We start from the raw sequence: 56,055 nt of genomic DNA on the forward strand, positions 1-56,055 counted from the left end.
CGACATCGCCCGTGCGGGGATGTCCGAACGCAGTGTCCTCACCGACACCCTCATCGAGTCCCACCTCGACGTCGCGCGGTCGATCGCGGCGAGGTACCGCAACCGCGGCATCGAGCTCGACGACCTCGAGCAGGTCGCCCTGCTCGGCCTGACCAAGGCCGCGCACCGGTTCGATCCTGACGCGGGCCACGACTTCATATCGTACGCCGTGCCCACGGTCCGCGGTGAGCTGCGCCGTCATTTCCGCGACTGCGGCTGGACGGTCCGGCCGCCGCGACGGGTGCAGGAGCTGCAGGCGCGGATCGTGAGGGCCCAGGACGACCTCGTGGCGCGCCTGGGTCGCTCGCCGCGCCCGAGCGAGGTCGCCTCGCACCTCGACGTCGACGTCTCGGACGTCGTCGAGGCGCTGTCGGTGGAGGGCTGCTTCACCCCGACGTCACTGGACGGCGGCCCCGGTGACGCGGGCGCGACGATCGCGAGCACGCTCGGCGGGGAGGACGCGGCGTACACGTCCGCGGAGGCGAGCGTCATGCTCGAGCCCGCCGTGCGACAGCTGTCGGCCCGCGACCGGCGCATCGTCTACCTGCGCTTCTACGAGGAGCGTTCGCAGCAGGAGATCGGCGACGCCGTCGGGCTCACGCAGGCCCAGGTGTCCCGCGTGCTGGTCCGGATCCTCAAGGACATCCGAGGCGTCCTCGGGGCGGAGGTCCCGGTCGCCTAGGCTCCCCGCCGTGAGCGCACGCGAGCCGATCTGGCGAGAGCCGGGGATGGCGGCGCTCGCAACGATGACCTGCGCGGGGTTCTCGGGATACGCGCTGCTGCTCACGGTCGCGCCGCTGTGGGCGACCGAGGGTGGGGCGACCACCTCGGGCGCCGGGCTGGTCAACGGCGTGCTGCTGGGCTTCACCGTGCTGACCCAGCTGCTCGTGCCGCGCGCCCTGCGCAGGTTCGGGTGGGGCCCGGTGCTCGCGGCCGGGCTGGCCCTGCTGGGCGTCCCCGGTGTCGCGATGGCGCTGAGCGACGAGCTGGGCGTGGTCCTCGCGCTGTCGGCCGTCCGAGGCGTCGGGTTCGGCATCCTCACGGTCACCGGGAGCGCCGCCGTGGCCGCGCTGGTGGGGCCCTCGCGGCGCGGCGAGGCGATCGGCGCCTACGGCCTGGCGGTCGCGGCACCGAACCTCGTCCTCCTGCCTGCCGGCCCGTGGATCGCGGAGAGCCTGGGCTATTGGGTGGCGTTCGCGCTGAGCGCGCTGCCCGTGGCCGGCATCCCTGCAGCGCTGCGCCTGGCGTCGACGCTCGGCCCCGCCGAGCAGGACCCCCTCGCCGACCCGACTGCGTCGACCGACCCGCGCGAGACGACGTACGCCGCCCTGCGCCGGCTCCTGCGGCCGATGCTCCTCCTGCTGGCGGTGACGCTGGCGGGTGGGGCGCTGCTCACGTTCACCCCGCAGGTGGTCGACAGTGCCCCGCTCGCGGCCGGCGGCCTGCTCCTGATGGGCCTGACGGCCGCGCTCGGCCGGTGGCGGATCGGCGTGCTCGCCGACCGCCACGGCGCCGAGAGGCTCCTGTGGCCACTGGTGCCCCTGACCGGGGTGGCGATGGCGCTCGTGGCGTGGTCGGTCGCAGCCCCGGGCGGTGCGCGCGTCGGCGCCTTCCTCACCGGCATGCTGCTGCTCGGCCTGTCCTACGGCGGGCTGCAGAACCTGACGCTCGTGGTCTCCTTCGCAGCCGTCCCGCGCCGGCAGCACCACCTCGCGAGCGCGGTGTGGAACGTCGGCTTCGACGCCGGGACGGCGATCGGCTCGGTGGCTGTCGGGGTGATCGCCGAGCTCACGTCCTTCGTCACCGCCTTCCTCGTGGCGGGCGCGGTCGCCGTGGCGACGCTGCCGCTCGCGTTACGACGGCCTGCTCCTCGGCCATCCGGCCGATCCGCGGGCAGGTGAGGGAGCACTACGGTTCTGGCGTGCTCACCCTCGCCCGGCAGCTGTGGCGCCTGCCCGCACCCCCGGACGCGCGTCCGGCGGGACGGCTCGACCACGCGCTGGTCGCCGTGGCAGCCGTGGCGGGGATCCTGGAGGCGGCGCTCCGGCCGGACATGGCGGGACGCTGGTTCACGCTGGCGGCGTTCCTGGTGTGGCTGCCCACGCTGCTGGTGCGGCGCACGAGCCCGATCGCCACGGTCACGGTCTTCGGCGCCGTCGTCCTCGTGGAGGAGCTCGTGTCGTGGACCACTGACGGGCCAGTGCCCGACGACCTCAACACAGCGGTCGTCGCGCTGCTCATCCCCTACTCCCTCGCCCGCTGGGCCAGCGGCGAGGACGCGGTCATCGGCCTGTGGCTGTTCTTCCTCGTCGCAGGCTCGTCGCTGGTGTGGCAGGACCTGCCCGCCGGTGACCGCATCGGCGGCGCGGCCGTCGTCGTGACGGCGGTCGCCGTCGGCGCCGCGGTGCGCACCCGGTCCCTGCTCCGCACGCGCCAGCTCGACGACGTACGCCGACTCGAGCGCGAGCGCCTCGCCCGCGACCTGCACGACACCGTCGCCCACCACCTCACCGCCATCGCGATCAGCGCGCAGGCAGGCCTGGCGGTCGCCGAGACGAGGCCCGAGGCCGCCCGGGACGCGCTGCGCCGCATCGACGAGGAGGCCACCCGCACGCTCGCCGAGACGCGCAAGGTGGTGCAGCTGCTGCGCACCGAGGACGAGGCGCCGCACCGTCCGCTCGACGACCTCCGCGGGCTCGAGAGCAGCGGAGGCCCGGGCCCAGCGGTGGCGGTGGCGGTGGACGACGGGCTCGACGCCCTGTCCCCCACGGTCGCCGCGGCTCTCCAGCGCATCGCCCAGGAGGCCGTCGCCAACGCGCGGCGCCACGCCCGCGACGTCACCTTCGTGCAGGTGCGCGTGGAGCGGCGGGCCGACCGCGTGGTGCTCGTGGTCACCGACGACGGTCGCGGCTCGATCGACGTCGGCGACGGCTTCGGCATCGCCGGGATGACCGAGCGCGCCCACCTGCTCGGCGGACACCTCGAGGCGCGCTCGCTCGCCCCGCTCGTCGGGTGGCGCGTCACCGCCGACCTCCCCGTCGAGGAGGTCCGATGACGCTGCGGGTGCTGGTCGCCGACGACCAGGAGATCGTGCGCACCGGGCTCGCGATGATCCTCGACGCCCAGGACGGCATCGAGGTCGTCGCCCAGGCCGTCGACGGCCAGGACGCCGTCGAGCAGGCGCGCGCGCTGCGCCCCGACGTGTGCCTGCTCGACATCCGGATGCCCCGCATGGACGGCATCGAGGCAACCCGCACGCTCGCGGGGCCCGACGTCGCGGACCCGATGGCGGTCGTGGTCGTGACGACCTTCGACCTCGACGACTACGTCTACGGCGCGCTGCGCGCCGGGGCGCGCGGCTTCCTGCTCAAGGACTGCGGGCCGCGCCTGCTCGCCCATGCCGTACGCGCTGCTGCCGACGGCGGCTCGCTGGTCGACCCGACGGTCACCACGCGGCTGCTGCGCGCCTTCGCGACCCGGGACGAGCCGGTCCAACCGGTGACGCCGCTGACCGAGCGCGAGGAGCAGGTGCTCCTGGCGGTCGCGCGCGGCCTGACCAACCACGAGGTCGCAGCCTCGCTCTACATCTCGCTGAGCACCGTCAAGACCCACCTCGGCTCGCTCATGGCCAAGCTCGGCGTGCGCAACCGGGTCGAGCTCGCGCTCTGGGCCTATCAGTCGCGCCGGCTCGACTGAGTCCTCTCGGACCTGCGCACCAGCCACTCGGCGACCGCGAGGTTGAGCACCCACGCCGCCCCCATGCCGGCGGCCTTGAGGTCGCCGCCCGGCTGGTCGACGAAGAAGAACGTGGGCCCGAGGACCAGAGCCTGCGTGCCGGCGCCCTGACCGACGGCGTACGCCCGGGCCATCCAGCGCCGGTGAGCGCGCACGTCGCGGCGACGGATCGCCATCAGGCCGAGCACCAGGCCGGCCACCATCACCGAGCCGAAGAGCAGGCGCAACCACATGAGCGCGACGTTGTCGTGGGCGGGCAGGTCGGAGAACACCGCCATCCACATCCCGCTCAGCGCGCCCGCCAGCCCGGCCGGGACCAGCACGCGCCCGCTCCAGCGGTGCCAGCGGGGGCGGGAGCGCCGCAGCGACGGCTTGAGCTGGAACGCGCCGAGCACGAGGAACGTCGTCGCGCCGACGATGTGCACGAGGATCGGCACAGGCAGGTCGAAGAAGCGCGCGTTCTCCTCCGTGCGCCCGCCGGAGAGGTCGGCCAGGCGCGCGGCACCGGCCACCGACGGGATCAGGGCGAGGGCCAGGAGGCTCGCCGGGACCCACCAGTCACGTCGGGACCGGGTCGGGGCTGCGGGGCGGGGGGCGAGCGTCGTCATGGTGACGAGCCTCGCCGCCGGCGGCGTACGACGCATCGGCCCGCGGGCCGCGGGTCATCGGCCGATCGGCCGATCGGCCGATCGGCCGATCGGCCGATCGGCTGATCGGTCTCGTGACGGTCGCAGCGCGACCTCCTCGACCACCGAGGAGGAGGAGGTGGTGGCGGGTCAGCAGACGCGGTGCATCCAGCCGAAGGTGTCCTCGGTGCGGCCGAACTGCATGCCCACGAGCGCCTCGCGGATGCGCATCGTCAGCTCGGTGCTGGCCGGCGCGGCGGTGGTGCCGTGGGGCGAGCGCAGCTCACCGACGGGCGTGACGACCGCGGCGGTGCCGCAGGCGAAGACCTCGGTGATCTCTCCCGACGCGACGCCGTCGCGCCACTCGTCGATGGAGAACTTGCGCTCCTCCACCGCGTGGCCGAGCTTGCCGGCGAGCTCGATGATCGAGGCGCGCGTGATGCCCTCGAGGATGGTGCCGGTCTCGGGGGTGACGACGTGGCCGTCGGCGTGGACGAAGAAGAGGTTCATCCCGCCGAGCTCCTCGATGTAGCGGAACTCCTGGTCGTCGAGGAACACCACCTGGTCGCAGCCCTGCTCGATCGCCTCGCGCTGCGCGGCGAGCGAGGCGGCGTAGTTGCCACCCGTCTTGGCCGCACCCATGCCGCCACGGCCGGCGCGGGTGAAGGTCTCGGAGAGCCAGAGGTTGACCGGCTTGATGCCACCCTTGAAGTAGGCGCCCGCGGGCGAGGCGATGACCATGAAGGTCACGTGCTGCGCCGGGCGCACGCCGAGGAAGGTCTCGCTGGCGAACATGAAGGGGCGCAGGTAGAGCGACTTCTCGCCCTCTCCCCCGCCATTGGCATTGCCCGGCACCCAGCGCTCGTCGGCCTTCACGAGGGCGTCGACGCACTCGACGAAGTCGTCCACCGGCAGCTCCGGGAAGGCCAGGCGCTGTGACGAACGCACCATCCGCGCGGCGTTCTGCTCGGGGCGGAACGTCCACACCGAGCCGTCGGCGTGGCGGTAGGCCTTCATCCCCTCGAAGGTCTCTTGCGCGTAGTGCAGCACCGCCGTGGCCGGGTCGAGCGTCAGCGGGCCGTAGGGCTCGATGCGCGCGGCGTGCCAGCCGTCCTGCGGCGTCCACTCCACCGTGAGCATGTGGTCGGTGAAGTGCAGGCCGAAACCGGGGTTCGCAAGGATCTCCGCGAGCCGGGCGTCGTCGACGGGCGTGGGGTTGGCGGTGGTGCTGATCTGCATGGGGTCAACCTACTCAGGTCTGGATCAGGGGCGCCTCAGAGGCGGGAGGCGATGGCGTCGCCGACCTCGCTCGTACGCCGCTGGGTGTCGGGGGTGCGCTCGCGCAGGTCGGCGAGCACCGCCGCCTCGATCGCCGCGGCCGCGTCGGGGTGGCCGAGGTGGTCGAGCAGGAGCGCCCCGGAGAGGATCGCGGCCGTCGGGTCGGCCTTCTGCTGCCCGGCGATGTCGGGGGCGGAGCCGTGGACGGGCTCGAACATCGACGGTGCCGTCCGGTCGGGGTTCACGTTGCCGGAGGCGGCCAGCCCGATGCCGCCGGTGATGGCGGCGGCGAGGTCGGTGATGATGTCGCCGAAGAGGTTGTCGGTGACGATCACGTCGAAGCGGGCGGGGTCGGTGACCATGAAGATCATGGCCGCGTCGATGTGGATGTAGTCCGTCGTCACGTCGGGGAACTCGGCGCCGACGGACTCGAAGAGCCGCCACCACAGCGACCCGGCGTTGGTCAGCACGTTGGTCTTGTGGACCAGGGTCAGCTTCTTGCGCGGTCGCTTCTGCGCGCGGGCGAAGGCGTCGCGGACCACCCGCTCGACGCCGTACGCCGTGTTGACCGAGACCTCGGTCGCGACCTCCGCGGGGGTCCCGCCGCGCAGGACTCCGCCGTTGCCCGTGTAGGGGCCCTCGGTGCCCTCGCGCACCACGACGAAGTCGATGTCGCCCTTCTCCAGCACGGTCTCCGCGAGGGGTGAGGCGGAGCCGGGGAACAGGCGCGAGGGACGCAGGTTGACGTAGTGGTCGAGCTCGAAGCGCAGCTTGAGCAGCAGCCCGCGCTCGAGGATGCCGGGGGGCAGGTTCGGGTCGTTGGGCTTGCCGCCCACTGCGCCCAGCAGGATCGCGTCGTGCCCGCGGACCTCCGCGAGCACCGAGTCGGGCAGCACCTCGCCGGTGGCGAGGTAGCGCTCGGCGCCGAGGTCGTAGCGCGTCGACTCGAACGTCACCGGGGAGGCGACCTCGAGCACCTTGAGGGCCTCGGCGGTCACCTCCGGACCGATCCCGTCGCCGGGGATGACGGCGAGGGTCTGGCTGCCCCGGGGGGCGTCGGTGGTGGACGTCTGCTGGGTCTCGGACATGCGGGTGACGTTAGTTGTCGTCGGGGCGCTGGCCGCCGTTGTCTCGCAGGTCAAGCGCCGTCTGCAGCGCCAGCGCGACGTTCTCGCTGCTGCGGGGGTTCTCGGGGTCGTGGGCCGCGGGGCCCCAGCTGTCGGGATACAGGTCGTACATCGTTCTCACTCCTGGTCTGTGCGGGACGTGAGTCCGAAGCCACCGACACCGCGGCGGGTGGGGGTGCGGGAGTGCGGGGATCGCCCGGGGCCCGGCAACCGGCCGGCAGGAGGGCGGATCACGCGTGACTGGCGGACCCGCCGCAGAGGCGGCGGCTTCGAACTCGACTGAGTCGGATGAAGGCCGGTGGCGGAACCTCGTCAACGCCGAACACCGCGACGAGGTGGCCTTCTTCAGGCCTCGCCGCGGCGATCGATAAGTACGAACACGCTCCGCATGATGGAGGAGACTGTACGACCGCGCGCCGGGCCGCGCACCCGACTTCCGCGAACGTGTCAGATCGTGAGACTGCGGCCCGGGGACTGGGACGACCGGGGATTGGTGACACACTCGGCGACCTCATGAGCGCTCCCCCCGAACTCCCCGACGTCGTCCAGCGAGCCTTCGACGTGTGCCGCCAGGCCGGCTACGTCGCCTTCTGCCGCAACGAGACCGGCCGGCTGCTCGCGACGCTGGCCGCGACCCGCGGCGGCACGATGGCCGAGTTCGGCACCGGCTGCGGCGTGGGCACCGCGTGGCTGCGCAGCGGCGTGCGCAACGGGGCGCGGATCATCACCGCCGAGCTCGACGAGTCGCTCGCCGGCGCCGCGGCCCAGATCTTCGTCGACGACACATGCGTCGAGGTCCTCTCCGCGGACTGGAACGTGCTGCGCGACCACGGGCCCTTCTCCCTGCTCTTCCTCGACTCCGGCTCCCCGTCGGAGGTCGGCGTCGACGCGGTGATCGACCTCGTCGAGCCGGGCGGCATCGTCGTGCTCGACGACTTCGCCCCGTGCGAGTCGTGGCCGCCGATCACCTACGGTCGCGTGGACACCCTGCGCGAGCAGTGGCTCACCGACGACCGGTTCACCGCCGTCGAGGTCATGGTCGCGACCGACGCCTCCGCCGTCATCGCGACGCGTCGCTGAACGAGCGTGGCTGAGCGCCGGTGACCAGGCTCGCCGTCGCGGCCCCCAGCCCCGCCGCCGCCGACGCGGCCACCTCGGTCGCACGCGCCGGCGGATCGGCGGTCGACGCCGCCATCGCCGCCGCCCTCGTGGCGATGGTCAACGAGGTCGGGCTCGTCTCCCTCAGCTCGGGCGGCTTCGTGGCCGTCCAGCCCTCCGCCGGTGCGGCGTACACCGTGGACGGCTGGGTGGACAGGCCCGGCCTGGGACGGGCGAACGACGCCCCGCCGGCGAGCACGTGGGACGTCACCACGGCCTACGGCGGCGGCGTGACGATCACCATCGGCCCCGGCTCGGTCGCCACCCACGGCTCGCTCGCGGCCTTCGGCGAGGCCCACGCCCGCGACGGCCGGCTGCCCTGGCGCGAGCTGGTGGCGCCGGCGATCGACGTGGCGCGGGGCGGCTTCCGGCTGGGCTCGGCGTCGACCTACTACCTGCGCCACGTCCACGAGACCGTCTTCGGCTGGGACCCCGCGAGCCACCGGGCGCTGCACGACGCGCAGGGTCAGCTGACCGAGGACCACGTCGTGGTCGACGACCTGGCCGGCACGCTCGAGGTCATCGCCGCCGACGGGCCGCGGGCCCTCCACGAGGGCGACCTGGCCCGCCTCGTCGCGGCCGACGTGCAGGAGCGCGGCGGGCTGCTCGGCGCGGCCGACCTGGCGGCGTACGCCCCCGTGGTGCGCGCGCCGCTCACCACCCGCGTCGACGGGTGGAGCCTGGCGACCACCCCTGCCCCGTCGGTCGGTGGCGTCGTGGTCGCGGCGATGCTGCGCCTGCTCGACGGTCGGCCGCACGGGCGGTGGGACGACGCGGACGTCGCGCACCTCGTGCGCGTGCAGCGTGCCGTGCTCGGGCACCGGCGCGAGGTGCTGGAGACCGCCGCCGACCTCGACGCGACCGCACGCGCGTGGCTCGACCTGGTCGACGCCGACCACCGTGCGGTGCTGGAGTCGGGCTCGACCGCCCAGGTGTCGGTCGCCGACAGCGACGGCTCCGCGTGCTCGATCACGGTGTCGTCGGGCTACGCGTCCGGGATGGTCGCCGCCGGCACCGGGATCTGGCTCAACAACTGCCTCGGCGAGCAGGAGCTCAACCCGCCCGGTCGCCGGGTGCCGCCCGGCTCCCGCCTGCTGTCCAACATGGCGCCCACGGTCGGTCGCCACGACGACGGCTCGACCCTCGCGATCGGCTCGCCGGGGGCCGACCGGATCACCACCGCGGTGGTGAGCGCGCTGGCCGGGTTCGCCGGCGGTGCGCTCACCCTCGCCGACGCGGTCGCCCACCCGCGTGTGCACGTCCACCGCGCCGGGCTGCCCGACGAGGAGGTGCGCGTGGAGGAGGAGCTGTCGATGTACTTCGGCGGCGTCGGCGCGGCGCTCACCCGCGCCGACGGCTCGCTCGAGGCGGTGGCCGACCCGCGGCGCGACGGGGTCTCCCGCCTGACCGGGTGACGGGTGTCACCCGGACACCACCCGGACGGGCCAGGTGTCAAGTCACCTTGTGACTACTTTGTGGCAAAGAACACAATCTTCCCACTCGACGTTCCTACGGTGTGGTCGAACGGTCAACCAATCGCCCCACCGAAGGAACACACATCGTCATGCAGTCCCCCGGCACCGCGACCACCAAGGTCCTCGCGACCATCGCCACCCCGCTCGCCCTGGTCGCCCTCGGCGCGACCGTCTACCAGGCGTCGTACGCCGCGTTCACCGGGCAGACCCGCAACTCGGGCAACGAGTGGGCCACCGGCTCGGTCAAGCTGACCGACGACGACAACGGCGCGGCCCGCTTCCGGGTCGCCAACATGCTGCCGGGCGACACCCAGACCAAGTGCATCACCGTGACCGCGGACGCCTCGGTCGCCAGCACCGTCAAGGGCTACGCCATCAACCCGGTGACCTCGACGGTCGGGCTGGAGAACCGGGTCAAGGTCACCATCGAGAACGGCACCGGCGGGTCCTTCGCGGACTGCACCGGGTTCGTCGCGAGCGGCCCCGCGCTCGTCAACGACCAGCCCCTGTCGGCCATCGCGCAGGTCAACAGCTACGAGACGGGCTTCGGCGGCTGGAGCGTCGCGCCCGGCGTCTCGTCGAAGACCTACCGGATGACCTGGCGCTTCGACACCACCGGCATGACCCAACAGCAGGTCGACCAGATGCAGGGTGCCAAGACCGGCATCGACATGCAGTGGGAGATGCAGAGCAACAGCTGACCATGGCTGCCACCACCACCCTCGACGCGGTGCGCGGCTGGGCGCACCTCACGGTGGTGCTCGGCGCTCGCATGTATCGCGTGTTCCTGCTCGGCCTGGTCGTCATCGCAGCTGCCCCGCCGCTGTTCGGGTGGGGCTCCTACGTCGTCGAGTCCGGCTCCATGGAGCCCTCGCTCCACGTGGGCGACGTCGTCATCGCCTCCCCCTACACCGAGGACCAGCGCATCCGGGTGGGCCGGGTGTTCGTCTTCGACGACCCGGCGACGACCGAGCCGCACCTGATGGTGCACCGCATCGTCGAGCGGCGCGACGACGGGAAGTACACCACCGCCGGGGACGCCAACGCCGTCACCGACATCACCCCGTTGCCGTCCAGCGACGTCCGGGCCACCGCCGTGCTCCTCGCACCTCGTGTGGGGCACCCGGTCACCTGGGCGCAGTCGGGCCAGTGGCTGAGGCTGGCCGCGTGGTTGCTGGCGACGATCGGAGCCTTCGCCCTCGCCGTGCGACACCTCGAGGGCGAGTCGCCGAGGCGGGGAGTGCGGCGGCGCCGGCCCCCGGGCGGTCCGCCGCCCGGCGACGCGAGAGACCCCGGCGCGAGCAAGGGCGCGAGCAACGGCGCGCGCAGGGGCGGTCGCTCGGACGCAGCGCGGGCACAGGCCCACACGCTGGCCCACATGCTGAGGGTGCGACCGCCGGTCGCGACGGTGGCGGCGCTGCTGCTCGCCGGCATGCTCGCCTGCACCGCCAGCGCGGGCTTCACCGGCTACACCCGCAACAGCGCCATGTCGTGGACCGTGGGCCAGTGGACGCAGCCCTACGTCACGGCAGTCCTCGCCGACTCCCCCCACACCCTCTGGCTCCTCGACGAGCAGCCCGGGACGACCACCGCGCAGGACAGGTCGGGCCACCAGTCCCTCGGCAGCTACCGCCCCGCGGCCGTCCTCGGCCAGCAGGGTGGCCTGCCCAACAACCCGGGCTCGTCGATCGCCACCGGCGGCGGGCTCGCGCTCACCGGCTCCTACCCCATCGCGACCGCGGCCTCCCACACGGTCGAGCTCTGGTTCAGGACCGGCACCCAGGCCGGCGGGTCCCTGGCCGGCTTCGGCTCGAGCACCACGACCGGCACGCCGTCCTACGAGGACCGGGTCGTCCGGATGACGACGACGGGACACATCACCTACGGCGACTGGGCCAACGGCTCCCTGAACGTCGTCACCACCCCCGGCGGATACGCCGACAACACCTGGCACCACCTCGTCGTGGTCTCCACCTCCGCCAACGGCGGCCGCGAGAACACCGTGATCTACGTCGACGGAGCAGCCCGCGTCAGCGGCCTGACGTCCAAGGTGGAGTACTTCAGCGGCTACGTGCGCATCGGGGGCGGGTCAGGAACCAGCGCGTTCAACGGGTCCATCGACAACGTGTCCCTCTACGACAGCGCGCTCCCGGCCCAGCGCGTCGCCGCCCACTACGCCGCGCGCTGACCCCACGTCGACGGTGAACCACGGCAGCATCAGCTGGGTGAGCGGCCCGATGGCGAGCGCGTAGACCACCGTGCCGACACCGAGCTTGCCGCCGAGCAGCAGGCCGATCACGACCACGCCGGCCTCGAGCGCGGTGCGCACCAGCCGCAGCGACAGCCCCGTGCGGCGGGCCAGGCCGGTCATCAGGCCGTCGCGCGGCCCGCGGCCGAGCTGGGCGCCGATGTAGAGCGCGGACGCCACGCCGCAGAGCACGACACCGCCGAGCATCAGCGCGATCCGCAGCCCGATCGCGTCCGGCCGGGCGAGCACCGCCAGCGTCACGTCGGCGGAGACACCGACGACGAGCGCGTTGCTGATCGTGCCGAGGCCCGGCACCTCACGCAGCGGGATCCACAGCAGCAGCACGACGAAGCTGAACAGCACGACCGCGTTGCCCAGCGTCATCGGCACGTGGCGGACGACGCCCGAGTGCAGCACGTCCCACGGCGCGAGGCCCAGGGCGCCTCGCACCATCATGGCCAGCGAGACGCCGTAGAGGAACAGCCCGACGTAGAGCTGCGGGAGACGGTGGGCCAGGCGGCCGGCCCGCAGCTGGGCGAGCGGGCCGAGGTCGACGAGGACGCCGCGCGGGGCGGTCGTGCCGAGGGAGACGGTGGAGCTCATGGTGCCGACCCTGCCGCAGATTGGCCTTGTCGCCCATAGCCAATTCTGGAACAGTGGCCTGCATGCCACCGGTCCTCAGCGCCCAGCGCGTAGCCACTCTGACCGACGGCTTCACCCGCTCCCCGGCCTACCTGGGCCTGGCCGACAGCCTGCGCGTGCTCATCGGCGACGGGCGCATCGGGATCGGCGTACGGCTGCCGAGCGAGCGCGAGCTCACCGGCGCCCTCGACGTCTCGCGCACGACGGTGACCCGGGCCTACGAGGTGCTGCGTGAGGCGGGGTACGCCGAGGCGCGGCGCGGGTCGGGCACCTTCACCGCGGTGCCGGGCGGCCACCGGCGCGCCCACGACCGGTCGCTCCTGCCGGGCACCGGCGGCGACGACATGATCGACCTCAACTGCGCCGCCCACTCCGCCCCGCCCGGCCTGGTCGAGGCCTACCAGCGCGCCACCGCCGAGCTCCCGGCCTACCTCAGCGGGCCGGGCTACTTCCCCCTCGGCGTGCCGGCGCTCCAGGCGCGGATCGCCGCGTCGTACGACGCCCGCGGGCTGCCCACCCGGCCGGAGCAGGTCATGGTGACCGCCGGCGCGCTGGCCGCCGCCTCGATCGTCGCGCAGGCCTTCACCGCGCCGGGCGACCGCGTCGTGGTCGAGTCGCCGACCTACCCCAACGCGACCCAGGCCGTGCGGCACGCCGGTGCCCGACTGGTCCCCGCGGCCGTGGACCCCGAGGGCTGGGACCTCGACGCACTGGCCGCCACGCTGCGCCAGTCCTCGCCGCGGCTGGCCTACCTCATCCCCGACTTCCAGAACCCCACCGGGCACCTGATGCCGGCGGCGCAGCGCGAGGAGCTCGCGGCCGCACTCGCGCGCACCCGTACCGTCGTGGTCGCCGACGAGGCGCACCAGGCGCTCGCGCTGACGCCCGGGCTGGCCGAGGCGATGCCTCCCCCGCTGGCGGCGTACGCCGACGACGCGATCACGATCGGCAGCGCGAGCAAGTCCTACTGGGGCGGCCTGCGCCTCGGCTGGGTGCGCGCTCCCCTGGCCGAGATGGACCGGCTCCTGCAGGCCCGGATCGGCCTCGACCTCGGCGCTCCCGTGTTCGAGCAGCTCGTGCTCGCCGACCTGATGGACCACGCCGAGGAGGTCCTGCCCGTCCACCGCGAGCGCCTCGTGGCCAGCCGCGACGCGCTGGTCGCGGCGGTGCGCGAGCACCTGCCGCAGTGGCGCTTCCGGGTGCCGGAAGGCGGGCTGGCGCTGTGGTGCGAGCTGCCCGAGGCGCTCGGCACCGCCACGTCGGCCGAGGCCGAGCGTCGGGGCGTGGTCGTCGCGCCGGGTCCGGTCTTCGCCGTCGAGGGCGGGCTCGACCGCCACGTCAGGATCCCGTGGACGGCGTCGCCGGAGACGCTCACCGAGGCCGTACGACGTCTCGCCGCCGCGTGGGAGCACGTCTCGAGCCACGCGACCCGGCCGGCGACGCGCAGCGCCTCCGGCCGGGTGATGGTCGCGTAGACCGCCTCGCTCAGGTCAGGTCGACCGCGCGCACCGAGGCCGCCTGCATCGCGGTCTCGATCTCGGCCAGCGTCTCGGCCGGGATCGCGGAGTCGACGCTCAGCGCGACAAGGGCCTGACCACCCTTGTCCTGGCGCGAGACCTGCATGCCGGCGATGTTGACCGAGGCGTCGCCGAGGATGCCGCCGACGGTGCCGACCATGCCCGGGCGGTCCTCGTAGGTGAGGAAGGCCAGGTGGGTGGTGGGCTCGATGTCGACGTCGAAGCCGTTGACCTCGACGAGCCGCTCCTTCTGCGCCAGGCCGACGAGCGTGCCGCTCACCGAGACCTGGGTGCCGTCGACGAGCGTGCCGCGCAGGGTGATCAGGTTGCGGTGGTCGGGGCTCTCGGCCTCGGTCACCAGGCGCACCTCGGTGCCGCGCTCGGCGGCGAGGAGCGGGGCGTTGACGTAGGAGACCTGCTCCTCGACGATGTCGGCGAAGACGCCCTTGAGGGCGGCCAGCTCGAGCACCTTGACGTCGAACTCGGTGATCTCGCCGCGCACCTCGACGTCGAGCTGCTGGGCCACCTCGCCTGCCAGCGCCGTGAAGACGCGGCCGAGCTTCTCGGTGAGCGGGATGCCGGGGCGCACGTCCTCGGCGATGACGCCACCCTGCACGTTGACCGCGTCGGGGACGAGCTCGCCGCTGAGCGCGAGACGCACGGACTTCGCGACCGACACGCCGGCCTTCTCCTGGGCCTCGTCGGTCGAGGCGCCGAGGTGGGGCGTGGCGACGACGTTCTCGAGCTCGAAGAGCGGGCTGTCGGTGCACGGCTCGCTGGCGAAGACGTCGAGGCCGGCGGCGGCGATCTGGCCGGCCTTGAGGGCGTCGTGGAGGGCGGCCTCGTCGACGATGCCGCCGCGCGCGGCGTTGACGAGCACGAGGCTCGGCTTGGCGGCGGCGAGCTGCTCGGCGCCGATGAGGCCGACGGTCTCGGGGGTCTTGGGCAGGTGGACGCTCATGAAGTCGGACTCGGCGAGCAGGGTGTCGAGGTCGACGAGGCGCACGCCCATCTGCGCGGCACGACCGGCCTGAACGTAGGGGTCGTAGGCGATGACCTTCATGCCGAACGCGCTGAGGCGCTGGGCGACGAGCACGCCGATGCGACCGAGCCCGACGATGCCGACGGTCTTCTCGTAGAGCTCGATGCCGGTGTACTTCGAGCGCTTCCACTCGCCTCCGCGGAGCGCTGCGTGGGCGGGGCTGATGTGGCGGGCAGCGGCGAGCATGAGGGCGACGGCGAGCTCGGCGGCGCTGACGATGTTGGAGGTCGGCGCGTTGACGACCATGACGCCGGCCTGGGTCGCGGCCTTGACGTCGACGTTGTCGAGGCCGACGCCGGCACGGGCGACGACCTTGAGCCGCTGCGCGGCGGCGAGGGCCTCGGCGTCGACCTTGGTCGCGGAGCGGACCAGGATCGCGTCGACGTCGGCGATCGCGGGGATCAGCTCGGCGCGGTCGGCTCCGTTGCAGTGGCGGATCTCGAAGTCGGGGCCGAGCGCCTCGATGGTGGCGGGGCTCAGCTCTTCGGCGATGAGTACGACTGGCTTTGCGGGTGCGTTCACAGCGGGGTCCTCGTGATGATCAAGGGTGGTCCGGGACTGCACGACGCTGTGCCGGGCCCACACTACCGGTGGGTCGACGGCACGCCGAACCCGTCCCAGTGGGCGGGTGCGGTCTCGCATCGCGGACACGGGGGTCCGTCGGGCACGCCCGCGTCGGTCCACCTCCTGACAGACGACCCCCACCCCCGGGAGAGCCATGAAGACCACCACTGCCCGCACCGCAGCCGCCGGCGGCCTCGCCGCACTCGTGATCGCCGGCTTCGGGCTCGCAGCCGCCAACGCCGTCGACGGGGACTCCTCCGAGCCGGCCGAGGACTCGACGAGCCAGACCGAGCCGCCCGAGACCCCCGACCCCACGACGGACGTCGAGGAGACCGAGGGCCCCGACGAGGACGCCGACGAGGTGGAGTCGGACGACGCGACCCCCGAGACCGAGACCGAGGCCCCCGAGACCGAGACCGAGACCGAGGCTCCCGAGACCGAGGCCCCCGAGACCGAGGTCCCCGAGACCGAGGCCCCCGAGACCGAGGACGCGGACGACCAGGGCGAGGACGCCGACGAGCAGGGCGACTCCGACCAGCAGGGCGCCGACGACCAGGACGAGGCCGACGACCAGGGCGAGGCCGACGACCAGGGCGACCACGCCGAGGACCAGGGGGACGACCACGCCGACGACCAGTCGGACGACGAGGGCTCCGACCACGAGGACGACTGACTCCAGGGCCTCGTGGGGCCGGCGGCACCCGCCGTCGGCCCTACGATCCAGGTGATGGGCACGCCCGTGGCAGAGGATCTCGAGTCGACGGTCGACGCCGCCTCACGCGGCGACACGGCCGCGCTGCGTGCTGTCTACGAGACACTCTCCCCGCGGGTCCTCGGCTACCTGCAGATCCGTGGCGCCGAGGACCCCGAAGGCCTGACCAACGAGGTCTTCGTGCGGGTGCTGCCCCGGCTGGCGGAGGCCCACGGTGGATTCGGCGGGTTGCGCGCGCTGGCCTTCACGGTCGCCCACGGCCTCCTCGTCGACGAGCTGCGACGACGTGGGCGCCAACCGGTGCTCGGTGAGTACGACGCGTCGCGCGACCGGCGTACGCAGCCGTCTGCCGAGGAGGAGGCGATCGGCCGGCTCGGCGAGGGCACCGCACTGGAGCTCCTCGAGCTGCTGCCCGAGGCACAGCGCACGGTGGTGCTCCTGCGGGTCCTCGGCGAGCTGTCGGTGGCCGAGACCGCGGCCGCGGTCGGCCGCAGCGAGGCTGCGGTGAAGAAGGTGCAGGCCAAGGCGCTCGAGGCGCTGCGGACACTTGCGGCCAGTGAGGCCCGCACGACGAACGAGGAGGCGCGACGGTGACCACGCACACGCACGACGACCTGGCCGAGGCCTTCGCCGACCCCGCGCTCGCCGCGCTGCTGGACGAGCTCGAGGCGACCGCCGCGCAGGCCCCGCCCCCGGTCGGGGCCGAGCTGGCGGCCGTCCTTGCCGGGGCGGTCCCGCTCGCGGCCGGTCGGTCGCGTCGCCATCGCACTGCCTCGTTCGCGGTGATCGCACTGCTGTCGGGTGGCGTGGTCGCCGGCGGGGTGGGCGCCGCCGCTGCCGACGAGCTGCCGGCGCCCGTGCAGCGCGTCGTCTCACGGGTCGTGAGCACGCTGACGCCCTTCGAGGTCCCGCACCCCGACCACGCACCCGTGCACCACGAGCCGGGGCCCGCACGACCCTCCCCCTCCCCCGTCGTCCCGGACGGCGACCGCGACGCAGGACTGCCCGCCGAGGCACCGGGCACGACGGACCCGCCCACCGCGGAGCGGGACGACTCGGCGACCCGGTCGGACGAGGAGTCGGCCGAGGAATCGGTCGAGGAATCGGTCGAGGAATCGGTCGAGGAATCGGTGGAGAACTCGGTCGAGGAATCGGTCGAGGGCTCGGAGGAGCCCGCGGTGTCCGACGACGAACGCACCGACCGCGACGGCACGGACAGCGACAGCACGGACAGCGGCGGTGAGGATCGCCGCAGTGACGACACCACGGACGAGCACGAGGGCGACGGCTCCGACACCGAGCACGACGACTGAGCCGGGCCGACCCGGCCGGCTCGCGCCTAGGATCGCGTCGTGGGCGCGATGGACGACGCGGAGCGGATCGAGCCGCGCACCGTCGAGGAGTGGAGCGAGTGGCTGCGCGAGCACCACGCGCGGCCCCACGGGGTGTGGGTGGTCAACCGTCGCCGCGCCGCCGAGCAGGCGTTCTCCTACGAGCAGTCGGTGCTGGAGGCGCTGCGCTTCGGCTGGGTCGACTCGACGGTGCGCGGCGTCGACACCGACCGCTCGATGATGTGGTTCTCCCCGCGCCGGCGCGGCAGCGTGTGGACGCGCACCAACAAGCAGCGGGTGGCGCGGCTCGAGGCGGCGGGGCTGATGGAGCCGGCCGGCGCCGCCGCGGTCGCCGAGGCGCAGGGCTCGGGGATGTGGACCCTCATGGACGACGTCGAGGACCGGGTCGTGCCCGACGACCTCGCGGCGGCGTTCGGGCGACACCCCGGCTCACGCGCGCACTGGGACTCGTGGTCGCCGTCGGCGCAGAAGTCGATCCTGGCGTGGATCGTGCTGGCGAAGCGGGCGGAGACCCGCGCCGTGCGGGTCGAGACGACCGCCGAGAAGGCAGCGCGTGGCGAGAAGGCGCAGCAGGGCTAGATCGCGCAGCCGTCCGGGCCGCACTCGTCACCGGTGGCGAGCACCTCGATCTTGGGGTGGGAGTCCGACCACGCCCTCTCCAGCACCTGGGTGAAGGTCTCGGTCGGCTGCGCCCCGGAGACGCCGTACTTCTGGTCGATGACGAAGAACGGCACGCCCGTGGCGCCGTAGGCCTGGGCCTGCTCGATGTCGGCGTGCACCTCGGCCTCGAACTCGCGCGAGGCCAGCACCTCCTCCACGCGCGCGGGCTCGAGCCCGGCCGCCACCGTGACCTCGCGCAGCACGGCGTGGTCGGCGACGTTGCGCGCCTCGGTGAAGTACGCCGCCAGCAGCGCCTCCTTCACGCGGCCCTGCAGCTCGTTGCCACCTTGTGCGTGCGCGAGGTGGATCAGGCGGTGGGCGTCGACGGTGTTGAGGTGCAGGGTCTGCGAGAGCCGGTAGACCAGGCCCTCCTCGGCCGCGACCGCCTCGACGCGGTCCTGCATCTGCTGGGCACCGGCGGCCGACTGGCCGTACTTGCGCGCGATCATCGCGGCCGCGCTCTCGGTCGGCTGGGTCGGTGCGCCGGGGTCGAGCTGGTAGGAGCGCCAGTGCACCTCGACCTCGTCGGCGTGCTCGAAGGCGGCCAGGGCGTTCTCGATGCGGCGCTTGCCGATGTAGCACCAGGGGCAGACGACGTCGGACCAGATCTCGATCTTCACGAACGGTCCAACAGCGCGGCTGACCCGGGTGTTCCCGCGCTCAGGACTCCTGGTGCGCGACCGTACGACGCCGCAGGACGTAGCCGCCGACCAGGCCGATGAGCAGGGCGAACAGCACACCGAGGTTGGCGTAGGCCCAGGCGCCGTCGCGACCGCCGAGGCCGAGCGGGCCGAGGAGGTAGCCCTGCCAGTTGTTCCACGACGCGTCGTCGGAGAACGTGTTGATCACCAGGCCCCAGCCCACGACCGACGCCACGACCATCGTGGCGATGGACGTCCAGTCGAAGGCGCCGTAGCGACCGGAGGCGTCGAAGAGCGCCTCCTCGTCGTAGTCGCGCCTGCGCAGCGCGAGGTCGGCGATCATGATCCCGGCCCACGCCGCGAGCGGGACGCCGAGCGTGATCAGGAAGCTCTGGAACGGGTTGATGAAGTTGTCGGCGAGGAAGACGACGTAGATCGTGCCGAGGGTGAGCAGCACCCCGTCGACGCCGGCGGCCTGCGGGCGCTTGAGCCGCACGCCGAGCGAGAGCAGCGTCAGGCCCGAGGAGTAGATGCCGAGCACGGCGCCGCTGACCAGCGAGAGGATCGCGGCGAGCAGGAACGGCACGAGGAACCAGGTCGGCAGCAGGGTGGCCAGCGTGCCGATGGGGTCACCGGCCACGCCGTCGAGGATCTCGCTCGACGAGCCGGCGAGTGCGAGGCCGAAGAGCACCAGCACCACCGGGGCGAGCGCGCCCCCGAAGGTGTTCCACGCGACGATCGAGGGACCGGACGCCGTGCGCTTCTGGTAGCGCGACCAGTCGGCCGCGATGTTGATCCAGCCGAGCCCGAAGCCGGTCATCACCATCACCAGCGCGCCGATGACCGCCTGGGTCGAGCCTGCGGGGACGGACTGCACGGCCGACCAGTCGATGTCGTCGAGGGTGAGCACCATGTAGAGCACGGTCACGATGCCGGTGACCCAGGTCAGCACCGACTGCATCCGCATGATGACGTGGTAGCCGGCGACGCTCGCCGAGACGATCAGTGCCGCCACGACGACGGCGGCGATGACCTTGGTGCCGGTGCCGCCGCCCCAGCCGAGGCGGGTGAAGATCGTGGAGGTCGCGAGCACGGCCAGGATCGCGAGGAACGTCTCCCAGCCGATCGAGACCAGCCACGAGATCACGCCCGGCACCTTCTGGCCCTGCACGCCGAAGGCGGCCCGGCTGAGGATCATCGTCGGCGCCGAGCCGCGCTTGCCGGCGATCGCGATGATCCCGCACAGCGCGAACGACACCACGATCCCGACGACGGAGACGAGCACGCCCTGCCAGAAGGAGATCCCGAAGTAGAGGACGAACGAGGCATAGCTCAGGCCGAAGACCGAGACGTTGGCCGCGAACCACGGCCAGAACAGGTCCCGCGGCTCGGCCGTGCGCTCGGACTCCTCGATGATCTCGATGCCGGTGGTCTCGACGCCGAGGCGGCGGGTCTTCTCGAGCCCGGAGCCGGTGGTCGCTGTGTCGCTCATGGCTGCATCGTCCCTCACCGCGTGTCGCGAGGTCGAGTCAGGTGAACAGCGACTGGCCGACGTGCTCCCCGGGGCCGATGCCCGGTGGGACCGCGAAGAGCGCCGAGCCGGTGACCCGGAGGTACTCCATGAGCGCGTCGTCGCGCGACATCGCGAGCTGGACAGGCACGAAGTGCGTGCCGGGGTCACGGAGGTAGGCGACGAAGAACAGGCCCGCGTCGAGGCCACCCAGGGCATTCGACCCGTCGACGAAGTTGTAGCCGCGGCGCAGCATCCGGGCCCCACCGTGCCGGCTCGGGTGGACGACGCGCACGTGGGCGTCGGCGGGGATCACCGGCCGCCCGTCGCCGCCGGTCCTCTCGAGGTCAGGCTCCGTCATCTCCTCGCCGCCCGACAGCGGTGCGCCCGTCGCCTTGGTGCGCCCCACGAAGGCCTGCTGATCGGCGAGTGGCTGACGGTCCCACACCTCGATCGCCATGGCGATCCGCCGGGCGACGAGGTAGGAGCCGCCGGCCAGCCAGCCTGCCGAGGGGTCGTCACCCGAGCGGACCCACACGTGGTCGTCGAGGGCGGTGGTCTCCTCGGCCTTGACGTTGGCTGTCCCGTCCTTGAACCCGAAGAGGTTGCGGGGCGTGGACTGAGCGGTCGAGGTGGTCGACGTACGCCCGAACCCGAGCTGGGACCAGCGCACGCTGACCGAGCCGAAGCCGATCCGGGCGAGGTTGCGCACGGCGTGGACGGCGACCTGCGGGTCGTCGGCGCAGGCCTGGACGCACAGGTCGCCGCCGGACCGGGTCGGGTCGAGGTCGTCGCCCGGGAAGTGCGGCAGGTCCCGCAGGGCCGCGGGTCGACGGTCGGCCAGGCCGAACCGGTCCCTGCCGTCACCGTCCCGGAAGAGCGAGGGGCCGAAGCCGAACGTGAGGGTGAGCCCTGCGGGTGGCAGGTCCATCGCCTCGCCGGTGTCGTCGGGAGGCAGGTCGGGCGCCCCGCCGACCGCGCCGGAGCCGACGGCTCGTCCGCCGGTCATCTGCTCCGCGGCGCTCGTCCAGCGCCGGAGCAGGTCGACCAGCTCGGCGCGGGAGTCGGTGACGACGTCGAAGGCGGCGAAGTGGAGGCGGTCCTGCGCCGGCGTGACGATCCCCGCCTGGTGGGCCCCGCGGAAGGCGTGGGTCCGGCCGGCGTCGACCGGCCCGGGGCCCAGCGACGCGACGGCGCGGTCGAGGGCGACGCCGCCGGCGACCAGTGCCGCACCACCGCCGAACAACGACCTCCGGGAGACCGTCATGCGGAGACGACCGCCGAGAGCCGGGCGAGCGGCTCGGACAGGGCGTTCACCGCGTCCGCGAGCTGCTTGACCTCGTCGGTGTCGAGCTCGTCGTAGCCGACGAACCCCTCACCGCGCCGGTGCCGGTCGAGCAGGCCCTGCACGCCGTCGAACCGCCGGTCGAGCTCGCGCGCGAGACCAGCGTCCGCGTGCTCGACGATCGGCCGCACGTCCTGGAAGCCGCGCACCGCCCCGTCGATGTTGGCCTGGAAGTCGTGCAGGTCGGTGCGCGACCAGTACTCCTCCTCCCCCGTCACCTTGCCGGAGGCGACCTCCTCCAGCAGGCCGCGGGAGCCGTCGGCGATGTCGGTCACTGTGAGATCGAGCCCGTCGATGCGGGAGACGAGCTCACGCGTGTCGCCGACCAGCTCGTCGGCCAGGGTCGCCCGCTCGGCACTCGTGAGCGCGCTGTAGCCCTCTGCACGGGCAGGCCACAGGTCCTTCTCCAGGCGGTGCCAGCCGGTCCACTCCTCACCCTCGGCGATGTCCGCCTCGCGCGCATCGAGCTGCGGGTCGAGGTCGCCGAAGGACTCGGCGATCGTCTCGATGCGCTCCCAGTGCGTGCGGACCTCGGGATAGAGCCGTCGTGCGCGATCGTCCTGGCCGGCGGTCGCAGCAGCTGCGAACCGGACGGTGCCCGCGAGCAACGCGTCGGCCTCGTCGGAGACGAACTCGGCGTACGCGCGTTCCGCGGAGGCGACCAGTGTCGGGTCGGCGGCTGGGTAGGAGGGGTCCTGCGCACGAGTGCCGGACCCGGAGTCGTCGGCGCAGCCGGTCAGCAGGAGCGGGGTGGTGGCGAGCGAGGTGGTGAGGGCGAGGAGGCGTGGCCGAGGCGTCATGCACCCATTATCACTTAGGTAAGCCTTACCTAAGTCACCGGGTGGGTTGTGAGCCTCCGGACGCGCGTACGGCGCGCCGGCGCGACCACGTGTGGTCGTCCGACGCGCCGTACGGCGTGCGCTGGGTCAGCGGGCGGAGCTGCCCTCGACGTAGTCGGTGTCGTGCGACTTCACCCAGGCCATGAGCTTGCGCAGCTCGCGACCGGTCTGCTCGATCGGGTGCGCCTCGGCCTTCTTGCGGAACTCGGTGAACTCGGGCGAGCCGTTGTCCATGTCGGTGATGAACCGCTCGGCGAACGCGCCGTTCTTGATGTCGGCGAGCACGTCCTCCATGTTCTTCTTCACCTCGGGCGTGATGACCCGCGGGCCGGAGACGTAGTCACCGAACTCGGCGGTGTCGGAGACCGACCAGCGCTGCTTGGCGATCCCGCCCTCGTACATCAGGTCGACGATGAGCTTCAGCTCGTGCAGGCACTCGAAGTAGGCGACCTCGGGCTGGTAGCCGGCCTCGGTGAGGACCTCGAAGCCGTACTGCACCAGCTGCGAGGCGCCGCCGCAGAGCACGGCCTGCTCACCGAACAGGTCGGTCTCGGTCTCCTCGGTGAACGTGGTCCTGATGCCGCCGGCGCGCAGGCCGCCGATGGCCTTGGCGTAGGACAGCGCGAGGTCCCAGGCCTCGCCGGACTCGTCCTTCTCGACCGCGACGAGCACCGGCACGCCGCGCCCGTCGACGTACTCGCGACGCACGAGGTGGCCCGGCCCCTTGGGCGCGACCATGAAGACGTCGACGCCCTCGGGCGGGGTGATGTAGCCGAAGCGGATGTTGAAGCCGTGGCCGAAGACGAGCGTGTCGCCCGGGGTCAGGGCGGGCTCGATCTCCTCGGCGTAGAGCTTGCGCTGGTGCTGGTCGGGGGCGAGGATCACGATCACGTCGGACTCCTCCGCCGCCTCGCGCGGGGTGAGGACGCGCAGGCCCTCGGCCTCGGCCTTGTCGCGGCTCTTCGAGCCGGGCTGCAGGCCGATCCGGACGTCGACGCCGGAGTCGCGCAGCGACAGCGCGTGGGCGTGGCCCTGGCTGCCGTAGCCGATCACCGCGACGTTCTTGCCCTGGATCAGGCTCAGGTCGGCGTCGTCGTCGTAGAACATCTCAGCCACGGGGGGCTCTCCTTCTAGTGGGTGGATCAGGGGTGGTCAGTGGGCGATGGCGGACACGGGGGCGGGGACGATGGTGGGGCGCTGCGGACGCTCGCTGATCGAACGCGAGCCGCGACCGATCGCGACCATGCCCGACTGCACGAGCTCGCGCACGCCGAAGGGCTCGAGCACCCGCAGCAGGTCGGCGAGCTTGTCGGCGTTGCCGACGGCCTGCACCGTGATCGCGTCGGGCGCGACGTCGACGACCTTGGCGCGGAACAGCTGCACGGCGTCGAGCACCGAGCCGCGCGAGGCGGCGTCGGCGCGGACCTTGACCAGCAGCAGCTCGCGGTTGACCGAGCCCGGCCCGTCGAGCTCGACGATCTTGATGACCTCGACGAGCTTGTTGAGCTGCTTGGTGACCTGCTCGAGCGGCGACTCCTCCACGTTGACCACGATCGTCATCCGCGAGATCTCGGGGTGCTCGGTCGGGCCCACGGCGAGGCTGTCGATGTTGAAGCCGCGGCGCGAGAACAGGCCAGCGATCCGGGCCAGGACGCCCGGCTTGTTCTCCACCAGGACGCTCAGGGTGTGCTTGCTCATGGTCAGAGGTCATCCTCGTCGAACTGGGGCGCGAGGTCGCGCGCGTACTGGATCTCGTCGTTGCTGGAGCCGGCGGCGACCATCGGCCACACCATCGCGTCGCGGTGCACCCGGAAGTCGACCACGACGGGCTGGTCGTCGATGCCCATGGCCTTCTCGATGGTCGCGTCGACGTCGTCGGGCGACTCGCAGGCCAGGCCCACGCAGCCGTAGGCGTCGGCGAGCTTGACGAAGTCGGGGATCCGCTTGGAGTGCAGGTCGGTGTTGGAGTAGCGCTCGTTGTAGAACAGCGTCTGCCACTGGCGCACCATGCCGAGCGACTCGTTGTTGATGATCGCGACCTTGATCGGGATGTCGTTGATCGCGCAGGTGGCCAGCTCCTGGTTGGTCATCTGGAAGCAGCCGTCGCCGTCGATGGCCCAGACGGTGCTGTCGGGCATGCCGACCTTGGCGCCCATCGCGGCCGGGACCGAGAAGCCCATGGTCCCCAGGCCGCCGGAGTTGAGCCAGGTGTTGGGCCGCTCGTAGTCGATGAAGTGCGCCGCCCACATCTGGTGCTGCCCGACGCCGGAGGTGAAGATCGTGTCCGGTCCGGCGATCGCGCCGAGCCGCTCGATGACGTACTGCGGGGCCAGCGAGCCGTCGGTCGGGGTGTCGTAGCCGAGCGGGTAGCTCTGCTTGAGCCCGGCGAGGAAGGCGACCCACGCCTCGTAGTCGCCGTCGGCGCCCTCAGCCTGCAGGAGCGCCACGAGCTGGGCGATGACCTCCTTGCAGTCGCCGACGATCGGCACGTCGGCGTGGCGGTTCTTGCCGATCTCGGCCGGGTCGATGTCGGCGTGGACGACCAGGGCGTTCGGGGCGAAGGAGTCGAGGTTGCCGGTGACGCGGTCGTCGAAGCGCGCGCCCAGGCTGATGATCAGGTCGCTCTTCTGCAGGCCCGCGACCGCCGCGACCGTGCCGTGCATGCCGGGCATGCCGAGGTGCTGGGGGTTGCTGTCGGGGAAGGCGCCGCGCGCCATCAAGGTGGTGACGACCGGGATCCCGGTCAGTGCCGCCAGCTGGGCCAGCTCGTGCGAGGCGCGGGACCGGATCACGCCGCCACCGACGTAGAGCACCGGGCGGCGGGCCTCCTTGATGAGCCGCACCGCCTCCTTGATCTGCTTGGCGTGCGGGGTGGTGACGGGCCGGTAGCCCGGCAGCTGCAGCTCGCTCGGCCACGCGAACGTCGTCTGGGCCTGGAGCGCGGACTTGGCCACGTCGACCAGCACCGGACCGGGCCGGCCGGTGGAGGCGATGTGGAAGGCCTCGGCGATCGTGCGCGGGATGTCGGCCGGGTCGGTGACCAAGAAGTTGTGCTTGGTGATCGGCATCGTGATGCCGCGGATGTCGGCCTCCTGGAAGGCGTCGGTGCCGATCATCGCGGCGCCGACCTGGCCGGTGACGGCCACCATCGGCACCGAGTCCATGTGGGCGTCGGCCAGCGGGGTCACCAGGTTGGTCGCGCCCGGTCCCGAGGTCGCCATGCAGACGCCCACCCGGCCGGTCGCGGACGCGTAGCCCTGGGCGGCGTGGCCGGCGCCCTGCTCGTGGCGCACCAGGATGTGCCGGATCCGCTGGGAGTCCATGAGCGGGTCGTAGGCCGGGAGGATCGCGCCACCGGGGATCCCGAAGATGTCGGTGACGCCGGCCGCCTCGAGGGACGTCACGAGGCTCTGCGCTCCGGTGACCTGTCCGCCCTGCTCGCTCATGGGTCTTCTTCCTTGGCTCGGTGGATCGGGTGTGCGGTGCTCGCCCAACAAAAAACCCCTCGGCCCGGTGGGCGACGAGGGGTGACGCGTGTGCCTGCGGCCGGGGGGCCTCAGCTCACGCGTCGCGTGCGTACAAGAATCTCGGTGCGCATGCGACAACCGTCGTCGCCGGGGGCGTCCGGCGTCAACCCAGTGTGCCAGTCGTCCCAACATGTGGAACGCCGGTCCCACCATGTGGCACGGAGAGTCGTCAGCGACCGAGGGGCGTGCAGATGCACGACCGGTTGCCGTCGGCGTCCTCGACCACCCAGTACGACGGCTCGGCGGCGTCGCTGACGAGGCGTCCGCCCGCGTCGAGCACCGCCTGCAGGCGTCGCTCCCCCTCGTCGTGGGGCACCCAGACGTCGAGGTGCCAGCGCTGCTCGGGCTCCTGGGCCGGAAGCTCCGGGCCGGTCTCGTCCTCGCTCGTCGGCGGCTCCTGGAACCACAGCGTCGACACCTGCCCGCTGGGGTCCACGGGCTCGCCGTCCTGGAGCTCGCCGCCGATGAGGGCGGCGTAGAACGGGGCCAGCCTGGCTCCGTCGGCGGTGTCGAGGCCGGGCTCGACCTGGGTCAGCCCGGAGACGTCCGCCGTGGCCCCCATCTCCGCGGCGAAGCCGCTGATCCGCCGCGCGAGGTCGATGTCTCGGGTGGTGATGCCGCCGACGTCGTGGCTGACGAGGGTGACGATCACCTCGGGGTAGGTCAGCGAGACGTCGGGGTGGTGCCCGGCCTCCTCGGCGGCCGCGCCGATCCGGTCGACCAGCGCGAGACCCGTGGCGAAGTCGCCGGTGCGGAACCGCGCCTTGAGCCGGTTGAGCACCTTGCGCCAGTCGTCGAGGCCCGCCTCGAGGATCTGGTCGTGGGAGAGCCTGGCCTTCGGGTCCGATCCGCTCATGACGCGACCCTGCCACGCGGCACCGACAGCGGCCACCCCTGCGACCCCGGGACCTCCGACCCCGGGCCTCAGCGCAGGGTCTGGGTGATCTCCTGGCGCTCACCGTCGACCACGACGTGGGCCAGCGCTCCGTTGACCAGCGGCAGGTGCGGCGGCACGTGCCCGATCTCGAGGTCCCACACGATCGGCAGGTCCAGCCGCCCGAGGGCGTCGAGCACGGCCTCGCGCTGCGTCATCTCGTGGTGGTCGGGGGCGTTGGTGCGCCCGACCAGGACGGCGGCCGCACGGTCGAACCAGCCGGCCAGCCGCATCCCGTGCAGGTGCCGGCAGATGTCGACGGCGTCGCTCTCGCAGGCCTCGAGGTAGACGATCGTGGGCTCGTCCAGCGCCTCGGCCCAGCCCCGCACGTCGCCGTACGGTGTGCCGGCGAGGTGGCCGACGGTCTCGGTGCACCCGCCGACCAGCCGCCCGGAGACGTCGAGGCTGCCGCCGCCCTCGACCTCCCACGTCCCGCTCGACACCGGCCGCCACTGCGTAGCGCGGACGTCCTCCTCGAAGCGCACCCAGGTCGCGACGAGGCCGGAGCCGCGCTGGACGAAGGGCCCCTCGCCGCCGGCCAGGTCGAGCCAGTGCAGCAGGCCGTCGGGGACGGCGTACGGCGTGTCCGCGAGGTTGTCGCCGTGCAGGGTCGCCCACCCGAGCCTCGTCGTGATCGGCAGCAGCACGGTGGACATGTCGGAGTAGCCGACCAGCCAGGTCGGCTCGGCGTCGGCGAGGGCGTCCCAGTCGAGGAGGTCGACCAGGTCGATCGCGGTCTCACCACCCCACGGCGGCACCACGCACGCGATGTCGGGGTCGGCCAGCATCCGGGTGAGCTCGGCGGCCCGCTGCTCGGCGGGGGCGGAGGTGATGGCGGAGCCGTCCATGCAGGCGCCGACCTCGACGTCGTAGCCGCGCTCGCGGAGCCAGGCGACGCAGAGCTCGATGCGGGCAGCGCCCGGCCCCTCCACTCCGGCCGACGGCGACGTGACACCGATGCGGTCACCGGGGCGGAGCGGGCGTGGGAAGCGCAGCGGACCGGTCATGTCAGGAGTCTGTCACTGTGTGTCCATGGGTTTCGGAGACGCCGTGCAGCAGGCCATCCACGCATCGACCGGGGTGCCGCGGCTCTACGCCGCGGCCCTGAAGGCAGGACTGGGACAGTCCGGCGCGCTCGAGTCGCTGCGCATCTCACAGGCCGCGCTGCAGGCCTCCGCCAGGCACGGCCGCGGCGTGCCCGGGCGCACCAACGCGATGCGGCACTTCATGTGGCAGGCCGCGCTCACCGCGAAGTTCGGCCTCGACGCCGCCCGCACCATCGCCGCGGCGCAGGAGGCCGGGACGCCGAGCACGCGCGACTCCCGGGTCGACCAGCACAACAACGGGGTCGGCCAGTCCTACGGCGTCGACAACGCCGACGACCTCCGCACGCTCGGCCCGGGTGAGGCCATGGCCGCCCTGGTGCCCGTGGCGCTGGCGAAGTGGGAGGCCGAGGAGCTGGTCTGGGTCACCAGGCGGTGAGGCCCTGCCGGTCGTGCTCGCCGTCGGGCCACACGGCCCGTACGACCCCGGCGGCCGCCAGCGCCTTGCGGCAGCCCGGGCACGGCGGGTCGGTGATGTAGGCGGTGGCGCCCTTGGTGTCGCGCGTGGCGAAGAGCAGTGCATTGACCTCGGCGTGGATCGCGATGCAGAAACCGGCCGTGCCGGGCCGGTCGTAGTCACCGAGCCCCGGCACGTCGTCGTAGCCCAGCCGGCCGCGCGGGCAGGCTCCCATCAGGCAGTCGTCCTCGCCCGGGGCGGCTCCGTTGTAGCCGGTCGCGATGATGCGGTGGTCGATCGTCAGCACCGCCCCGACCCGGCGGCGCGTGCACTTGGCGCGCGCGGAGACCGCGGAGGCGATGCCGAGGAAGTAGTCGTCCCAGCCGGGGACCGCGGTCGGGTGCTCGCTCACGGGAGCACAGACTGCCCGATGTCGCCCGGGTTGTAGGCGACTTCCCACCGGAAGCCGTCGGGGTCGGCGAAGTAGCCGCCGTAGCCGCCCCAGTCGCGCTCACTGGCCTCGCCCACGTGCGAGGCCCCGGCCACCCGCGCCTGCTCCAGGACGGTGTCGACGCCCTGGGTGGTGGCGAGGTTGTGCGACAGCGTGACCGGCGGGACGCCGCCGCGCGCCGGGGCGTGCCCGACCTCCGCGACGAAGCCGTCCTCCACCCACAGGCTGAGCACGACCTTCTCGGCCACCTTGAACATCAGCACCTCGCCCGGCACGTCGAGCTCGGGCTCCCACCCGAGGCCGTCGACGTAGAAGCGCCGGGTGGCGTCGAGGTCGGTCACCACGAGGGTGATGAAGCTGACCCGCTGGTCCATCTCAGTCCTCCTGCTCGGCACGGCCGGCCGGCGCGGGCCGGGCCGCGAGCCGGGCGCGCTGGCGACCGGCGTCGTCGAAGTTGGCGTCGTCGAGCCAGGCGTCGAGCGCCGCCCGCACACGCGGCCACTCGAGGTCGGTGATGGAGAACCAGTCGGTGTCGCGGTTGCGGCCCTTGTAGACGACCGCGTTGCGGAAGCGTCCCTCCCAGATGAAGCCGAGCCGCAGCGCCGCGCGGCGCGACGGCGCGTTGAGGCTGTCGCACTTCCACTCGTAGCGCCGCATGCCCAGGTCGTCGAACGCGAGCCGCAGGAGCAGCGCCATCGCCTCGGTGGCGGCGCGGCTGCGCTGGAGCTGGCGGCCGAACGCGATGCCGCCCACCTCGATCGACCCCATGACAGGATCGATGCGCATCAACGAGCAGAAGCCCGCCGCGCGGCCCGTCTCGACCGGGACGATGGCGTACATGACCTGTCCGGGATCGGCGGCGCCGTGCTCGACGATCGCCGCCATCTCGTCGCGGTCGCGCGGGCGCTCCCAGAACAGGTAGGTCCACGTCGGCTCGTCGTCGGGGCGGCACAGGGCCCGGAGGAGGTCGTCGACGTGCCGCTCCCCGATCGGTTCGAGCCGGACGCCGCGCCCCTCGAGGACGACGTCCTTCGCTGGCGGTCTGGCGCCCGACCAGTCGACGGGCCGGCCGAGCGGCTGCCCGTGGTCGTTGGTGCTCCTCGTCCGCGTGGCCGAGAGCCGCACCCCCACCGGCCCGCTCACCGCAGCGCCTCCGCGACCGCGGCCATGCCGCGCTCGACCTCGTCGAACGACGTCGACAGCGGCGACAGCCCGATCCGCAGCCCGCCGGGGTCGCGGTAGTCGGGGATGACGTCGCGCTCCCACAGGCGTGCGGTCACCTCGCGCATCCGCTCGTGGTGCAGCGTCACGTGGCCGCCGCGCTGCGCGGGGTCGCGCGGCGAGGCGAGGGTGACCTCGGGCAGCGTCGCGTCGGCGAGCTCGACGGCGTACGACGTCAGCGCGACGGACTTGGCGCGGATCGCCTCGATCCCGGCCTCCTCGACCAGCTCGAGCATGCTCTGCATCGCGACCATCCCCAGGATCGGCGGGGTGCCGGAGATGAAGCGCCGGATGCCCGAGGCGGGCGTGTAGCCCGGGCCCATGAGGAACGGGTCGGCATGGCCCATCCAGCCCTGGATCGGCTGGGTGAGCTCGCCCTGGAGCCGCTGCGCCACGTAGCCGAAGGCCGGCGAGCCGGGGCCGCCGTTGAGGTACTTGTAGCTGCAGCCGACGGCGAGGTCGGCGTCCCACGCGTCGAGGTCGACCGCGACCGCACCGGCGGAGTGGCAGAGGTCCCAGAGCACCAGGGCGCCGGCGTCGTGGGCGATGCGGGTGAGCTCGGGTGCGTCGGCCAGCCAGGCCGAGCGGTAGGCCACGTGGTTGAGCACGACCAGCGCGGTGCGCTCCCCCACGACCTCGCGCAGCTGGTCGGCGGTGACGCCGGCTGAGGTGTCGACCTCGATCCAGCGCAGCGTCAGGCCGCGCTCGGCGGCGATGCCCTCGGCGACGTAGCGGTCGGTCGGGAAGTTGTCGGTGTCGATGACGATCTCGGTGCGCGCAGGGTCGGTGCGCACGGCGTGGTCGACGGCAGCCCGCATCAGCTTGTAGAGCCAGACGGTGGTCGAGTCACCGACGGCGGTCTGGCCCGGCGCGGCGCCCAGGCAGACCCGGCCGAGGTCGTCGCCGAGGGTGGTGGGCAGGTCCATCCAGCGCTCGTCCCAGCCGCGGATCAGCCGGCCGCCCCACTCGTGCTCGACGAAGTCGGTGAGGCGCTCGGCCGCGGTCGCGACGGGGCGGCCGAGGGAGTTGCCGTCGAAGTAGACGAGGTCACTGCCGGCGCCGACGAACCGATCGCGGAAGTGCGCCAGCGGGTCGGCGGCGTCGAGCCCGGTCGCGGAGGTGGAGGTGCTCACCTCCGCAACCTATCCGGCCGGTGCGTCAGTAGCAGACGGCGCCGTGGGCCGCGGACTGCACGACCTTGCGGTACTTGCCGAGCACGCCGCGGGTGTACTTCGGCGGCAGCGGCTCCCAGCCCTCGGCGCGCTGGGCCAGCTCGGCCTCGTCGAGGTCGACGTCGAGGCTCATGCTGGCCACGTCGAGGGTGATCCGGTCGCCGTCACGGAGGAAGGCGATCGGGCCGCCGTCGCTGGCCTCGGGGGCGATGTGGCCCACGCACAGGCCCGTCGTGCCCCCGGAGAACCGACCGTCGGTGATCAGCAGGACGTCCTTGCCAAGGCCGGCTCCCTTGATCGCGCCGGTGATGGCGAGCATCTCCCGCATGCCGGGGCCACCCTTGGGGCCCTCGTAGCGGATCACCACGACGTCACCGGCCTTGATCGCCCCCTCGGCGAGCGCGTCGAGCGCCTTGCGCTCACCGTCGAAGACGCGCGCGGTGCCGGTGAAGGTGGAGTCGTCGAAGCCGGCGCTCTTGACGACGGCACCGTCGGGGGCGAGGGAGCCCTTGAGGATGGTGAGACCGCCGGTGGCGTGGATCGGGCGGTCGAGCTGGCGCAGGATCTCGCCGTCGAGGGGCTTGGGGTCGAGGTCGGCGAGGTTCTCCGCCATCGTCTTGCCGGTGCAGGTGAGCACGTCGCCGTGCAGGTGACCCGCGTCGAGCAGCGCTCGCAGCAGCACGGGGATGCCGCCGACGCGGTCGAAGTCGGTCCACACGAAGCGGCCGAAGGGCTTCATGTCGGCCAGGTGCGGCACGTTCTTGCCGATGCGGGTGAAGTCGTCGAGGGTGAGGTCGACCTCGGCCTCACGGGCGATCGCGAGCAGGTGGAGCACGGCGTTGGTGGAGCCGCCGAGGGCCATCGCCATCGCGATGGCGTTCTCGAAGGCCGGCTTGGTCATGATCTGGCGGGCGGTGATGCCCTTGCGGAGCATCTCGACGACGGCCTCGCCGGACTTGTGGGCGAAGCCGTCGCGGCGACGGTCCACGGCCGGCGGGCTGGAGCTGCCCGGCAGCGACATGCCGAGGGCCTCGGCCACGCTGGCCATCGTGTTGGCGGTGTACGCCCCGCCGCACGCGCCCTCGCCGGGACAGATCGCGCGCTCGATCTCGTCTACCTTCTCGCGGCTGATCTTGCCGGCCAGGCACGCGCCGACCGCCTCGAAGGCGTCGATGATCGTGACGTCCTTGCCGTCGACCTGGCCGGGCATGATCGTGCCGGCGTAGAGGAAGACGCTCGCGAGGTCGAGGCGCGCGGCGGCCATCAGCATCCCGGGCAGCGACTTGTCGCACCCGGCGAGCAGGACCGAGCCGTCGAGCCGCTCGGCCATCATCACGGTCTCGACGGAGTCGGCAATCACCTCGCGGCTGACGAGGGAGAAGTGCATGCCCTCGTGACCCATCGAGATCCCGTCGGAGACCGAGATGGTGCCGAACTCCAGCGGGAAGCCACCGGCGGCGTGCACGCCGTTCTTCACCGCCTTGGCCAGCCGGTCGAGCGACAGGTTGCACGGGGTGATCTCGTTCCAGCTCGACGCGACCCCGATCTGGGGCTTCACCCAGTCGTCGTCACCCATGCCCACCGCGCGCAGCATCCCGCGGGCAGCGGTCGCCTCGAGTCCGTCGGTGACGTCGCGGCTGCGGGGCTTGATGTCGGGGGCGTCGCCTGCGTGGGTCATGGACGTCAGGCTAGCCGCGGCCGGATCCACCCGGCGCCCGCGTCTCACCTGCCTGCGCGACGACGTTCGCGCTGCTCGTCGCACCACTCCACCTCGGCGGCGAGCTGGTGCACGGCGGGGTGGTCGTCAGGCGTCCCGTGCAGCCACCGCTCGATCCCCTTCCGGTGCGGCGAGAGGGTGAACCGGATCCCTGGATCCCGCCGGCGACGCGAGCGGTCGCGAGCGTCGTACGCCTCCACCGACGTCATCGACCGCAACCGACGCGGGATCCACCAGTGCGCCGCCTTGAGGTCGGTGTGCGCGGGATACCTGCTGCCCCCGTGCTTGCGCGCGCCGTCCTCCCGCATGGGTGCCACCTCCGCGCCCGTGTCGCGATCGGTGAGCCGCACCTCCACTCCTGCGAGCTCCAGCAGGCGCAGGACCATCGCGACCCTCGGGCTGGTGCGCGCGGTCTCCCACCGCGCCACCTGGGACTGAGACACACCGAGGATCTCGGCCAGTCCGCGCTGCGATACGTCGAGGATGCGCCGGACCCGCCGGACGATGCCGGGGACGTGACCCTTGAACGGCCCCATCCACCACCACTCGCGCTCGGCCTCGGTCCAGTTGGCCATCGAGTCCCACGTCGCCGCGTCGATGTCGTCCATTGCCTCACGCTCCCCGTCCCGGTGTGTCGGCGCCGCCCGGTCGGGCGACGTCGTACACCCATGACAGGCAGCGGCACCGACATCCCGACGGCGTCGTCCACAGGGGCCGCCCTCACCCGACCTCAGGGCCGGCCTGTGGACGTCTCCTGGTCCGCGATGGCCCGAGTCGCCCGACGGCTGCTCCGGTCACCGCGCCGTCCCCTCACCCCTTGGCCTTGAGTCGCCCAGCGACTCATCGCCAAGCGAGGCGACGAGCGGTCTGGCAAACCGGGCGGGCAGCCGGACGGGGAGCCGGTCGGGATCTGGACGGGGAGGCGGTCGCGGTCAGTCGATCTTGGCGGCGCGTACGACGAGGACGTCGGGCAGGTCCTTGTGGATCTCCTGCCAGGAAGTGCCCTCGTCGGGCGAGGCCCACACCCCGCCGTTGCGCCCGCCGAAGTAGAGGCCGGCCTGGTCGTGGTCGTCGACGCACATCGCGTCGCGCATCACCGCGGCGTAGTAGCCCTCGGGAAGGCTGCCCTCGCCGAGCGGCTCCCACGAGGTGCCCGCGTCGACGGTGCGGTAGACGCGCGCCTTGCCGTCGACCGGCCAGCGACCCTCGGCGCCGTCGATGGGGAAGTTGTAGGCGGTGTCGCCGCGGTGCGGGTGGGTGACCATGGCGAACCCGAAGTCGGTCGGCAGGGTCGCAGCGATGTCCTGCCAGGACGCCCCGCCGTCGTCGGAGCGGTAGACGCCGCCGTGGTTCTGCAGGTAGAGGCGCTCGGGGTCGACCGCGTCGCGAGCGACCTTGTGCACGCACTGCCCGAACTCGGGGTAGTTGCGCTCGCCGGGGAAGAACTCGGCCTTGATGCCGGTGTTGGACGCCGACCACGACTCGCCCCCGTCGGCGGTCACGTAGACCCCGCCGGTGGAGAGCGCGGCCAGGACCCGGTCGGGGTCGGTCGGGTGCGGCAGGATCGTGTGGAAGGCCTGACCCCCGAAGCCCGCGTTCCACTCCGGGCGGTGCGGGTGGTCCCAGAGCCCGCGGACGAGCGAGAAGGTCTCGCCCCGATCCTCGGAGCGGAAGACCGCGCCGGGCTCGGTGCCGGCCCAGACGATGCCCTCGCCGCCGTCGGCCGACACGCCGGGCTGCAGCTGCCACACGCGGGCCAGGGTCGCGCCGGTGTCCTCGGGGAAGCGGGCCGCGCCGTTGGGGGTCTCGCCCCACGACCCCCCGAGGTCGTCGGAGCGCCAGACCTGGGGGCCCAGCCAGCTCGACGACGCACCCGCCAGCAGACGCGGCGAGCCCCCGCGGGTGTCGACCATGACGGAGTAGACCTCCTCCATCGGGAAGTGGGGCCCGGTCCACTCCCACGACCGGCGTTCCTCGTCGGAGGTGCCGAGCCACAGGCCCTTGCGGGTCCCGACCATGAGCAGCGTGCGCGACATCTGTCCTCCGTCAGCAGATGGTGTCACTACGTGACTATTCCGATTAGGAACACTACTCTCGAGTGGCGATGAGTCAAGACATCCCGGTGACCGGATACGCGATCCTCGGCCTGCTCACCTTCGGCGACGAGCTGACGGGCTACGAGATCAAGCAGCGCGCCGACGTCACGCTCCGCTTCTACTGGGTCTCCCCCGCGATGAGCCAGATCTACACCGAGCTCCGCCGGCTCAGCGACCGCGGCCTGGTCGTCGCCGACGTCCGACGGGACGGTGGGCGGGAGGACGGGCGGGAGGTCACGACGTACGCCATCACGGACGCGGGCCAGGAGGCGCTGCGCGCCTGGATGGACCAGACCCCCGCCGGGTTCCCCGTGCTGAAGCACCCCGTGCTGCTGCGGCTGCTCATCGGGCACGTCACGGAGACCGAGCAGACCCGGCAGATGCTGCACGACTACGTCGCCGAGCTCGACCAGGCGCTGGCCGACCTGTCGGCGGTGCGCGAGAGCCTCAGGGGCGCCGACGAGCCCGGCCAGCCCTTCCGGTTCCCCTCGCTCGTCGCGGACTGGGGACTGGACTACTTCGACGCCGAGAAGAGGCACACCCGGCTCGCGCTGGCGAGCCTCGGTGAGACCGGCCCGGAGGGCGAGACCGCCACTGCCTAGGGTGAGGCGGGTGACCACCCGCCCGAGCCGGACCCAGCTCGGCCCCGTGGGCCTGGTGCTGGTCGGGATCCTGGCGGTCCAGCTGGGCGCCGCCATCGCCAAGGGCCTGTTCGGCGAGATCTCGCCGACAGCGATGGTCTGGCTCCGCCTGGTCACCAGCGCCCTGGTGCTCGCCGCGGCCACCCGCCCACGGATCACCGGCCGTAGCCGCCGCGACTGGGTCGTCGTGCTGGGCTTCGGCGCGAGCCTGGCCACGATGAACTGGGCGATCTACCAGTCGTTCTCGCGCATCCCGCTGGGCATCGCGGTCACGATCGAGTTCATCGGTCCGCTGACGCTGGCCGTGCTGGGCTCACGACGCGCCCGCGACCTCACCTGGGTGGTGCTGGCCGGCGCCGGGGTGGCCCTGCTGGGCTTCCAGCGCACCGGGCTGGACCTGCTCGGCGTGGCGTACGCCCTGCTCGCCGGCGCCGCGTGGGCGGCGTACATCCTGCTCAGTGCCAGCACGGGACGCCGGTGGGCGGGCTTCGACGGCCTGGCGGTGGCGAGCGTCGCCGCAGCCACGGCGATGACGCTGCCCGCGCTGCTGAGCGCAGGCGGAAGCCTGTGGGACGGGCGGGTGCTCCTCCTCGGCGCCCTCGTAGGACTCCTCAGCTCGGTGATCCCCTACAGCTGCGAGCTCGTCGCGCTGCGCAGCCTGCGCCCGGCGGTGTTCGGCATCCTGATGAGCATGGAACCCGCGGCCGCAGCCCTGGCAGCCATCGTGGTGCTGCACGAGCACCTCTCGCCGCTCCAGTGGCTGGCGATCGCCTGCGTCGTCGTCGCCTCGGTGGGAGCGACCAGGTCTTCGGCGGCACCCGGCACAATCGCCACATGACACCCCGCCTGGCCCTCCCCTCGCTGGCGCTGGTGCTGGGCGCGGCCACCGGGTGCGCCGGGACCACCTCCGAGCCGGTGCCCCGCACGACGCAGCCCACCGATCTCGCGAGCCAGCCCACCCCGAGCGACGAGCCGGCCGGCGAGCCCGGCGACGCGCCCCGCGCGGTCGACACGCTCGTCGACCGGCTCGAGGTGCCGTGGGGCGTGGACTTCCTGCCGGACGGCTCCGGCGTGGTGACCGAACGGACGAGCGGGCGGGTCCTGCGCGTCGCGGCCGACGGCACGACGAGCACCCTCGGCGTCATCACCGCAGCCGTGCCGCAGGGCGAGGCAGGGCTCCTCGGCGTCGCGGTCTCCCCGGACTTCGAGGACGACCGGACGCTGTTCTTCTACCTCACGAGCAGCTCCGACAACCGCGTGGTCCGTGCCGAGCTGGACGGTTCGAGCCTCGGCCCGCCCACGGTCGTGCTCGACGGCATCCCCGCGGGCTTCATCCACGACGGCGGCCGCATCGCCTTCGGTCCCGACGGCTACCTCTACGTCACCACCGGCGAGACCGGCGACCCCAGCCTCGCGCAGGACCCCGACAGCCTGGCCGGCAAGATCCTGCGGATCACGACCGACGGCGACCCCGCACCAGGCAACCCCGACCCCGACTCCCCCGTGTGGTCGCTGGGCCACCGCAACGTCCAGGGCCTCGCGTGGGACGACCAGGGTCGCCTGTGGGCCTCGGAGTTCGGCGACTCGACGTGGGACGAGCTCAACCTGATCGAGAAGGGCGGCAACTACGGCTGGCCCGAGGTCGAGGGCAGCGGCGGCGCGCCGGACTACGTCGACCCCCAGCTCGTGTGGCCGGTGGAGGAGGCCTCCCCCAGCGGGTTGGCGTACGCCGACGGCCGGCTCTGGATGGCGGGGCTGCGGGGTCGACGCCTGTGGCGCATCGACGTCTCCGCGGACGGCCGGGCGTCGCACCCGACGGCATGGTTCACCGAGGACTACGGGCGCCTGCGCACCGTGGCCACCGCCCCGGACGGCCGGCTGTGGGTGACCACGTCCAACCGGGACGGTCGCGGTGAGCCGACGCCCGAGGACGACCGGATCGTGGTCGTCGAGCCCTGAGCCCGGTCGACCCGGACTCGGTCCGGCTCAGCCCGGACGGACCACCGCGCGCCGCGCCGCCCGGCGCAGCGTGGTGAGGATCGCGGGGCCGAGCACCACGATCGCGATCCCCGTGGTGACCGCACGGCCGGTGTCCCACCCGCCGGTCGAGGTGAGCAGCGTGTAGACGAGGAACCGGTGCGCGTTGTCGAGCACCGGGGCGCCCGCGACGTAGGACAGCGAGCCCTCGTGGCCGGGCACCACGATGCCGAGGGCGAAGGGCCAGAAGCTGAGGTTCATCAGCAGCCCGAAGAGGTACGACGCGACGACCGCGTAGGCGACCAGCATCGCGATCTCGGCGCGGCCGCCCACCCGTCGCGGCAGCAGGCCTGCGCCCATGCCGACCCACGCCGAGCAGATCATCTGGAACGGCAACCACGGACCCACGCCCGCGGTGAGCAGCGCCGAGGCGAACAACGAGGTGCAGCCCAGCACGAAGCCGAACCCCGCCCCGAACACCCGCCCGCCCAGCACCAGCAGGAAGAACACGAGCTCGATGCCGGCGGTGCCAGCACCGAGGCCGCGCATCACGGCGTTGACGGCGGACAGCACGCCCAGGACCGCCAGCACCCGGGAGTCCATGCCGCCCTCCCCCATCTCAGCGAGGACGACGACCACCACGAGGGGCAGCAGGAAGAGGAAGAGGAACGGCGGCTCGACCCGCTCGCCGGGCTGCGCCTCGAGCAGCAGCGGCCAGCAGAGCATCATGAGCCCGGCGAGCGAGGCCAGGACGAGGACGGCTGCGGTGCGGGGGCCGATGGGCAGGGCGACGCCGGTGGGGGCGCCGGCACGGCTGCTGTCCTGCACGGTGCTCACGCTGCGCCACCTCCCGCCAGCGCGGTGGCGACGTCCTCCACGACGAGCCAGGGAGCGCCCAGCACCTTGGTGACCTGCGGGGCGTAGGACGGCGACTCGGCGAGCACCCGCTGCGGCGGTCCGCTGGAGACGATCTCCCCCTCGGCCAGCACCTGCACGTCGTCGGCGACGTGCGCGGCGAACTCGACGTCGTGCGTGGCGAGCAGGACCGCACGGCCGTCGCGGGCGAGGTCCGCCACGATCCGCGCGAGCTCCGCCTTGCCGGCGTAGTCGAGGCCACGGGTGGGCTCGTCGAGCAGCACCACCGGCGGGCGCGCGCAGAGCACGATCGCCAGGGCGAGCGCGAGCCGCTGGCCCTCGGAGAGGTCGCGCGGGTGGGTGGTGTCGACGATGCCCGGGGCGAGCCGGTCGAGGAGTCCGCGGCAGGTGCCGGGGGCGGCATCAGCGCCGGCGTCGGCGGCCGCGCACTCCTCCGCGACCGTCTCGAGGTAGAGCAGGTCGGCGGCGGTCTGCGGCACGAGCCCGACGTGCGTACGCCGCTGCGCCGGCGCGAGCGCGGCCGGGTCGTCACCGTCCACGTCCACCGTCCCCGAGCGTCGCCGCCCGGAGCCCTGCAGCGCCCAGATGAGGCTGGACTTGCCCGAGCCGTTGCGTCCCATCAGGACGGTGACCTGTCCGGCCGAGAGGGTCAGGTCGACCTCGCGGACCGCGACGTGGGCGCCGTGGACGACCGTCACCCCGCGCGCGGTGAGCCGCGGCTCGCGTGACCGGACCGGCCGCGGGGCCGGCGGCGCGAGGGCGGGCAGCGACCGGGCCGCCCTGCGCGCGTCACGGACGGTCAGCGGGAGGGGCTCCCAACCGGCGAGCCGGCCCAGCTCGACGAGCGGAGGGGCGACGGGCGAGTCGGCGAGCACCTGCTGCGGGTCGCCGACGCGGATGCCGCCGTCGCCGGTGACCAGCGCGATCCGGTCGGCGAACGGCACCACGCGCTCGAGCCGGTGCTCGGCCAGGACCACGGTCAGGCCGAGGTCGTGCACCAGCCGGGTGATGGTGGCCAGGACGTCCTCGGCGGCGGTGGGGTCGAGGGCGGAGGTGGGCTCGTCGAGGACGAGGACGCGCGGGTGCGTGGTGAGGACCGACCCGATCGCGACCCGCTGCTGCTGCCCGCCGGACAGGGTGCGCAGGTCCCGCGCGCGGAGGTCGGCGATCCCGAGGAGGTCGAGCGTCTCCTCGACGCGACGTCGCATCGTCTCGGGCGCCACTGCCAGCTGCTCCATGCCGTAGGCCAGCTCCTCCTCGACCGTGTCGGTCACGAACCCCGCGAGCGGGTCCTGGCCGACGTAGCCCACGAGGTGGGCCCGCTCGCGCGGCGGTTGCTCCACGATGCTGACGCCGTCGAGCAGCACGTCGCCGGTGAGGACCCCGCCGGTGAAGCGGGGCACGAGACCGGTCACGACGCCGAGGAGGGTGGACTTGCCGACGCCGGTGCGCCCGGCGACGAGCACGAGCTCGCCCTCCTCGAGCGTGAGGTCGACATCGCGCAGCACGTCGTGCCCGTCGTAGCGCAGGCCGACGCCTCGCAGCTCGATCATGCGACCACCTCCTGCCGCGCGACCGCGCTCGCCGGCACCGGGGTCGCGAGCGCGGGCACGGCACCGAGGACGCCGACGACCAGCGCGAGCGGGGAGAGGTAGGGCGCGAGGTCGACGCCCGGGTAGGCGACGACGACCTGGGTGTGGGCGACCCACCAGCCGAGGAGGGCGACCACGAGGCCGGTCGCGACCGTTACGAGCTCGGGTGCGCGCCAGGGATCGGGGCGGTAGCGCGTGCGGTGGACGCGACGGCCGGCGCTGGCCATGCCCAGGACGGCGGTCGCGAGGCCGGCTCCGAGCATCGGCAGGGCCAGCACCCGCGGCGCGGTCGGGTCCAGCCAGGCATAGGTGCCGACGCAGATCCCGAGCAGCGCCAGCAGCAGCAGCGACCCGGTGACACGCCGCTCGCGCGGGGTCGCTTCCCCGGAGCGGCCGTAGCCGCGGGTGTCCATGCCCGCGGCGAGCGAGAGGGAGCGTTCGAGGGCGTCCTCGAGGACCGGCACGAGGAACCGGCGCAGTCGGCCCACCCCGGAGGTCGCCCCACCCCGCAGTGCCTGGGCGGCGCGCACCCGCCGGGCGCTGTCGGCGAGCTGCGGGAAGATCGTGACGGCCATGACGAGCGCGGTGCCGATCTCGTAGAGCGCGGGCGGCACCGTGGCCAGGAGGCGCTTGGGGTTGGCGAGCGAGTTCGCCGCCCCGACGCAGAGGATGATCGCGGCGAGCCGGAGGCCGTCGTACAACCCGGCCAGCAGCGCCTCGCGCGTCACCGGCCCGAGCAGGCGGATCCCGGCGGCCCAGTCGGGCAGCGGCACCTCGGGCAGGTCGAGCAGCACGTGGCCGATCTCCTGGCCGCCGAAGACGATGCGGAAGACCACGCGCAGCACGACCGTCAGCACGGCCAGCATCACGTAGAGCCGGAACGAGCGTCCGAAGGGGTGACCGGACCGGCGCGCCATGACCACCACTGTCGCCGACCCCATGACGAGGAGCAGCAGCAGGGGGTTCGTCGTCAGGCTCGCCGCGGTGGCCAGCCCGATCGCCCAGGACCACCAGGCGAGCGGGTGCAGGTCACGCGGCAAGCCCGACAGGGGCGCGGCCGGTCCGGTCACGGCGCGTCAGACCCCCCGTCTGCGACGCGCCACGAGGCCACTGACCGCGATCGCGATCGCGAGCAGGGCCACGACTGTCCAGGTGACCGCGGCGGGCACCCGGGAGGGCTCCTCGGCGCCCGCGGAGGCGGGGTCTGCCCCGATGTCCGCCGCGCTGGCCCCTGAGTCGCTGGGCGACTCAACGCCCGAGTCGGGGTCGGCGCTCGCCGATGAGTCGCTGGGCGACTCAGGTGTCTTCGAGCGGTCCTCCGAGTCCTGCGCGGCCGCCTTCTTGCGCCGTGAGTCGCTGAGCGACTCAGGGGCCAGTGGCGTCCCGGACGCGCTCGGCGAGCCCGGCGGCGCCGTCTCCGGCGACGCGCTCGGGGAGGTCGACGCGCTCGATCCACCCGACGGCTTCGAGGTGGGGCTCGAGGACGGCGACGGGCTGGACGTCCCCGACGAGGAGCCGGACGTCGACGTCGTCGGGGCCGACGTCGGGGTGGGGCTCGACGACGACGTGGGCGAGGACGTGGGCGAGGAGGTGGGCGAGGAGGTGGGTGACGGGCTCGGCGAGGCCGAGGCCGTCACCGGAGCCGCGACACCGGGGGGCACGCTCGCGCCTGCTGCCCGGTCCTGCTGCCACGACCAGCCGACCGACCCGCCCGCCGGGACGGTCAGCGAGCCGACGCCGTAGGACGAGTAGGTCCACGACGACTTCGTGCCGTCGGCCCACCAGAGGCCCCAGTAGGCGTTCGACGGGGAGGCGTTGACGCACGGGTCGCTGGTCGGGACGCCGTTGACGCGGCACACGAAGCCGGGCTGGCGGGTGGCGTAGGTCAGGCCCACGCCGACCGAGGCGAAGACCGCCGCGGCGCTCTTTCCCCCGCCGTCGGCCGAGCAGGCGGTGACGATCCCGCCGCCCAGCTCGCGGTAGTCGACGACCACGCTCACGCCGCCGGCCGAGGTGCAGGTGGCTGCACCGGCCGCCGGGGCGGACGCGAGTGCGAGCCCCGGGCCGGCCACCAGCATCAGCAGCGCGGCGAGGAGGTGGCGCAGCGTGGACGGGGTCATCGCAGCGTCACCCGCGCCGATCCCGAGCGCAGCTTCGGGAACTGCCCGAGGGCGCGGACCCGCACCGAGTCACGGCCGGTCGGCAGCGCGACCTTGGCCACGAACCGACCGGCGTCGGTCGCGCGACCCTTGGCGAGCACCTTGCCAGCGACGACGACACGGACCTTCTCCCCCGCGGCGAGGCGCCGCACGACCACGCGGGTGCGCGGTCCGTCGGAGGCGCGAGCGGCGACCTTGAGCCTCGCGCGGCCCAGCACCCGGGTGGTGTCGCTGACGCGGCCGTCGGCCCCGGTGAGGACGTACGCCGCAGTGGTGGTCGTCGCCGGCAGGGTGACGGTGCGCGTGAGGGCGCCGTCGGACCCCGCGACGACCGTGACCCCGGTGAGGCCCGGACCGCTGAGGACGAAGCGTGCGCCCGGAGCGGCGCCGACGACCTCGAGCGCCGCGCGCGAGCCGGCCTTGCGGAAGCCGGCAGGGCCGGAGATGCGCACGCCCGCGACCGAGCCTGCAGCCGCGGCCGACGTCACCGCGACGGTGTGGGTGGCGACGCCGTCACGACCGGACAGCGCGTACGTCGCCGCTCCCGCCGTGGCGGGCAGGGTGACCTTGGCCGACAGCGTGCCGTCGGTCCCGACCACCACCGTGCGGCTCCCGCTGATGCCGGGGCCGCTGAGGCAGAACCGCTCGCCGATCTTCGCGCCGGTGGCGGTCAGGGTCGCGGTGGTGCCGGGCTCGGTGCCCGTCGACGACACCGTGAGTGCGCGGGCCGAGCCGCGGAGGTGGGTGAGGCCGGCGACGGCCTGGACCGTCGCGCGCCACCACTGGTCGCGCGTGGCGTCGGTGATGCCGGAGGTGGTGGCGGCCGACATCGCGCCGGCGTCGTAGGCGAGGGCGCCCTCCTCGTCGGTGAGCGGCGAGCCCGAGGCCTGCGGGCCGACCTGGAGGCCGGCCACCCACTCGGCGGCACGGCCGGCCTGGTCGCAGCGACCGCCGGCGGCCAGCGCGCTCGCGGCCAGTCCGGTGCTGTTGGTGTTGGAGTCGGGCGTGTAGGCGCTGCCGACGAAGGACCCGTCGGGCCGCTGGGTGCCCTGCAGCCAGGCCACCGCGCGCTCGATGGCCGCGTCGACCCGTGCCGGGCGCGGCGACACGGCCGCGAGCTGGGCCACGACGAACGCGGTGGCGTCGGTGTCGGTGCCGTCGACGCCCTCGGTGCAGGACTGGTCGGCAGCGGCGGGGTCGGCGTTGAAGAAGACGCGGAAGAAGCCCGACGAGCACTGCTGCCGGAGCAGGAAGTCCGTGACCGGGGCGGCGCTGGAGGAGCCCGCCGCGGCGAGGCCGCGCGCGGCCAGGGCCTGCCCGAACGAGTTGGCGTAGTCCGGCCCGCCGAGCTGGTCGGCGAGGCGGCCCGCGCTGGGGCCGGAGGCGATGACGCGGTCCTCGACCTGCTGGACGAGGTCGAAGCCGCCGTAGGCACGAGCATCCGCGCCGGAGACCTGGGCGAACACCAGCGCCTTGGCGAAGGAGCCGGAGTAGAGGTCGTTCGGCGAGCCGTAGTCGACGCCCGTGGCATAGCTGGCGACCTTGGTGGACATGGCCTGGCGGATCTGGCGCACCAGCGCCTGGTCACCGCCGACCTCGTCCAAGCTGATGCCGATGTCGAGCGTCAGGCCGAAGTCGTCGAACCCGCCGTAGTTGGGGTTGTGGATGATGCCGTCGGTGAGCTGGGTGGCCAGCCACCCGGTGCCGGCGCGGGCGGCGGCGGGTGCCGGCACGTCGGTGGCGGCCTGCGCCGACGACGCGAGCAGCGGCGGAGCCAGGAGCGACGCGGCGACCGTCAGGGCGAGGCCCGACAGGGAGATCTTCATGTTTCCTTCCCTCGCTGCGACAACGAGGGAACGCGGCATGCGCCGCACTGCCCTCGCTGCATTCCTCGACAGCGATGGTGGTCATGACGCGTCGAGGCGGGTGTTCCGGCTCGCACGGGATCTCTCCCGTGCCTACGGTTGCGGGTCAGCGCCGGATTCGGACCGGCTTTCCCCACCTCGGGCGTGTGTGGTGCCGACCCGGACGGGTGCGGCCCGAGCAGCCTAGTCCTGCCCGGCGCCCGGACGCACCTCGGCCCGGCGCCACGAGATCAACTCTGTGGACGCCGGGCCGAGGTCGGGTGGGACGGGTGGGTCAGTTGCGCACGCGCAGCGACGTACGGGCCTCGTCGTCCGAGGTCTTCACGAGCGCGACGCGACGCTGGTTGCCGGCAGGCAGCTGCAGCTTGCGCACGATCCTGTCGCCCGACTTCTTGCCCTTGACGCGCACGAAGTCGCCCTTGACCTGCATGCAGGCGCTCTCGCTCGGCGCGAGGCCGTAGACGCGGAACTGCACGTTGTCGCCCGCGCGGGCCTCGCGACGGACCGAGACGATCTTCAGGGCGTCGTTGCTCGCCGGGGCGAACTGGAGGCCGAGGATCGCCTGCGAGGTGGCACGACGCCACTCCCCCCGGGCACCGGCCGGGATGCCGGTGGTCGCGGCGTCCTTCACGCGGTCCTTGCGGTAGGCCACCGCGCCGGTGTCCTTGGTCAGCGCCGTGCGGCACTTGTACTTGTCGACCGGCTGGTTCTTGCGCACCCACAGGGCCGCCTTGAGCGCGGCGTCGCGGTTCTTCAGCAGGCCGAGGGCGTAGCCGCCGATGGCGGTGGAGTTGGTGTTGATCTGCGCCCCGGTCCCCGCGCTGCGGATGGCCCCGCTCTTGCGCTGGCGCGCGGCGAGCCAGGTGCCGGCCTTGGCGAGCGCGTCCTTGACGGCCTGGCTGGTGTCACCGGACTCGACCAGGTTGATCACCGCGAACGCCGTGGCGTCCGGGTCGGCCTCGCTGCCGGCGACGCCTTCGGTGCACGACTGGTTGGGCACGTTGGCCTTGTCGAAGTCGAGGCGGAAGTAGCCCGAGGCGCACTGCTGCTTGAGCAGGAAGTCGCGCGCGGCGCCCGCCTCGGTGGAGCGGGCGAGCGACAGGGCGCGCACGGCGTAGGACTGGCCGACCACGTTGGCGTAGTTGCCGAACTCGGACTTGTCGAAGATGCGTCCCGCGACGGCCGCGGCCTGCGGCTCCTTGGTCGGGTCCGCCGGCACGTCCGCCGTGCGCTCCTCGAGCCGGGTGATCAGGTTGACCCCGCCATAGCTGGTGGGGTTCTTCTTGGCGACCCGCGCGAACGCGGCGGCCTTCGCCAGCGCTCCGGCGTAGGACTCCTTGGTCCCGTCGCCGACGTAGTCGGCGATGCGCGGCTCGAGGGCGTTGTTGATGGCGGTCACCGTCGCGCCCTGGCCGGCCACGGTCGACACGGCCATGCCGGTGTCGATCGTGAGGCCGAAGTCGGGGCCCTGCGCGGTGGTGATGAGTCCGTTGGTGAGCTCGCCGGACAGCCACTGCGCGGCGATCGTGGACGGCGTGCTGTCGGTGCCGCCGGCCGCCTTGGCCGCGCGCAGGGCGCTCGTCGGCTCGGCGGTGGCGGGAGGCGCGGTGAGCACCCCCGCGGAGAGTGCCGCGGTCGACAGTGCGACGGCGGCCGTACGAGTGAGGTGGTGCATGACGTCCTTCCGGCTCGCGCGGGAGCCGGCACGGCGGCGCCGACCTGGTCGGCGTCCGCGCCTCCCCCATGAGGTGCGAGCTGTTAGTTGGTGATGTGACCGGTGTGACTCACTCCGACCCTAACAAGTTGTCTAGACCGGCAAGAACCTGGTCAGGACAGCTTCTCCAGGATCAGCTCGCGCACGCGGCCGGCGTCTGCCTGACCGCGCATCTCCTTCATCACCGCGCCGATGAGCGCGCCCGCGGCGGCGTGCTTGCCGTCGCGGATCTTGTCGGCCACGTCGGGGTTCGCGGCGATGGCGTTGTCGACCGCCGCCCCGAGGGCGCCGTCGTCGGAGACCACCGCGAGCCCGCGCTTCTCCACGACCTCGTCGGGCGAGCCCTCGCCGGCCAGCACGCCCTCGAAGACCTGGCGGGCGAGCTTGTCGTTGACGACCTTCTCGTCGACCAGCGCCTGGATGCGCGCGACCTGGGCGGGGGTGATCGGGAGGTCGACGATGTCGACGCCGTCCTCGTTGCTGCGCCGGGCGAGCTCGCCGAGCCACCACTTGCGGGCGGCCTGGGGGGCGGCACCCTCGGCGATGGTCTCCTCGACGAGCCCGAGCGCTCCCGCACCCACCGTGTCGCGCATCTCGAGGTCGCTGAATCCCCACTCGGCCTGCAGCCGCGCGCGGCGTACGGTCGGGTTCTCCGGCAGCGTGCCGCGCAGCTCGTCGACCCACTCGCGGCTCGGCGCGACCGGCACGAGGTCGGGCTCGGGGAAGTAGCGGTAGTCCTCGGCGTCGGACTTCTCGCGGCCGCTCGTGGTGATGCCGGTGTCCTCGTGCCAGTGGCGCGTCTCCTGCAGGATCGACCCGCCGGCGCTGAGGATGGCTGCGTGGCGCTGCATCTCGTAGCGCACGGCACGCTCGACCGAGCGGAACGAGTTGACGTTCTTGGTCTCGGTGCGGGTGCCGAGCAGCCCGCTGTCCTTGGGGGCCAGCGACAGGTTGACGTCGGCGCGCAGGTTGCCCTGGTCCATCCGGGCCTCGGAGACGCCGAGGGCGACGATCAGCTCACGCAGCTGGGCGACGTAGGCCTTCGCCACGTCGGGCGCCTTCTCCCCCGCGCCCATGATCGGGCGGGTGACGATCTCGATGAGCGGGATGCCCGCGCGGTTGTAGTCGACGAGCGAGTAGTCGGCGCCGTGGATGCGTCCGGTCGCGCCGCCCACGTGCAGCGACTTCCCGGTGTCCTCCTCCATGTGCGCGCGCTCGATCTCGACCCGGAACGTCTCCCCGTCCACGTCGACGTCCATGTAGCCGTCGAAGCAGATCGGCTCGTCGTACTGCGAGGTCTGGAAGTTCTTCGGCATGTCCGGGTAGAAGTAGTTCTTCCGCGCGAAGCGGCACCACTCGGCGATGTCGCAGTTGAGCGCCAGGCCGATCCGGATGGCCGACTCGACGGCCTTGGCGTTGACCACGGGCATCGCGCCGGGCAGGCCCAGGCAGGTCGGGCAGACGCCCGAGTTGGGCTCGCCGCCGAACACGGCCGGGCAGCCGCAGAACATCTTCGAGGCGGTGTTGAGCTCGACGTGGACCTCGAGGCCGAGTGCGGGGTCGTACGCCGCCAGCACGTCGTCGAAGGGCATGAGCTTGTCGGTCATGTCAGTCCACCTCAGTGGTCGAGGCGGCGGCGAGGGCCGGCGCCTTGTCGAGCAGGGGGGCGCCCCACTGCTTCTCGTGCAGGGCCTCGATCGCGGCGCCGACGCGGTAGACCCGGTCGTCGGCGAGCGCGGGGGCGAGCACCTGGAAGCCGCTGGGCAGCCCGTCCTCGTCGGCGAGGCCGTTGGGCACCGAGATGCCAGGGACGCCGGCGAGGTTGGCCGGGATCGTGGCGAGGTCGTTGAGGTACATCGCCATCGGGTCGTCGAGCTTCTCCCCCAGCCGGAACGCCGTCGTCGGCGCGGTCGGCGAGACCAGCACGTCGACCTGCGCGAAGGCGGCGTCGAAGTCGCGGCTGATGAGCGTGCGGATCTTCTGGGCCTGGCCGTAGTAGGCGTCGTAGTAGCCGCTGGAGAGCGCGTAGGTGCCGAGGATGATGCGGCGCTTGACCTCGTCGCCGAAACCGGCGTCGCGGGTGGCGCGCATGACCTCCTCGGCGCTGGGGTTGCCGTCGGGGGTGACGCGCAGGCCGAAGCGCATCGCGTCGAACTTCGCGAGGTTGCTCGAGGCCTCCGCCGGGAGGATCAGGTAGTAGGCGGCGAGCGCGTGCACGAAGGACGGGCAGGAGACCTCGACGACCTCGGCGCCGGCCTCGACCAGCATCGCGACCGTCTCGTCGAACCGCGCCATCACGCCGGCCTGCCAGCCGTCGCCGGCCAGCTCCTTGATCACGCCGACCTTCACGCCGCTCATGTCACCGGTGGCACCCTGGCGGGCGGCGTCGGTGAAGGAGGGCCAGTCGGTCTTGATCGAGGTGGAGTCGCGCAGGTCGTGCCCGCCGATCACGTCGTGGAGCATCGCGGCGTCGAGCACGGTGCGGGTGACCGGGCCAGCCTGGTCGAGGCTGTTGGCGAGTGCGACGAGGCCGTAGCGCGAGACGCCGCCGTAGGTCGGCTTCACCCCGACCGTGCCGGTGACCGCGCCGGGCTGGCGGATCGACCCGCCGGTGTCGGTGCCGATCGCGAGCGGCGCCTCGAAGGCGGCGACGGCGGCGGCGGAACCGCCCCCCGACCCGCCGGGGATGCGGTCGAGGTCCCACGGGTTGCGGGTGGGGCCGTAGGCCGAGTGCTCGGTGGAGGAGCCCATCGCGAACTCGTCCATGTTGGTCTTGCCCAGGATCGGCAGGCCGGCGGCCCGCAGGCGCTCCACGACGGTCGCGTCGTAGGGCGGCACCCAGCCCTCGAGGATCTTCGAGCCGCAGGTCGTCGGCAGCCCGCGGGTGGCGAGCACGTCCTTGACCGCGATCGGTACGCCGTCGAGCTGCCCGCGTGCCTCGCCGCGCTCGCGCCGCTCGTCCGCGGCGGCGGCCTGCAGGAGCGCTCCCTCGCGGTCGACGTGGAGGAAGGCGTGGACGGCGGTGTCCACCGCGTCGATGCGGTCGAGGTGTGCCTCGGTGAGCTCGGTCGAGGTGACCGAGCCGTCGGCGAGCTGCTCGGCGAGGGCGGCGGCGGTGCTGCGGGTCAGGTCGCTCATCAGGCTTCCTCCCCCAGGATCCGCGGGACCGAGAAGCGCTGGTCCTCGACGGCCGGGGCGCCCGACAGCGCCTCCTCGGCGCTGAGGCCCGGCACCACGACGTCCTCGCGGAACACGTTGGTCAACGGGATCGCGTGCGAGGTGGGCGGCACGTCGTCCCCGGCGACACCGTTGATGGAGGCGACGGACTCGAGGATGACGCTCAGCTGCGGCGCCAGGTGGTCGAGCTCGGCGTCGGAGAGGTCGATGCGGGCGAGGGTGGCCAGGTGGGCCACCTCCTCGCGAGTGATCTCGGGCATGGGCCCAATCCTAGGGAGCCCCTCGACGGGGCTCCCCCCGGGTCAGCAGCTCGAGCGCTTCTCGGCGGCCTTGCAGGTGTCGTTGCCGCCCCGGCCCCGTGCGATGTCGAAGCCCTTGCCGCCGTCGAGGCGGTCGGGCTCGTCGGACCCGGTCATCACGTCGGCACCGCCGCGGCCGTAGATCATCACGCGGTAGTCGGGGTGGGCGGTGATGATCTCGGAGTCGTTGCTGCCCTTGAAGATCGACAGCGCACGGGCGGGGAGGACGATGTCGCTGAAGCCGGTGATCTTGCCCTCGAGCGTGTAGGGCTGGAGGTCGCGGATGGTGGTCTTCCCGAGCTGGTCGATGCGCACCGTGGGCTTGAGGGCCGGGTTGCTGTTGGGCATCAGGCGCAGCTTGTCCTGACCGCCGTAGCCCTTGGCCACGAAGCCGGACTCGACCGGGATGGGGAAGGTGAGGGTGTCGACGCCGCTGCCGCCGCGGAACGACTGGTGGCTCTCGGAGGTGGTGGTGAGCGAGTCGCTGCCGCTGCCACCGACGAGGGTGTCGATGCCGATGGTGCCGCTCAGCGTGTCGTCGCCCGCGTCGCCGTAGACCCGGTCGTTGCCGAGGGTCCCGGCGGCGTCAGCCACCACGGTGTCGTCACCGCCCTGGCCGAAGACGGTGTCGTCACCGCCGCGCACGTAGATCGCGTCGGCGGAGTTGGTGCCCTTGATGGTGTCGCCCAGCTCGGAGCCGACGATGCGGATGCCGTCGTCGTAGCCGGTGACGGTGTCGTTGCCGTCGGCAGCGATCGGCACGGTGGAGCTGGCGCGGAAGTCGACCACCACGGCGGCCGGGGCGTTGACGTAGGTCAGGCCGTCGAGCACGACCTGGGTGCCCTCGGAGGCCGGTCGCACGTCGTAGCCGAGGTCGATGGCGTCGTTGCCGGCGCCGCCGGAGATCGTGTCGCCCTTCTTGACCACGCGCCCGAAGCGGTCGATGCGCAGGGAGTCCGACTCGCCCCAGAGCCGGTCGTCGCCCTCGCCCCCGAGGATCGTGTCCGCGCCGTCGCCGCCGCAGATGACGTCGTTGCCGGCCAGGCCGCGGATGGTGTCGTTGCCCCCGCGGGCTGCGATCACGTCGCGGCGGGCGGTGCCGGTGATCGTGTTGGCCTTGTCGTTGCCGAAGATGGTGGCCTTGATGCCGCGGCAGGTGGGCGCGGCGGCGTCGGCCGCGGGCACGACCGCGAGCGGCGCGGCGAGCCCGAGGGCAGCGACGAGGCCGGGGACGAGGCCGGGGACGAAGGAACGGGTGAGGCGCATGCTGACTCCCAAGGATTAGTCGTTGTCCGACTTCTAACCGGCCGGCACCCGTCCCAAACCCGTCCCGGAGGCTCGCGTCAGCCCGCCAGGCCGTCCGGTCCCTTCTCCAGCAGGACCGTGAACTGCTCCTCGTCGAGCACCCGGACCCCGAGCTGCTCGGCCTTGTCGGCCTTGGAGCCGGCGTTGTCACCGACCACGACGTAGTCGGTCTTCTTCGACACCGACCCCGAGGCCTTGCCGCCGCGGCTGATGATCGCCTCCTTCACCGAGTCGCGGGTGAAGCCCTCCAGCGAGCCGGTGGCCACGATCGTCAGGCCCTCGAGGGTCCGCGGGAGCGACTCGTCGCGCTGGTCCTGCATCGCGACGCCGGCGGCCTCCCACTTCTCGACGATCTCGCGGTGCCAGCCCGCGTTGTCGCCGACCTCGTCGGTCTCCGCGTCGCCCTCGCTGGTCCCGTGGAACCACTCGCGCACCGACGCCGCGATCGTGGGCCCGACGCCCTCGGTGGCCGAGAGCGTCTCCTCCGACGCCTCACGGATCGCCTTCATCGAGCCGAGCTCGGTGGCCAGCGCACGTGCCGCGGTCGGGCCGACGTGGCGGATCGACAGCGCGACCAGCACGCGCCACAGGGGCACCTTCTCCTTCCGCTCGTGGAGGTTGGCCAGCAGCCGTACGCCGTTGGCGCTGAGCTGGGGGCCCTCCTCGCCCTTCTTCGGGGCGCGGGTGAACAGGGGCGCGCTCAGCAGTGCGGCGTCGTCGAGGTGGAACAGGTCGCCCTCGTTGGTGATCGCCCCGGCCTCGAGCAGGGCGGCGGCCGCCTCGTAGCCGAGGCCCTCGATGTCGAACGCACCGCGCCCGGCGACGTGGAAGACCCGCTCGCGCACCTGGGCCGGGCACTTCTCGTGGTTGGGGCAGCGCAGGTCCTTGTCGCCCTCCTTCTGCTGGGCGAGCTCGGTGCCGCAGGCCGGGCAGTGCGTCGGCATCTGCCAGGGCTCGAGGCCCTCGGGGCGCAGCGCGAGCACGGGGCCCAGGATCTCGGGGATCACGTCGCCGGCCTTGCGCAGGATGACGGTGTCGCCCGGGCGCACGTCCTTGCGCTTGACCTCGTGGGCGTTGTGGAGCGTGGCGTTCTCGACCGTCGAGCCGGCCACCTTCGTCGGCTCCATCACGCCGTAGGGCGTCACCCGGCCGGTGCGCCCGACGTTGACCTCGATCGACCTCAGCAGGGTGTTGACCTCCTCGGGCGGGTACTTGAAGGCGATGGCCCACCGCGGCGCCCGACTCGTCGAGCCGAGGCGACGCTGCAGCGTGATGTCGTCGACCTTGACCACGAGGCCGTCGATCTCGTGGCCGACGATCGTGTGCCGGTGCTCGCCGACGTGGTCGATCCACTCCTCGACCTCGGCCAGCGTGGACAGCACCCGGACCTGGTCGGAGGTCGGCAGCCCCCACGTGCGCAGCGTGTCGTACGCCGTGCTCTGCGACGTGGGCTCGAAGCCCTCGCGCGCCCCGATGCCGTGGCACACCATCTGCAGGTCGCGGGTGGCGGTGACCCTCGGGTCCTTCTGGCGCAGGGAGCCGGCCGCGGCGTTGCGCGGGTTGGCGAACATGGCCTTGCCGGCGTCGACCATCGAGGCGTTGAGCCGCTCGAACGCCTCAGCCGGCAGGAACACCTCCCCGCGCACCTCCACCAGCGCGGGCACCGGGTGCTCGTCGGTGCCGGTGAGGCGGTGGGGCACCGAGGCGATGGTCTTGACGTTGGGCGTGACGTCCTCGCCGGTGCGTCCGTCACCCCGGGTCAGGGCACGGACCAGGCGGCCCTGCTCGTAGAGCAGGTTGATCGCCAGGCCGTCGACCTTGAGCTCGCACAGCAGGTCGGGCGACTCGATGCCGTCGCGCAGGATGCGGGAGTACCACGCCCCGAGCTCCTCGAAGGAGAAGGCGTTGTCGAGCGACTCCATGCGCTGCAGGTGGTCGACCGCGGTGAACTCGGTCGAGACCGCGCCGCCGACCTTCTGCGTGGGCGAGTCGGGGGTGCGGAGCTCGGGGAACTCCTCCTCCAGCGCCTCCAGCTCGCGCAGCCGCGCGTCGAAGTCGGCGTCCGACAGCGTCGGGTCGTCGAGGACGTAGTAGCGCCAGCGAGCGTCGTCGACCTGCTCGCTGAGCTCGCTGTGGCGCTCGCGCGCCTCGGGAGGGGCGGAGGCGACACCGTCGTGGGGTCCTGCGTCGGGCGTGCTCATGGGCACAGTCTGCCGGTCGGGTCCGACACCGGCGACGCGGCTCGTGGGGCGGCGTACGACGCCTCCGGTCTGGACCGGATGGAACGCATTTGTTCCATCGGAATAGATCTGCCTACAGTCCGGTTGGGCGAAACGAAACCGTTCCGTTTCATCATCCGCCCGCACCGACCGAGGAAGGCTCCCGTGACCCCGACCGAGACCGGCACCCGCCCCCGCGTGGAGGGCGAGCGCGAGCTCGAGATCCTCGAGGCGACCCTCGAGGTGCTCGACGAGGTCGGCTACGACCTGCTCACCATGGACGCCGTCGCCACCCGCGCCAAGGCGTCCAAGGCCACGCTCTACCGCCGCTGGAAGGGCAAGCCCGAGCTCGTGGTGGCCGCGATCATGGCCCACAAGGGCGAGGCGGTCGTGCCCGACACGGGCAGCCTGCGCGGTGACCTGCTCGCGGCCTACTGCGGCAGCGGTGGGCTCAACGACCCGCTCGCCCAGTCGGTGCTGTCGGCCGTCGTCACCGCCATGGGTCGCGACCCGGAGTTCGCCGAGGTCTACCGGCGCGACTTCATCGGACCCAAGATCGCGGTGTCGCGCGCGATCTACGAGCGCGCCCGCGAGCGCGGCGAGGTCCACCCCGACACCGACCTGTCCGTCCTCGCCCCGTCGCTGGCCGGGATCGTGCTCCACCGCGCGTTCCTGCTCGGCGACGCCGTGACCCCCGACCTCCTCGAGCGCGTGCTCGACGAGGTCATCCTCCCCGCTGCCCTCCACGGTCCGGCGCCCAGTCGCAGCACGACTGTCGGACCCCTCTGATCCACTTGCAACCGACCCGTTCCACCGAAGGACTCCCCATGACCGACGTCGCTCCCGTCGCCACCGAGGTGACACCCGAGCAGCACAAGCGCCTGCGCTGGGCCCTCGTGCTCATCTCCCTCGCCCAGCTGATGGTGGTGCTCGACTCCACCATCGCCAACATCGCCCTGCCCTACATCGGCGCCGACCTGTCGATCGACCAGGCCAACCTGCAGTGGATCGTGACGGGGTACGCCCTCACCTTCGGCGGGTTCCTGCTGCTCGGCGGCCGCCTCGCCGACCTCTACGGTCGCCGCCTGGTCTTCATGGCCGGCGTGCTGCTGTTCGCCGTCGCCTCGCTCGTCGGCGGTGCCGCGCAGAACGAGGCGATGCTGCTCGGCGCCCGGGCCTTCCAGGGCCTCGGTGCGGCGATGGCCTCCCCCGCCGCGCTCGCGCTGATCGCCACCACCTTCCCGGCCGGCAAGGAGCGCAACCGCGCGTTCGCGGTCTACGCCGCGATGGCCGGTGTCGGCGCCGCGGTCGGGCTGATCCTCGGCGGCTGGCTCACCGGCCTCCACCACCCGCTGGGCATCGCCGGCTGGCGCTACACCTTCCTCATCGTGGTGCCGATCGGCCTGGCCGCGGCGTTCTTCGCGCCCCGGTTCTTCGACGAGTCCGAGCGCCACGAGGGTGAGCTCGACGTCCCCGGCGCCATCGCCGGCACCTTCGGCCTGCTCGCCATCGTCTTCGGCCTGAGCCGGGCCGGCCAGGAGGAGTACGGCTGGGGTGCCACCAGCACCGTCGCCAGCCTGGTCGTCGGCGTGGCCCTGCTCGCGATCTTCGTGCTGATCGAGTCGCGCGTGGAGCACCCGCTGCTGCCGTTCCGCATCTTCGCCAGCAAGAACCGCGCCACCGCGTTCGCGGTGATGATGATCGTCCCGGCCGCGATGTTCGCGATGTTCTTCTTCCTCTCGCTCTTCATCCAGCTGGTCGTGGGCTACACCCCGCTCCACACCGGCTTCGCGTTCCTGCCGTTCTCGATCGCGATGATCATCTCGGCCACCACGGCCTCCAAGCTGATCAGCACCGTCGACCCGCGCTTCCTGTCCGGCGTCGGCACCCTGCTGTCGGCCTCCGCCCTCTACGGCTTCAGCCGGCTCGACGTGCCGGACAGCGCGGCGGGGATCCTGGCGGCCGCCAACGGCGGCAACCTCGGCGACGGGGTCAACTACTGGACCCAGATCCTGCCGTTCATCGTGCTGATGGCCTTCGGCATGGGGCTCAACTTCGTCCCGCTGACGCTGGTCGCGGTGCACCGCCTCCGCGCCCAGGACTCGGGCATCGGCTCGGGCGTGCTCAACACCATGCAGCAGGTCGGCGGTGCGCTCGGTCTCGCGACCCTCAGCACGGTGGCGCTCCACTACTCCACCGTTCGTGCCGAGGAGGTCGCCCCGCAGCTCGGGGCGGCCGCGCAGGGCTCGCTCACACCCGACCAGCTGGGCCCGATCGCCGGCCTGGTCGGCTTCGCCGACGGCGCCACGCACGCCTTCCTCGTCGGCGCGGTCATGATGGTCGCCGCCTCGGTGATCGTGTGGCTGTTCCTCGACGTCAAGCACGAGGAGCTGGCCACCGAGTCCGCGCCCGAGGGCGTCGCCGTCCACTGAGTCGCAGACAGGCCACGACAGGGAGGATCTCCGTGCACCGGAGGTCCTCCCTCGTCGTCACTGCCCCCGCCCATCCGATCGCGCACCCGCACCGAAGGAGAGTCGTGACCGACCCGCACCTCACGACGTACGACACCCACGGGCGCGCCCGGGCGATGATCCTGGTGCTGCACGGCGGCAAGCCGCGCTCGCAGCAGCTGATCGACGGGCGCAGCGCGTCGTGGCGCCGGGCGCTGTGGCTGCAGCGCGAGGTCGCGGACCGGGCCCACGCCGCAGGGGCGGGGGTCTGGCTCCTGCGCTACCGCCACCGGGGCTGGAACGGTGGCACTGACCGTGTCGACGACGCACGGTGGGCCCTCGACGAGCTGCGCGGCCGGCACGGCGACGTGCCCGTGGTGCTGCTGGGCCACTCGATGGGTGCCCGCGTGGCGGTGCACGCCGCCGACGACCCGTCGGTCGTCGGCGTCGTGGGCCTCGCGCCGTGGTGGTCGGCCGACGACCCGGTCGACACCCTGGCCGGTCGCAGCCTCGTGGCTGCCCACGGGCGCCGCGACCGGATCACCTCGTTCCGCGAGACCGCCCGCTACGTCGAGCGGGCCCGCGGAGTGGCCGACCGGGCAGAGCTGCACGACATGGGGTCGCTGGGCCACTACATGCTCGCCGGTTCCCGG

Annotated in this window: 53 protein-coding genes and 1 riboswitch (2 of these 54 only partly in view); of the genes, 20 read left to right on the top strand and 33 right to left on the bottom strand. The window is 72.8% G+C overall.

Translation table 11 applies throughout. The annotated features are described in order from the left end of the window. The 4 genes in view from ASG76_RS10870 to ASG76_RS10885 are tightly spaced (at most 20 nt apart) and all read left to right on the top strand, a layout consistent with a single transcriptional unit that may run on beyond the window. Nucleotides 1–721: the 3' portion of a sigma-70 family RNA polymerase sigma factor gene (locus ASG76_RS10870; protein ID WP_056602664.1), read on the top strand. It extends 26 nt beyond the left edge of the window; 721 of the gene's 747 nt are visible here — the last part of the coding sequence; its start codon lies beyond the left edge, outside the window; it ends in the stop codon at nt 719–721. 10 nt (nt 722–731) lie between these two features. Continuing rightward, nucleotides 732–1,940: an MFS transporter gene (locus tag ASG76_RS10875; RefSeq protein WP_200948146.1), complete on the top strand. Its 1,209-nt coding sequence runs from the start codon at nt 732–734 to the stop codon at nt 1,938–1,940. A 20-nt stretch (nt 1,941–1,960) separates the two neighbouring features. Further along, complete coding sequence (locus ASG76_RS10880) at nt 1,961–3,094, top strand: sensor histidine kinase (RefSeq protein ID WP_056602668.1); 1,134 nt, start codon at nt 1,961–1,963, stop codon at nt 3,092–3,094. Then, nucleotides 3,091–3,735 (top strand): response regulator transcription factor, encoded by a 645-nt coding sequence (locus ASG76_RS10885; protein WP_056602670.1) that lies wholly within the window; start codon nt 3,091–3,093, stop codon nt 3,733–3,735. Before ASG76_RS10880 ends, ASG76_RS10885 begins: the two co-directional genes overlap by 4 nt. On the opposite strand, the gene ASG76_RS10890 is transcribed toward ASG76_RS10885, so the two are convergent. From ASG76_RS10890 to ASG76_RS19100, 4 genes are all read right to left on the bottom strand, one after another. Next, on the bottom strand, nt 3,714–4,382 hold the full coding sequence (locus tag ASG76_RS10890; RefSeq protein WP_056602887.1) for a DUF2306 domain-containing protein: 669 nt from the start codon (nt 4,380–4,382) through the stop codon (nt 3,714–3,716). The genes ASG76_RS10885 and ASG76_RS10890 overlap by 22 nt on opposite strands. A gap of 168 nt (nt 4,383–4,550) precedes the next feature. Continuing rightward, on the bottom strand, nt 4,551–5,639 hold the full coding sequence (locus ASG76_RS10895) for a branched-chain amino acid aminotransferase (RefSeq protein WP_056602672.1): 1,089 nt from the start codon (nt 5,637–5,639) through the stop codon (nt 4,551–4,553). Nucleotides 5,640–5,674: 35 nt separating this feature from the next. After that, entirely contained in the window at nt 5,675–6,766 is a 1,092-nt protein-coding gene (locus tag ASG76_RS10900; RefSeq protein WP_056602673.1) for a 3-isopropylmalate dehydrogenase, read from the bottom strand. A gap of 10 nt (nt 6,767–6,776) precedes the next feature. Beyond that, nucleotides 6,777–6,917: a hypothetical protein gene (locus tag ASG76_RS19100; protein ID WP_157559073.1), complete on the bottom strand. Its 141-nt coding sequence runs from the start codon at nt 6,915–6,917 to the stop codon at nt 6,777–6,779. Between the two features lie 401 nt (nt 6,918–7,318). Here ASG76_RS19100 and ASG76_RS10905 point away from each other — a divergent pair, with 401 nt between their 5' ends. From ASG76_RS10905 to ASG76_RS10920, 4 genes are all read left to right on the top strand, one after another. Then, complete coding sequence (locus ASG76_RS10905) at nt 7,319–7,885, top strand: O-methyltransferase (protein ID WP_056602674.1); 567 nt, start codon at nt 7,319–7,321, stop codon at nt 7,883–7,885. A 20-nt stretch (nt 7,886–7,905) separates the two neighbouring features. Next, on the top strand, nt 7,906–9,378 hold the full coding sequence (locus ASG76_RS10910) for a gamma-glutamyltransferase (RefSeq protein WP_056602675.1): 1,473 nt from the start codon (nt 7,906–7,908) through the stop codon (nt 9,376–9,378). Nucleotides 9,379–9,527: 149 nt separating this feature from the next. After that, nucleotides 9,528–10,139, top strand: coding sequence for a hypothetical protein (locus ASG76_RS10915; RefSeq protein ID WP_056602677.1), 612 nt, complete (start codon nt 9,528–9,530; stop codon nt 10,137–10,139). A gap of 2 nt (nt 10,140–10,141) precedes the next feature. Beyond that, complete coding sequence (locus ASG76_RS10920; protein WP_056602679.1) at nt 10,142–11,626, top strand: signal peptidase I; 1,485 nt, start codon at nt 10,142–10,144, stop codon at nt 11,624–11,626. Here ASG76_RS10920 and ASG76_RS18795 read toward each other — a convergent pair. Beyond that, nucleotides 11,528–12,289: a YczE/YyaS/YitT family protein gene (locus ASG76_RS18795; protein WP_235529530.1), complete on the bottom strand. Its 762-nt coding sequence runs from the start codon at nt 12,287–12,289 to the stop codon at nt 11,528–11,530. The genes ASG76_RS10920 and ASG76_RS18795 overlap by 99 nt on opposite strands. A 62-nt stretch (nt 12,290–12,351) precedes the next feature. Here ASG76_RS18795 and ASG76_RS10930 point away from each other — a divergent pair, with 62 nt between their 5' ends. Further along, a complete protein-coding gene (locus ASG76_RS10930) occupies nt 12,352–13,803 on the top strand; it encodes a PLP-dependent aminotransferase family protein (RefSeq protein WP_056602683.1) in 1,452 nt (483 codons plus the stop codon). 10 nt (nt 13,804–13,813) lie between these two features. Here ASG76_RS10930 and serA read toward each other — a convergent pair whose 3' ends face one another. Beyond that, complete coding sequence (serA, locus tag ASG76_RS10935) at nt 13,814–15,409, bottom strand: phosphoglycerate dehydrogenase (protein WP_056602685.1); 1,596 nt, start codon at nt 15,407–15,409, stop codon at nt 13,814–13,816. A gap of 196 nt (nt 15,410–15,605) precedes the next feature. On the opposite strand from serA, the gene ASG76_RS10940 reads away from it, so the two are divergent. From ASG76_RS10940 to ASG76_RS10955, 4 genes are read left to right on the top strand one after another with little or no spacing between them, the layout of a single operon-like run. Beyond that, entirely contained in the window at nt 15,606–16,124 is a 519-nt protein-coding gene (locus tag ASG76_RS10940) for a hypothetical protein (protein ID WP_056602687.1), read from the top strand. Nucleotides 16,125–16,178: 54 nt separating this feature from the next. Continuing rightward, nucleotides 16,179–16,757: an RNA polymerase sigma factor gene (locus ASG76_RS10945; protein ID WP_056602689.1), complete on the top strand. Its 579-nt coding sequence runs from the start codon at nt 16,179–16,181 to the stop codon at nt 16,755–16,757. Then, nucleotides 16,754–17,476: a hypothetical protein gene (locus tag ASG76_RS10950; protein ID WP_056602691.1), complete on the top strand. Its 723-nt coding sequence runs from the start codon at nt 16,754–16,756 to the stop codon at nt 17,474–17,476. Before ASG76_RS10945 ends, ASG76_RS10950 begins: the two co-directional genes overlap by 4 nt. A 48-nt stretch (nt 17,477–17,524) precedes the next feature. After that, on the top strand, nt 17,525–18,094 hold the full coding sequence (locus ASG76_RS10955; protein WP_235529547.1) for a YdeI/OmpD-associated family protein: 570 nt from the start codon (nt 17,525–17,527) through the stop codon (nt 18,092–18,094). Here the strand turns inward: ASG76_RS10955 and ASG76_RS10960 are convergent. The 9 genes from ASG76_RS10960 to ASG76_RS11000 form a co-directional block, all read right to left on the bottom strand. Next, nucleotides 18,091–18,795, bottom strand: coding sequence for a DsbA family oxidoreductase (locus ASG76_RS10960; protein WP_056602694.1), 705 nt, complete (start codon nt 18,793–18,795; stop codon nt 18,091–18,093). The genes ASG76_RS10955 and ASG76_RS10960 overlap by 4 nt on opposite strands. Before the next feature lie 40 nt (nt 18,796–18,835). Beyond that, entirely contained in the window at nt 18,836–20,308 is a 1,473-nt protein-coding gene (locus ASG76_RS10965; RefSeq protein WP_056602696.1) for a purine-cytosine permease family protein, read from the bottom strand. A 37-nt stretch (nt 20,309–20,345) separates the two neighbouring features. Beyond that, the gene (gene efeB, locus ASG76_RS10970; RefSeq protein WP_056602699.1) at nt 20,346–21,593 is read right to left on the bottom strand and encodes an iron uptake transporter deferrochelatase/peroxidase subunit; all 1,248 of its coding nucleotides are present in this window, start codon (nt 21,591–21,593) and stop codon (nt 20,346–20,348) included. Further along, nucleotides 21,590–22,471 (bottom strand): iron uptake system protein EfeO, encoded by an 882-nt coding sequence (gene efeO / locus ASG76_RS10975; RefSeq protein WP_056602701.1) that lies wholly within the window; start codon nt 22,469–22,471, stop codon nt 21,590–21,592. The genes efeB and efeO overlap by 4 nt, the downstream gene beginning before the upstream one ends. 126 nt (nt 22,472–22,597) lie before the next feature. After that, complete coding sequence (gene ilvC, locus ASG76_RS10980; RefSeq protein WP_056602703.1) at nt 22,598–23,626, bottom strand: ketol-acid reductoisomerase; 1,029 nt, start codon at nt 23,624–23,626, stop codon at nt 22,598–22,600. A gap of 36 nt (nt 23,627–23,662) precedes the next feature. Next, nucleotides 23,663–24,208: an acetolactate synthase small subunit gene (ilvN, locus tag ASG76_RS10985; RefSeq protein WP_056602705.1), complete on the bottom strand. Its 546-nt coding sequence runs from the start codon at nt 24,206–24,208 to the stop codon at nt 23,663–23,665. A gap of 2 nt (nt 24,209–24,210) precedes the next feature. Further along, a complete protein-coding gene (locus tag ASG76_RS10990) occupies nt 24,211–25,956 on the bottom strand; it encodes an acetolactate synthase large subunit (protein WP_056602707.1) in 1,746 nt (581 codons plus the stop codon). Nucleotides 25,957–26,206: 250 nt separating this feature from the next. After that, nucleotides 26,207–26,893 (bottom strand): 4a-hydroxytetrahydrobiopterin dehydratase, encoded by a 687-nt coding sequence (locus tag ASG76_RS10995; RefSeq protein WP_056602891.1) that lies wholly within the window; start codon nt 26,891–26,893, stop codon nt 26,207–26,209. Nucleotides 26,894–26,961: 68 nt separating this feature from the next. Beyond that, on the bottom strand, nt 26,962–27,978 hold the full coding sequence (locus ASG76_RS11000) for a S66 peptidase family protein (protein ID WP_056602709.1): 1,017 nt from the start codon (nt 27,976–27,978) through the stop codon (nt 26,962–26,964). Nucleotides 27,979–28,003: 25 nt separating this feature from the next. On the opposite strand from ASG76_RS11000, the gene ASG76_RS11005 reads away from it, so the two are divergent. Next, nucleotides 28,004–28,453 carry a DUF6973 domain-containing protein gene (locus ASG76_RS11005; protein ID WP_056602720.1) on the top strand — a complete coding sequence of 150 codons (450 nt, stop codon included), beginning with the start codon at nt 28,004–28,006 and terminating at the stop codon, nt 28,451–28,453. Here the strand turns inward: ASG76_RS11005 and ASG76_RS11010 are convergent. From ASG76_RS11010 to ASG76_RS11040, 7 genes are all read right to left on the bottom strand, one after another. Continuing rightward, nucleotides 28,440–28,883, bottom strand: a complete 444-nt coding sequence (locus ASG76_RS11010; protein ID WP_056602722.1) for a deoxycytidylate deaminase — start codon at nt 28,881–28,883, stop codon at nt 28,440–28,442. The genes ASG76_RS11005 and ASG76_RS11010 overlap by 14 nt on opposite strands. After that, nucleotides 28,880–29,296: a VOC family protein gene (locus tag ASG76_RS11015; protein WP_056602724.1), complete on the bottom strand. Its 417-nt coding sequence runs from the start codon at nt 29,294–29,296 to the stop codon at nt 28,880–28,882. The genes ASG76_RS11010 and ASG76_RS11015 overlap by 4 nt, the downstream gene beginning before the upstream one ends. Before the next feature lies 1 nt (nt 29,297). Further along, nucleotides 29,298–30,065 carry a GNAT family N-acetyltransferase gene (locus ASG76_RS11020; protein WP_235529532.1) on the bottom strand — a complete coding sequence of 256 codons (768 nt, stop codon included), beginning with the start codon at nt 30,063–30,065 and terminating at the stop codon, nt 29,298–29,300. Beyond that, nucleotides 30,062–31,276 carry a kynureninase gene (gene kynU, locus ASG76_RS11025; protein ID WP_056602726.1) on the bottom strand — a complete coding sequence of 405 codons (1,215 nt, stop codon included), beginning with the start codon at nt 31,274–31,276 and terminating at the stop codon, nt 30,062–30,064. Before kynU ends, ASG76_RS11020 begins: the two co-directional genes overlap by 4 nt. A gap of 25 nt (nt 31,277–31,301) precedes the next feature. Continuing rightward, nucleotides 31,302–32,993: a dihydroxy-acid dehydratase gene (gene ilvD / locus ASG76_RS11030; protein WP_056602728.1), complete on the bottom strand. Its 1,692-nt coding sequence runs from the start codon at nt 32,991–32,993 to the stop codon at nt 31,302–31,304. Nucleotides 32,994–33,037: 44 nt separating this feature from the next. After that, entirely contained in the window at nt 33,038–33,640 is a 603-nt protein-coding gene (locus ASG76_RS11035) for a helix-turn-helix domain-containing protein (RefSeq protein ID WP_056602729.1), read from the bottom strand. Between the two features lie 324 nt (nt 33,641–33,964). After that, on the bottom strand, nt 33,965–35,068 hold the full coding sequence (locus tag ASG76_RS11040) for a WD40/YVTN/BNR-like repeat-containing protein (protein ID WP_056602731.1): 1,104 nt from the start codon (nt 35,066–35,068) through the stop codon (nt 33,965–33,967). A 68-nt stretch (nt 35,069–35,136) separates the two neighbouring features. On the opposite strand from ASG76_RS11040, the gene ASG76_RS11045 reads away from it, so the two are divergent. From ASG76_RS11045 to ASG76_RS11055, 3 genes are read left to right on the top strand one after another with little or no spacing between them, the layout of a single operon-like run. Further along, complete coding sequence (locus tag ASG76_RS11045; RefSeq protein ID WP_082587445.1) at nt 35,137–35,730, top strand: PadR family transcriptional regulator; 594 nt, start codon at nt 35,137–35,139, stop codon at nt 35,728–35,730. A gap of 10 nt (nt 35,731–35,740) precedes the next feature. Next, complete coding sequence (locus ASG76_RS11050) at nt 35,741–36,607, top strand: EamA family transporter (protein ID WP_235529534.1); 867 nt, start codon at nt 35,741–35,743, stop codon at nt 36,605–36,607. Beyond that, a complete protein-coding gene (locus ASG76_RS11055; protein WP_056602735.1) occupies nt 36,604–37,728 on the top strand; it encodes a PQQ-dependent sugar dehydrogenase in 1,125 nt (374 codons plus the stop codon). Before ASG76_RS11050 ends, ASG76_RS11055 begins: the two co-directional genes overlap by 4 nt. A 27-nt stretch (nt 37,729–37,755) precedes the next feature. Here the strand turns inward: ASG76_RS11055 and ASG76_RS11060 are convergent, their stop codons facing one another. The 11 genes from ASG76_RS11060 to ligA form a co-directional block, all read right to left on the bottom strand. Continuing rightward, on the bottom strand, nt 37,756–38,583 hold the full coding sequence (locus tag ASG76_RS11060) for an ECF transporter S component (RefSeq protein WP_235529536.1): 828 nt from the start codon (nt 38,581–38,583) through the stop codon (nt 37,756–37,758). Next, the gene (locus tag ASG76_RS11065; protein WP_056602736.1) at nt 38,580–40,175 is read right to left on the bottom strand and encodes an ABC transporter ATP-binding protein; all 1,596 of its coding nucleotides are present in this window, start codon (nt 40,173–40,175) and stop codon (nt 38,580–38,582) included. The genes ASG76_RS11060 and ASG76_RS11065 overlap by 4 nt, the downstream gene beginning before the upstream one ends. Then, complete coding sequence (locus ASG76_RS11070) at nt 40,172–41,284, bottom strand: energy-coupling factor transporter transmembrane component T (protein ID WP_082587446.1); 1,113 nt, start codon at nt 41,282–41,284, stop codon at nt 40,172–40,174. Before ASG76_RS11070 ends, ASG76_RS11065 begins: the two co-directional genes overlap by 4 nt. 6 nt (nt 41,285–41,290) lie before the next feature. After that, nucleotides 41,291–42,334 carry a hypothetical protein gene (locus ASG76_RS11075; RefSeq protein ID WP_056602738.1) on the bottom strand — a complete coding sequence of 348 codons (1,044 nt, stop codon included), beginning with the start codon at nt 42,332–42,334 and terminating at the stop codon, nt 41,291–41,293. Next, nucleotides 42,331–44,199 (bottom strand): hypothetical protein, encoded by a 1,869-nt coding sequence (locus ASG76_RS11080; protein ID WP_056602740.1) that lies wholly within the window; start codon nt 44,197–44,199, stop codon nt 42,331–42,333. The genes ASG76_RS11075 and ASG76_RS11080 overlap by 4 nt, the downstream gene beginning before the upstream one ends. A 77-nt stretch (nt 44,200–44,276) precedes the next feature. After that, nucleotides 44,277–44,416, bottom strand: a riboswitch (cobalamin riboswitch). A 96-nt stretch (nt 44,417–44,512) separates the two neighbouring features. Then, nucleotides 44,513–45,913 (bottom strand): prenyltransferase/squalene oxidase repeat-containing protein, encoded by a 1,401-nt coding sequence (locus tag ASG76_RS11085; protein WP_056602742.1) that lies wholly within the window; start codon nt 45,911–45,913, stop codon nt 44,513–44,515. A 152-nt stretch (nt 45,914–46,065) separates the two neighbouring features. Then, on the bottom strand, nt 46,066–47,559 hold the full coding sequence (gene gatB / locus ASG76_RS11090; RefSeq protein ID WP_056602743.1) for an Asp-tRNA(Asn)/Glu-tRNA(Gln) amidotransferase subunit GatB: 1,494 nt from the start codon (nt 47,557–47,559) through the stop codon (nt 46,066–46,068). A gap of 1 nt (nt 47,560) precedes the next feature. Continuing rightward, nucleotides 47,561–49,090 carry an Asp-tRNA(Asn)/Glu-tRNA(Gln) amidotransferase subunit GatA gene (gene gatA / locus ASG76_RS11095; protein ID WP_056602745.1) on the bottom strand — a complete coding sequence of 510 codons (1,530 nt, stop codon included), beginning with the start codon at nt 49,088–49,090 and terminating at the stop codon, nt 47,561–47,563. Next, nucleotides 49,090–49,389 (bottom strand): Asp-tRNA(Asn)/Glu-tRNA(Gln) amidotransferase subunit GatC, encoded by a 300-nt coding sequence (gatC, locus tag ASG76_RS11100; RefSeq protein ID WP_056602747.1) that lies wholly within the window; start codon nt 49,387–49,389, stop codon nt 49,090–49,092. Before gatC ends, gatA begins: the two co-directional genes overlap by 1 nt. A 42-nt stretch (nt 49,390–49,431) precedes the next feature. Then, entirely contained in the window at nt 49,432–50,694 is a 1,263-nt protein-coding gene (locus ASG76_RS11105; protein ID WP_056602751.1) for a calcium-binding protein, read from the bottom strand. Between the two features lie 77 nt (nt 50,695–50,771). After that, entirely contained in the window at nt 50,772–52,934 is a 2,163-nt protein-coding gene (gene ligA / locus ASG76_RS11110; protein WP_056602903.1) for an NAD-dependent DNA ligase LigA, read from the bottom strand. A 183-nt stretch (nt 52,935–53,117) separates the two neighbouring features. Here ligA and ASG76_RS11115 point away from each other — a divergent pair, with 183 nt between their 5' ends. From ASG76_RS11115 to ASG76_RS11125, 3 genes are all read left to right on the top strand, one after another. Next, nucleotides 53,118–53,741, top strand: a complete 624-nt coding sequence (locus tag ASG76_RS11115) for a TetR/AcrR family transcriptional regulator (RefSeq protein WP_056602753.1) — start codon at nt 53,118–53,120, stop codon at nt 53,739–53,741. A 38-nt stretch (nt 53,742–53,779) separates the two neighbouring features. Beyond that, on the top strand, nt 53,780–55,384 hold the full coding sequence (locus ASG76_RS11120; RefSeq protein ID WP_056602755.1) for a DHA2 family efflux MFS transporter permease subunit: 1,605 nt from the start codon (nt 53,780–53,782) through the stop codon (nt 55,382–55,384). A gap of 104 nt (nt 55,385–55,488) precedes the next feature. Continuing rightward, nucleotides 55,489–56,055, top strand: partial view of an alpha/beta hydrolase gene (locus tag ASG76_RS11125; RefSeq protein WP_056602757.1) — the 5' portion only. 72 nt of this gene lie beyond the right edge of the window; 567 of the gene's 639 nt are visible here — the first part of the coding sequence; it begins with the start codon at nt 55,489–55,491; its stop codon lies off the right edge, out of view.

Source organism: Nocardioides sp. Soil774 (genome assembly GCF_001428125.1).
In the GTDB taxonomy this organism is placed as follows: Bacteria; Actinomycetota; Actinomycetes; order Propionibacteriales; family Nocardioidaceae; genus Nocardioides.

What these genes read in the sequence shown, in the direction of transcription:
- ASG76_RS11015 (WP_056602724.1), bottom strand. Translation starts at nt 29,296, where the DNA reads ATGGACCAGCGGGTCAGCTTCATCACCCTCGTGGTGACCGACCTCGAC.
- ASG76_RS10940 (WP_056602687.1), top strand. Translation starts at nt 15,606, where the DNA reads ATGAAGACCACCACTGCCCGCACCGCAGCCGCCGGCGGCCTCGCCGCA.
- gatB (WP_056602743.1), bottom strand. Translation starts at nt 47,559, where the DNA reads ATGACCGACAAGCTCATGCCCTTCGACGACGTGCTGGCGGCGTACGAC.
- ASG76_RS10965 (WP_056602696.1), bottom strand. Translation starts at nt 20,308, where the DNA reads ATGAGCGACACAGCGACCACCGGCTCCGGGCTCGAGAAGACCCGCCGC.
- efeB (WP_056602699.1), bottom strand. Translation starts at nt 21,593, where the DNA reads ATGACGGTCTCCCGGAGGTCGTTGTTCGGCGGTGGTGCGGCACTGGTC.
- ASG76_RS11085 (WP_056602742.1), bottom strand. Translation starts at nt 45,913, where the DNA reads ATGCACCACCTCACTCGTACGGCCGCCGTCGCACTGTCGACCGCGGCA.
- ASG76_RS10930 (WP_056602683.1), top strand. Translation starts at nt 12,352, where the DNA reads ATGCCACCGGTCCTCAGCGCCCAGCGCGTAGCCACTCTGACCGACGGC.
- ASG76_RS11120 (WP_056602755.1), top strand. Translation starts at nt 53,780, where the DNA reads ATGACCGACGTCGCTCCCGTCGCCACCGAGGTGACACCCGAGCAGCAC.
- ASG76_RS10990 (WP_056602707.1), bottom strand. Translation starts at nt 25,956, where the DNA reads ATGAGCGAGCAGGGCGGACAGGTCACCGGAGCGCAGAGCCTCGTGACG.
- gatA (WP_056602745.1), bottom strand. Translation starts at nt 49,090, where the DNA reads ATGAGCGACCTGACCCGCAGCACCGCCGCCGCCCTCGCCGAGCAGCTC.
- ASG76_RS11080 (WP_056602740.1), bottom strand. Translation starts at nt 44,199, where the DNA reads ATGAAGATCTCCCTGTCGGGCCTCGCCCTGACGGTCGCCGCGTCGCTC.
- ASG76_RS10895 (WP_056602672.1), bottom strand. Translation starts at nt 5,639, where the DNA reads ATGCAGATCAGCACCACCGCCAACCCCACGCCCGTCGACGACGCCCGG.
- ASG76_RS11035 (WP_056602729.1), bottom strand. Translation starts at nt 33,640, where the DNA reads ATGGACGACATCGACGCGGCGACGTGGGACTCGATGGCCAACTGGACC.
- ASG76_RS11005 (WP_056602720.1), top strand. Translation starts at nt 28,004, where the DNA reads ATGGGTTTCGGAGACGCCGTGCAGCAGGCCATCCACGCATCGACCGGG.
- ASG76_RS10900 (WP_056602673.1), bottom strand. Translation starts at nt 6,766, where the DNA reads ATGTCCGAGACCCAGCAGACGTCCACCACCGACGCCCCCCGGGGCAGC.
- ilvN (WP_056602705.1), bottom strand. Translation starts at nt 24,208, where the DNA reads ATGAGCAAGCACACCCTGAGCGTCCTGGTGGAGAACAAGCCGGGCGTC.
- ASG76_RS10920 (WP_056602679.1), top strand. Translation starts at nt 10,142, where the DNA reads ATGGCTGCCACCACCACCCTCGACGCGGTGCGCGGCTGGGCGCACCTC.
- ASG76_RS11075 (WP_056602738.1), bottom strand. Translation starts at nt 42,334, where the DNA reads ATGACCCCGTCCACGCTGCGCCACCTCCTCGCCGCGCTGCTGATGCTG.
- gatC (WP_056602747.1), bottom strand. Translation starts at nt 49,389, where the DNA reads ATGCCCGAGATCACTCGCGAGGAGGTGGCCCACCTGGCCACCCTCGCC.
- ligA (WP_056602903.1), bottom strand. Translation starts at nt 52,934, where the DNA reads ATGAGCACGCCCGACGCAGGACCCCACGACGGTGTCGCCTCCGCCCCT.
- ASG76_RS10995 (WP_056602891.1), bottom strand. Translation starts at nt 26,893, where the DNA reads ATGAGCGGATCGGACCCGAAGGCCAGGCTCTCCCACGACCAGATCCTC.
- ASG76_RS11045 (WP_082587445.1), top strand. Translation starts at nt 35,137, where the DNA reads ATGAGTCAAGACATCCCGGTGACCGGATACGCGATCCTCGGCCTGCTC.
- ASG76_RS11065 (WP_056602736.1), bottom strand. Translation starts at nt 40,175, where the DNA reads ATGATCGAGCTGCGAGGCGTCGGCCTGCGCTACGACGGGCACGACGTG.
- efeO (WP_056602701.1), bottom strand. Translation starts at nt 22,471, where the DNA reads ATGACGCCTCGGCCACGCCTCCTCGCCCTCACCACCTCGCTCGCCACC.
- ASG76_RS10890 (WP_056602887.1), bottom strand. Translation starts at nt 4,382, where the DNA reads ATGACGACGCTCGCCCCCCGCCCCGCAGCCCCGACCCGGTCCCGACGT.
- ASG76_RS10945 (WP_056602689.1), top strand. Translation starts at nt 16,179, where the DNA reads ATGGGCACGCCCGTGGCAGAGGATCTCGAGTCGACGGTCGACGCCGCC.
- ASG76_RS11055 (WP_056602735.1), top strand. Translation starts at nt 36,604, where the DNA reads ATGACACCCCGCCTGGCCCTCCCCTCGCTGGCGCTGGTGCTGGGCGCG.
- ilvD (WP_056602728.1), bottom strand. Translation starts at nt 32,993, where the DNA reads ATGACCCACGCAGGCGACGCCCCCGACATCAAGCCCCGCAGCCGCGAC.
- ASG76_RS10885 (WP_056602670.1), top strand. Translation starts at nt 3,091, where the DNA reads ATGACGCTGCGGGTGCTGGTCGCCGACGACCAGGAGATCGTGCGCACC.
- ASG76_RS10915 (WP_056602677.1), top strand. Translation starts at nt 9,528, where the DNA reads ATGCAGTCCCCCGGCACCGCGACCACCAAGGTCCTCGCGACCATCGCC.
- ASG76_RS19100 (WP_157559073.1), bottom strand. Translation starts at nt 6,917, where the DNA reads ATGTACGACCTGTATCCCGACAGCTGGGGCCCCGCGGCCCACGACCCC.
- ASG76_RS10955 (WP_235529547.1), top strand. Translation starts at nt 17,525, where the DNA reads ATGGACGACGCGGAGCGGATCGAGCCGCGCACCGTCGAGGAGTGGAGC.
- ASG76_RS18795 (WP_235529530.1), bottom strand. Translation starts at nt 12,289, where the DNA reads ATGAGCTCCACCGTCTCCCTCGGCACGACCGCCCCGCGCGGCGTCCTC.
- ASG76_RS11040 (WP_056602731.1), bottom strand. Translation starts at nt 35,068, where the DNA reads ATGTCGCGCACGCTGCTCATGGTCGGGACCCGCAAGGGCCTGTGGCTC.
- ASG76_RS10905 (WP_056602674.1), top strand. Translation starts at nt 7,319, where the DNA reads ATGAGCGCTCCCCCCGAACTCCCCGACGTCGTCCAGCGAGCCTTCGAC.
- ASG76_RS11000 (WP_056602709.1), bottom strand. Translation starts at nt 27,978, where the DNA reads ATGACCGGTCCGCTGCGCTTCCCACGCCCGCTCCGCCCCGGTGACCGC.
- ASG76_RS11105 (WP_056602751.1), bottom strand. Translation starts at nt 50,694, where the DNA reads ATGCGCCTCACCCGTTCCTTCGTCCCCGGCCTCGTCCCCGGCCTCGTC.